Origin of the sequence: Mesorhizobium sp. BH1-1-5 (assembly GCF_020165615.1) — a bacterium.
Lineage (GTDB): Bacteria > Pseudomonadota > Alphaproteobacteria > Rhizobiales > Rhizobiaceae > Mesorhizobium.
Window position 1 is genome coordinate 168,464 of record NZ_JAIUIM010000010.1, and the last position, 56,027, is coordinate 224,490.

Genomic DNA, 56,027 nt, shown 5'->3' on the forward strand with positions numbered 1-56,027 from the left:
GCTGGCGGCCGTCGGATCGACGGCGGCCACGCTTCTGATGCTGGCCAACCGCTGGCGAAAAAATGGCGGCAGCCTGCCTTACTACGGCATCGTGGCCTATGTCGCCTCGCTCTATCTCTGGATCCTGATCGCCAGGATAAACCCGCTCTGGCTGCTGGTGGTGCCGGCGCTCCATTCGCTGCAATACCTTGCCGTGGTGTGGCGCTATCAAACCAATGTCGAGCGTGACGTCTCGGATGCCACGCGGGATCCGGAACCGAAAATGCTATCCGTGCTTGGACCTCGCTACAGGTTGCGGGTGCTGGGATTCATCATCGGGGGCGGGGCGCTCGGCTATCTCGGCTTCTGGCTGATCCCGTTCGTGCTGACCGCCCTGGTCCCATATGACAGCCAGGTCCTCGGTTCCTCGCTGTTCTTCTTCATCGTGCTGATCTTCATCAACGTGCACCACTACTTCCTCGACAATGTGATGTGGCGCCGAGGCAATCCGGAAGTGTCCAAATATCTGTTCCGGTAGGGAAATCAGCGTTGCGGGTGCACGCGCCAGGTCACGCGATCAGCGACACGCTCCCGCCGGCGTGACGCTCGATCCGGCCGGCGAGGTCGAGTTCCAGCAGCACCATCGCAATCTGCGCGGCGCTCAAGCCTGTGTGGCGTATGATCTCGTCTATGCCTGTCGGCGTCGGCCCGAGTGCTTCCAGTACATCGGCGCGGTCGTTTTCGCCGGGCGGCGGCATGGCGGATATGTCGGGCGCCTCCGCGAGTGGGGCGGTTCTTGGAGCTCGGGTGCCGGCAAGCGGCGCCAGCGCGCCGAGCACGTCGGCGGCCTCGGTGACGAGCGTCACGCCGTCCTTGAGCAGCGCGTTGCAGCCGGCGGCGCGCGGATCGAGCGGCGATCCCGGCACAGCGAAGACCAGCCGGCCCATATCGTTGGCGAGGCGGGCGCTGATCAGTGAGCCGGAGCGTTGCGCCGCCTCGACCACAACAAGGCCAAGCGCCATGCCTGCGACCAGGCGGTTGCGGCGCGGGAAATCCTGGGCGCGCGGCTGCCAGCCGAACGGCATTTCCGAAACGACGGCGCCGCCACGATCGGCGATCTCGTCGCACAGGCCGGCATTTTCAGGCGGGTAGGGGACATCGAGCCCGCCGGCCAGGACACCGATGGTGCCGGTCGAAACGCTGCCCTTGTGCGCGGCCGTGTCGATGCCGCGCGCCAGACCGGAAACGATGGCATAGCCGTCGCGGCCGAGATCGGACGCCAGTATGCGCGCCATCTTGATGCCGGCAAGCGAGGCGTTGCGGGCGCCGACGATTGCCACGGCGGGCAAGCGGAAGACCGCGCTTTCGCCTTTCACCGCCAACAGCGGCGGCGGGTTGTCGAGGGTCTTCAGCAAGGGCGGATAATCGGCTTCGCCGATGCCGACGAAGCGGGCTCCGGCGCGCCGGGCGGCGTCCAGCTCGGCTTCTGTCTCGGCGACGGAGGGGATGCGGACGATACGATTGGCGCCGCCGGAGATCATCAGCTCGGGCAGCATTTCAAGCGCGGCTTCGGCCGAGCCGAAGCGGTTGATCAGTTCGCGAAACGAGGCTGGGCCGACATTGGGCGTGCGGATCAGGCGAAGCCAGGCGAGCCGCTGCCGGTCGGTGAGGCGCGGGCCGGCGGCCGGAGCGCTCATCCCTTCGCCCCGATCTTGCCTTCGGTGCCGGCCACCAGCCGCGAGATGTTGGCGCGGTGCTTGACGATGACGATCAGGCTCATCACGGCGAACAGGCCAGCGATCTGCGGCGTGCTGATGAAATAGAGCGCGATCGGCACGACCACCGCGGCCGCCAATGCCGCCAGCGAGGAGTAGCGGAACAGGAAGGCCATCGCGAGCCAGACGACGGCGAAGACGAGCATGCCCTGCCAGGCAACGCCGAGCAGCACGCCGAGATAGGTCGCGACGCCCTTGCCGCCCTTGAAGCCGAGCCAGACTGGGAAGAGGTGGCCGAGGAACGCCGCGAAGCCGGCCAGAAGCCCGTAGTCTGGCGCAAAATGCCCGGCGATCAAAGCGGCAGCCGTGCCTTTCAGCGCGTCGAGCAGCAACGTGGCGGCGGCGAGGCCCTTGTTGCCCGTCCTCAGCACATTGGTCGCGCCGATATTGCCGGAGCCGATCTTGCGGACATCGCCGAGCCCGGCCGCACGGGTGATCAGGAGCCCGAACGGGATCGAGCCGAGCAGATAGCCGAAGACGAGCGCGATCACATAACCCATTGCTTCCCCCATATTGCCTGCCGCGCGCCTTGCTCCCTAAGATTGAGGCAATTTGTGCGATGCAACCTTAATTTGCAAGAGCTAGCCTTGCTTTAGTATGAGCTGGTCATAATGGTAGAGTCGGCAGGGTTCGCCAAGCAAGCCTGTGCCGGGCAGACTCGGAAGGACTCAGGTCAATAGGTGGTCTAGGCGGAAAAAACCGTGCGGCCCGCCACCACCGTCTGCAGGACTTTGCCCTGTAGGCGCGCGCCTTCGAAGCAGGTGTTCTTCGAGCGGGAGTGCAGGCCGCTCTCGCTGACGATCCACGGCTCGTCGAGATCGACGACCGCGAGATCTGCCGGCGCACCCGGCTTCAGCGTGCCGCCCGGCAGGCCGAACAATCGCGCCGGCGCGGTGGACAGCGTCTCGATCAGCCGCAGTAGCGGCACATCGCCATTGTGATAGAGCCGAAGCGCCGCGCCAAGCAGCGTCTCCAGCCCGATGGCGCCGGCGGCGGCATCGGCGAAGGGCAGGCGCTTGGTGTCGACGTCCTGCGGGTCATGCGAGGAGACGATGATGTCGATCGTGCCGTCCTTGATCGCCTCGATCATCGCCAGCCGGTCGTCCTCGGCGCGTAAGGGCGGGGTCAGCCGGAAGAAGGTGCGGTATTCGCCGACATCGTTCTCGTTGAGCGACAGGTTGTGGATGGCGACGCCGGCCGTGACATTGGCGCCGTCCGTCTTTGCCCGGTTCACCGCGCCGGCCGCCATCGCCGACGAGATTTTTGCGGCGTGATAGGCGCCGCCGGTCAGCCGGGCCAGCGCGAGGTCGCGTTCAAGCGGAATGAGCTCTGCCTCGCGCGGGATGCCCGAGAGGCCGAGCCAGCTTGCGTAGAGCCCTTCGTTCATCACCCCGGATGAGGCGAGGTTGGCGTCCTGGGTTTCATGCGCGACCACACCGCCGAAATCGCGCGCATAGGTCAGCGCCCGGCGCATGACCATCGCGTTGGCGATCGTGTGGCGGCCGTCGGTATAGGCGACCGCGCCGGCCTCGCGCAGAAGGCCGAATTCGGTCATCTCGCGGCCTTCGAGGCCCTTGGTGATCGCGGCCGCCGGAAAGATGTTGATGCTTGCCGTGTCGCGTGCGGTGCGCAGCACGAATTCCACCAGCGCCACATTGTCGATCACCGGATCGGTGTCGGGCATCATGACGATCGAGGTGACGCCACCGGCCGCCGCCGCGACGCTTGCCGAAGCGATGGTCTCGCGATGTTCGCCGCCGGGTTCCCCGATGAAGACGCGCGCGTCGACAAGGCCCGGAACGATCGTCTTGCCGGCGCAGTCGACGACGGTGGCGCCTTCCGGCGCGCCTTGGTTCAAGGCAGCCTTTCCGGCCGCTGCGATCTTGCGGCCCTCGACGATGACGCTGCCGATCTCGTCGACGCCGCGCGAGGGATCGACGATGTGCGCCTTGCTGAAGACGGTCACGCTCATGCGCCGCGCCCCTCATGGTTGCGGCGCGGATCAAGCAACGCCTCCATGACGGCCATGCGCACGGCGACCCCCATTTCCACCTGTTCCTGGATGACGCTCTGCGGTCCGTCGGCGATTTCGGAGGCGATCTCGACGCCGCGGTTCATCGGGCCGGGATGCATGACCAGCGCATCGCCCTTGGCGGCTTTCAGCTTCTCGGCGTCAAGGCCGAAATAGCGGAAATACTCGCGGACCGACGGCACGAAGGCGCCTTCCATGCGCTCGCGCTGCAGGCGCAGCATCATCACCACGTCGGCATCCTTCAGGCCCTCGGCCATCGAGCGCGCGACGATCACGCCCATCTTGTCGATGCCCGACGGCAGCAGTGTCGAGGGCGCGACGACGCGCACCTGCGCGCCAAGCGCGTTCAAAAGCATGATGTTGGAGCGGGCGACGCGCGAATGCAGGATGTCGCCGCAGATCGCCACGATCAGCTTCGACAGCGGCCCCTTGGCGCGGCGGATGGTCAACGCATCGAGCAGCGCCTGCGTTGGGTGCTCATGCGCGCCATCGCCGGCATTGACCACCGAGCAGTCGACTTTTTGCGCCAGAAGAGCTGCCGCGCCTGCCGACTGGTGGCGGATGATGAGGATGTCCGGCCGCATGGCGTTGAGCGTCATCGCCGTATCGATCAGTGTCTCGCCCTTCTTCACCGAGGAGCTTGCCACCGACATGTTCATGACGTCGGCGCCGAGACGCTTGCCGGCGAGCTCGAAGGACGATTGCGTACGGGTCGATGCCTCGTAGAACAGGTTGATCTGGGTGCGGCCGCGCAGCGTCGAGGTCTTCTTTTCCGGCTGGCGCGAGATCGCCACGGCCCGGTCCGCGCGATCGAGCAACAGCTCGATATCGGCGGGGGAAAGATCACGGATGCCCAGCAGATGGCGGTGAGGGAAGAGCGGCAGGGACGAAGCGTCGGTCATCTCAAGGCGCTGCTATAGGGCGCGGTCCGGCCTGCCGCAAGCGCCAGCTTTGGATTGCGGGCGTTCTCCCCGGTATTTTCGTCGCGCGCCTTCCATGGCTTGGGCTATAAGGCCCAATGGCTTCGGATTCGCGGCCGCGGCCTTGAAAATGGTAAGGACCTCTCGGCCAATTGAAGGATTGGGCAACTGAAGGACTGGGCGTGACCGACGAGGTGATCAACCAGCCGCCGCCGTTGACGGGCGGCAATGCATGGCGGGGCGATCCCTTGCTCATCCAGCTTGCCGAGCGTTTTTCCGATCCCGTGCGCAAGGATCTCGACGGGCTTGGCCGGTTCGTGATGACGCAGGAGGCGCAGGAGCTTGCCCGCCTCGCCAACACCGACACGCCGAAGTTGCGGACGCATGACCGTCAGGGCCGACGCCTCGACCTGGTCGAATATCATCCGGCCTATCATGCCTTGATGCGCCGCTCGGTCGCCGGTGGCCTGCATTCTTCGGTGTGGGAAAACGGCGATGCCGAGATCGGCCGCCGCCATCAGGTGAGGGCGGCGCGCTTCTATCTGACCGCCGAGCTCGAGACGGGACATCTTTGCCCCATCACCATGACCAGCGCCTCGCTGGCGGCGCTGATGGCAAGCCCGAAGCTCTTCCGCGAATGGGCGCCACGCGTGACGACGCGCAAATACGACCAGACGCAGAAGCCGCCGGTGCAGAAGACCGGGCTGACGCTCGGCATGGGCATGACCGAGAAGCAGGGCGGCACCGATGTGCGCGCCAACACCACCAGGGCGGAGCGCACGGGAAGCGGGTTCTACCGGTTGACGGGCCACAAATGGTTCATGTCGGCGCCGATGTCGGACGCCTTCCTGGTGCTCGGCCAGGCTCCGGAGGGACTATCCTGCTTCCTCGTGCCGCGCATCCTGGGCGACGGTTCCGGCAACGGCTTCCGCTTCCAGCGGCTGAAGGACAAGCTCGGCAACCGTTCGAACGCCTCGTCTGAGGTGGAGTTCGTCAACGCGATCGGCGAGATGGTCGGCGACCCGGGCGCAGGCGTCAAGACGATCATGGACATGGTGACGCTGACCCGGCTCGACTGCGCTGTCGCTTCGTCGGCGCTGATGCGGGCGGGCCTCGCCGAGGCCATCCACCACACGCGCCACCGCCAGGTGTTCGGCTCCAACCTGATCGACCAGCCGCTGATGCAGCGGGTTCTGGCCGATATGGCGCTCGACGTCGCCGCGGCCACGGCGCTGTCGTTCCGGCTGGCGCGCTCCTTCGACGAAGCGGCAAGCGACCGTGGCGAGGCGGCCTTTGCCCGCGCCATGACGCCTGTCGTCAAATACTGGGTCTGCAAGATCGCGCCACAGCTGCTTTACGAGGCGATGGAATGCCTTGGTGGCAACGGTTATGTCGAGGAAGCGCCGCTGGCCCGCTACTACCGCGAGGCGCCGGTCAACGCGATCTGGGAAGGCTCGGGCAATGTCATGGCGCTCGACGTGCTGCGCGTGCTTGGCCGCGCGCCCGGTCTGTTCGACGAAGTGCTGGCCGGCATCGACGGTGACCTAGGCACCGGTGGCCGCGGGACCATCGGGGTGCTAAAGGCAGCCATGCAGGTGGCTTCGACCGACCAGGGCTCGGCGCGCCTGCTTACCGAACAACTCGCGCTTTCGGCCGCGGCGGCGGAGCTTCGCCGGCTGGGAGCAGGGCGGATTGCCGATGCCTTCGTCGAAACGCGGCTGGGCGGCCAGTGGCGCACCACCTACGGAATGCTCGATTCGCGGCACGACGCACGCATGATCATCGACACGCTCTATCCGCCGGTGACCTGATCCGACTCCAAATCAAAGAGCATGATGCCGTCCGAAAACGGGTTCACACTTTGGGTGTCATGCTCCAGGGCGGATTGCCGATCTGTGGATAGCCGTTAACCTTAACAAATGGTTTCCATTGCAGCGAACCGTTGCAAAGCCCAATCTCCGCTTGCTGGAGTAGGGAACGGTTAACCATGACCTCCCCGGGCTCCGCCAGCGGGAAGCGCATGCGGCACGTGTTGAGCTCAGTTCTGGCCTTGCATTGGGCGGCGGTTTTCGCCCTGCTTGCCTATTTCTGCATGGACGGCAGCCGCGGCATAGTGGCGGCCCTTGGCGTGCTTGGCCTCTCTGTCCAGGGCAGCCGGTTTCCGCAGTTTGAGAACGCCGCCGTGGTCGCACCGCTTTCGATCGCGCTTTTGACCGTCGCGGTGTTGTTCTGCTGGGCTTTTGTCGAAACGCTGCTCAACGGCGCGGCAAGGCCGGACGCGGGTGAGAGCGTGGCGCGGGTCGCTTTCATCTTCGCATCGTCCCTGCTTTCGCTGATTCTCATCGGCGGCGTGGCGCAAGGCATCGACGGTCTGTTCGTGATCGTCGGCATTCAGATGACGGCACTGCTTGCCTCATATGTCGCAGTGACGGCCGAACGCCGCTCCGCCTTCGCCGCCGCAATGCATTTGCCCCAGGGCGATGTTCGTGCCGCCTCGCGCATGGCGATGGGGGCTGCGCACAGCTCGTTGCTTTCCCGTATATCCGGCCGCCCGGAAAACAAGCCTGGAGGCAGGCGCTGATGCGCACGATATTCACACTCTGGGCTGCTCCGATGGCCATCTTCTGGGGATGGTTCTTCCTATCGGCCAACGACATGAATTTCGGCTACGCGATGCTGAGCCGGCAGGTGCATGATTTCGCTTTCCAGCTCTATGGCCAGATGCTCGGCGTCGATCCGGCTATTATCCCGGGCATGGTGGCGCGAACCTGCGTTTTCGACTTTTTCCTGCTCATGGGGCTTTGGGCGTTCCGGCGCCGGCGCAACGTCGCCGAATGGATCAGGCAGCGGCGGCAGGGCAATATCAGCGAAGACCGTCTTGCCGGAGCGACTGAAGCCGGTCCAACGCTCCCTGCAGAATAAAGGCGGCGGCCGCCGAATCGATCTTGCTGGCGCGCTTCTTGCGCGAGAAATCCATCTCGATCAGTGTTCGTTCGGCGGCGACAGTCGACAGCCGCTCGTCCCACAGCACGAAGGGCAGGTCGCAAAGCGGCGCCATGTTGCGGACGAAGGCGCGCGATTTTTGCGCACGGGGCCCTTCCGAGCCGTCCATGTTGACAGGCAGACCGAGCACGAAGGCGCCGACATTGTCCTTCTCGAGCTGAGCGAGCAGTTGGGCGGCATCGAGCGAAAACTTCTTGCGCAGGATGACCGGGCGCGGATGGGCGAAGGACAGCCCACGATCTGAGACCGCCACACCGATCGTCTTGTCGCCGAGATCGAGCCCGGCGAGCGTCTTGCCGCCGGCAAGCCGCCCCGGCAGTTCCTCGATTGAAATAATGCCCAACGGGTTTTCCTGACATTCGGGCGACACACATCCTTTTGACGATAGGGAGCGTCGCGCTACTTTCAATTTGCCGCCAGCGTTCTATCTTCCGGCAACGGAAAAATCGAGGAAGCATTCATGAAACTGACCTGGTACGGACATTCGGCATTCCGCGTCGAGACCAAGGACGCCACCATCCTCATCGACCCTTATCTGGTCGGCAATCCGTCCTGGACAGGTGGCTGGGAAGGACCGGCTGAAGGGGTGACCCATGTGCTCCTGACCCATGGCCATAACGACCATGTCAGCGGCGCGGTCGAAGTGCTGAAGAAAAGCGGGGCCATGCTGGTCGCCAATTTCGAGATCTGCATGTTTCTCGTCGGCCAGGGCGTCAGCGGCGACAAGATCAATCCGGGCAATATCGGCGGCACCGTAGATTGCGGTCCTTTCACCACCACTTTCGTCCAGGCGCTGCATTCGTCCTCCTTCGGCGGCGAAGGCGGCACGAACACCTATCTCGGCAATCCGGGCGGGCTCGTCCTGCATTTTCCTGAAGACAAGACGCTCTACCACATGGGCGACACCGACATCTTCTCCGACATGGGGCTGATCAACGAGCTGCACGAGCCGAAGATCGGCATCGTGCCGATCGGCGACCGCTTCACCATGGGCGGCGCGGTGGCGGCCCTTGCCTGCCGCCGCTTCTTCGGCTTCGATACCGTCGTTCCCTGTCATTTCGGCACCTTCTCGATGATCGACCAGACCGCCGAAAAGTTCGTCACCGGCATGGAAGGCTCGGGCGTCAAGGTGGCGCTGCCGGAAATCGGTAAGGCGATATCTGTCTAGGCCAGCAGCTGTCATTCGCGCAAATTGAACTCGCCGCAAATCGACCCGCTCCGGGGCCGACGGAAGGCGAGTAGGTCGGCAACAGCGGCAGTACTATCTTTGCGAGGGCGTCAATTTGCCTTGATCGTTGACGATCGTCTCAAGGCTGGGACGGTAGGGAGAGCGACGTGAATAGGGCCTTGAAGTTGAACGCCGTGCTTGCTTGGATGGGTTTTTTAAGCCTTTTTTCGCTGTCTGGAAAAGCAACGGCCTGCGCAACTCTTCACGAGCAAGATCTGAGTTATTTCAGCAATGCACAAATCGTCGTCCGCGCCAGAATAATATCCTACAAACCGGTATTCGACTCGGAACTCCAGGAGCGGCGGCGCAAGTTTCGCGAGGCTACGAGCAAGAGTGGTTATCGGCAACTGGCGGACAAGCTATCGGATCGCTCCGCCGATAGCATTCGGATCAAGTTCGAGGTTGTAGAAACGATTTTCGGCTCTCCACGACTGGACAACTGGGAGGCCAATTGGGTCCACTCGACATTTGCCATGTCGGAGCAATGGAAAGGGCCGGAAAATGTGATCGTTGGTCTACGCGCCGCCATCGATCGCCACGGAATGCCATTTGTTCAGCTTGTTCAACAACCCTGTGCGTTAGCAATGATCCTTGAAGATAGCCCCGACAACCGAAAAGCGGTCACGGACGCTATTTCGGCGCAAAGGCGCAAGCACGTGGGTTACGCTTTCCAGTAACGTGCAACTTGGCTGGGGCGTCAAATGTTGCCCGATATGTTGCGCCCGCCGCGCCGCGCCGCTATAGCCCGCACTGGTTTTCCCGAGGCGATAAGACATGTCCGTTGATCTCCGAACCGTGAAGCGCGTCGCGCACCTTGCCCGTATCGCGGTGAGCGAGGAGGACGCCGAGCGCATGACCGGCGAATTGAACGCCATCCTCGGCTTCGTCGAGCAGCTGAACGAGGTCGATGTCGCGGGCGTCGAGCCGATGACCTCGGTCACGCCGATGGAGATGAAGAAGCGCCAGGATGCCGTTACCGACGGCAACAAGGCCGCCGACATTGTAGCCAACGCGCCGGCGACGGAAGAGAATTTCTTCCTCGTTCCGAAGGTGGTGGAGTAGGCCGTGGCTGTCGAGATCGCCGTCGAAACGCCTTTGCAGGACGACGTGCGCGCGCTGGTCGCCGAACTCAATGCCGCGCTGCTCGAGCTGACGCCGCCCGAGCACTGCTATCATCTCAGCGTCGAGCAGATGGCGGGCAAGGATACGACGGTGTTCATCGCCCGCGACAACGGCCTTGCCGTCGGCTGCGGCGCGCTCAAGCGCCATGACGATGCGGTCGGCGAGGTCAAGCGCATGTATACGCGGCCTTCGCATCGCGGCCGCAAGATCGGCGCCGAGATCGTCGAACGGGTCGAGGCGCTCGCCCGGCAGGAGGGACTGATGCGTCTTGTCCTTGAAACCGGCGATCGGCACCCCTCCGCCTGGACCGTCTATGAGCGCGCCGGATTCTCGCGTTGCGGACCGGTGCTGGATTATCCCGACTCCGAATGGTCGGTGTTTTACGAAAAGAGCCTTGCCTGATGAGCGATCTCACACATCTCACCATTTCCGAGGCCCGCGCCAAGCTGCGCGGCAAGGAGATCACCGCGGCCGAGATCACCGAGGCCTACCTCTCGGCGATCGAGAGCGCCAATCCCTTGCTCAATGCCTATGTGACCGTCACCGCCGACAAGGCGCGCGGCATGGCCAAGGCTTCCGATGCCAGGCTCGCCAAGGGCGATGGCGGCGCGCTGGAAGGCATTCCGCTGGGGATCAAGGACCTGTTCGCCACCGAAGGCATCCACACCCAGGCTTGCAGCCATGTGCTGGACGGCTTCAAGCCGCGCTACGAGTCGACAGTGACCAGCAATCTGTGGGCCGACGGCGCCGTCATGCTCGGCAAGCTCAACATGGACGAGTTCGCCATGGGCTCGTCGAACGAGACCTCCTATTACGGCCCGGTCATCAATCCGTGGCGCCGCTCGCGCCTGCAGACCACGGTCAAGCCGACCATCCATGACGGCGGCGGCGGCTTTGTCGTGCCCGGCGGCGTCGAGCAGAGCCGCACCTATGACAACATGCAGCTGGTGCCTGGCGGCTCGTCAGGCGGTTCGGCGTCATCCGTGGCCGCTTTCCTGTGCGCCGGCGCAACCGCGACCGACACCGGCGGCTCGATCCGCCAGCCCGCCGCCTTCACCGGCACGGTCGGCATCAAGCCGACTTACGGGCGCTGCTCGCGCTGGGGCATCGTCGCCTTTGCTTCCTCGCTCGACCAGGCCGGACCGATCGCGCGCGACGTGCGTGACGCAGCGATCCTGTTGAAGTCGATGGCCTCGGTCGACCCGAAGGACACGACCTCGGTCGACCGTCCGGTGCCGGACTATGAGGCGGCGATCGGCAAGCCGATCAAGGGCATGAAGGTCGGCATTCCGAAGGAATATCGCGTCGACGGCATGCCGGAAGACATCGAGGCGCTCTGGCAGCAGGGCATCGCCTGGCTGAAGGACGCCGGCGCCGAGATCGTCGATATCTCCCTGCCGCACACCAAATATGCCTTGCCGGCCTACTATATCGTGGCGCCCGCCGAGGCGTCGTCGAACCTCGCCCGCTACGACGGCGTCCGCTATGGCCTGCGCGTGCCCGGCAAGGACATCATCGAGATGTATGAGAAGACTCGCGCCGCCGGCTTCGGTCGCGAGGTCAAGCGCCGCATCATGATCGGCACCTACGTGCTGTCGGCCGGCTATTACGACGCCTACTATCTGCAGGCGCAGAAGGTGCGCACGCTGATCAAGCGCGACTTCGAAAACGTCTTTGCCGCCGGCGTCGACGTCATCCTGACGCCCGCAACCCCGTCGGCCGCCTTCGGCGTCGCCGACGAGGACATGGCTTCCGATCCGGTCAAGATGTACCTCAACGACATCTTCACCGTGACGGTGAACATGGCGGGTCTTCCCGGCATTTCGGTGCCGGCCGGCCTGGACGGCAAAGGCCTACCGCTCGGCCTGCAGCTGATCGGCCGCCCGTTCGACGAGGAGACGCTGTTCCAGACGGCGCATGTCATCGAAAAGGCCGCGGGCAAATTTCAGCCTGAAAAGTGGTGGTAGCGTCGTCCCTCATCTGACAAGGGGCGATGCATGTTCTACCACCTCTCCAAGATATTCTGGTTCTTCGTCCAGCCGGTGAACCTGGCCATCTTCCTGTTGCTCGCCGGCTTGCTGGCGACGCTGTTCGGACGCCGGCGGCTGGCGGCGACGGCCGGCGTGCTCGGCGTCGCCATCCTGGTTCTTTCGGCCTGGACGTCGGTCGGCGCGATGATGCTCAACCCACTGGAAGAACGCTTCCCCAAGCCGCCATTGCCGCAAAAGGTCGACGGCATCGTCGTGCTTGGTGGCGGCTTCGAGGGCGCCATCAATCTCGCGCGCGGCGGCTATGAATTGAACAGCGGCGGCGACCGCATGGTCGAGACAGCGATCCTGGCGAGGCGCTTTCCCCAGGCGAAGATCGTCGTGTCCGGCGGCAACGGCTCGCTTTTCCTCGACGGCGAGGGCGACGCCGATACCGCACCGCGGCTGCTTGGGGCGCTCGGCGTTTCGGCCGATCGCCTGATCCTCGAGGACAAATCGCGCAACACTTACGAGAACGCTGCCTTCTCGCGAAAACTGGTTGAGCCGAAACCGGGCGAGACCTGGCTGCTGGTCACGTCGGCTTTCCACATGCCGCGCGCCAAGGCGCTGTTCGACAAGGCGGGCTTTGCGACCATTCCGTGGCCGGTCGATTATCGCACCTCGGGCAAGGAAGGCGTCGGTTTCTACCGCGACAACCCGGTCGATTCGATGCAGGCGACCACCATTGCGATGCGCGAGTGGATCGGCCTTTTCGCCTACCGGCTCTCCGGCAAGATCGATCAGTTCTTCCCCGGACCGGGCGGCTGACCGAGGACGGCTTGCCGGGCCGCGGAGAAGAACTGACGGCGCACGAGCACCGCCAGAAGCACCAGCGTCGACATCACGAAGACGATCGGATCGACGAACCAGCCGAGATAGCCGATCGAGAAGAAGACGGCGCGCAGGCCGGAGTTGAAGTGCTTGCCGGCAAGCACGTTCATGCGCGTCGCCCGCCACACCGCCGTTTCGCTGACCGGGTTGCGCGAGGCTGGGCCATGCGGGGTCGGCACCGCGCCGATCAGGATCGAGCAGTAGTTGAAAAGCCGGTAGGCCCAGCCGAATTTGAAGAAGGCAAAGGCGAGAATCAGCACAAGGCCGAACACCTTGGTCTGAAAGGCTTCGCGCGGCGAAGCCGCGCCGAGGGGCAGTTCTGCCAGAACCTGAAGCACGCGGTCGGAGGCGCCGAGCAGGGCAAAACAGCCGCCGAGCGCGATCAGCGAGCTCGAGGCGAAGAACGCCGTGCCTTGCTGCAAGCCGTTCATGATCGCGGTGTCGACGATGCGGATTTCGCGTTCGGCCATGTTGCGCATCCAGGCTTCGCGCTGGGCGTTCATCGCCGTCGTCAGGGAGACGCGGCTGATCAGCCTGCCGTCGGAGGCGAGCGTATGCAGCACCCAGACGACCAGGAAGAAGGTCAAAGCCGCCAGATCTGCCGCTGAAAGGTGGAGTGAGTCGCCCATGCGCTCTTGTAACACGGGCCGGGCCGGCGCTTCGACGGGCACCCGAGCTCTCGGCGGGATGATGTCGCTGGCGGAGCAAACAAGGTCGGCAGCCGCCGCGCCGCGATTTGCAAAACAGCGGAAACATCCCGGGAATTCCTATATGTAAGTCTTGATCGGTTCCCAGGAGACAACGGCCCCGTGTTCCTTTCGGTTTTCGACCTGTTCAAGATCGGCATCGGCCCGTCGAGCTCCCACACGATGGGGCCGATGACGGCCGCGCGCCGGTTCCTCGACGAGATCCTGGCCGGCGACTGGCCGCGGCCCGCGGGCGTGAAAGTCGACCGCATCGGCGCCAGCCTGCATGGTTCGCTCGCCTATACCGGCATCGGCCATGGCTCCGACCGCGCCGTGATTCTTGGCCTGGCAGGCCAGACGCCGCAGACGGTCGATCCGGACGAGGCCGACGGCATCGTCGCTCGCATCGCAGCCGACAAGCGCATTTCGCCTCCCGGGCATCCATCCTATCGCTTCGATCCGGCGAAAGACCTGGCGCTCGACCGCAAGACGCCGCTCACCGGCCACGCCAACGGAATGGCCTTCTACGCCTATGACAACTCCGACCGGCTTTTGCTCAAGCGCATCTATTATTCGATCGGCGGCGGCTTCGTCGTTTCCGAGGAAGAGTTGCAGCGCATGAAGGCCAAGGGCTCGGTGACGACCGAGGGCAAGAAGGTTCCGTACCCGTTCAAGAATGCCGTCGAGATGCTGGCGATGGCGGCAAAGAGCGGGCTTTCCATCGCCGAGATGAAGCGCGCCAACGAGGAAAAGCACATGTCGCGCGAGGAGCTCGATGCAGGCTTGGACGCGATCTGGGGCGCGATGAAAGGCTGCATCGATCGCGGCCTGTCACAGGACGGCATCATGCCGGGCGGGCTGAAGGTGCGCCGCCGCGCGCGGCAACTGCACGACAAGCTGCAGGAGCAGTGGCAACAGAACCGGCCCAATCCCTTGCTCGCCAATGACTGGCTGTCGATCTACGCCATGGCGGTCAACGAAGAGAACGCCGCCGGCGGGCGCGTGGTGACGGCGCCCACCAATGGCGCCGCCGGCACGCTGCCCGCGGTGCTGCGCTACTGGCTGCACTTCCATCCTGAGGCCGACCAGCCGAGCATCCGCGACTTCCTGCTGTCGGCGGCTGCTGTCGGCGGCATCATCAAGTCAAACGCCTCGATCTCCGGCGCCGAGGTCGGCTGCCAGGGTGAAGTGGGTTCCGCTTCGGCAATGGCCGCGGCCGGCCTGTGCGCCGTGATGGGCGGCACGCCCGAGCAGGTAGAGAACGCCGCCGAGATCGCGCTGGAACATCATCTCGGCATGACCTGCGATCCGGTCGGCGGCCTGGTGCAGGTGCCCTGCATAGAGCGCAATGCGCTTGGCGCGGTGAAGGCCGTGACCGCCGCGTCCTTGGCCATCAAGGGCGACGGCACGCATTTCGTGCCGCTCGATGCCGCGATCGAAACCATGCGCCAGACCGGCCTCGACATGAACGAAAAATACAAGGAAACCAGCCTCGGCGGCCTGGCCGTGAACGTGGTTGAGTGCTGAGGGGGGCGGCCCACACAGTATGACCGGCGTCGCTGAGTTCAACGTCCCGACTACGGGATGCGGTCGCCGGGATAGTCCTTGCCGTCTTGATGTATGACCAGCTTCCGAGCGTCGGTTGAGCCGTCCGTGTCGAAGGTGAACACGGAATCGAACGCGGTCGTGAAGAAATCACGGTCGCTTTGCGCAAACAGCTCGAATTTGGCCCCTCCCGTCGCTCGTGAAAACAGCTGCCCGCCTTCATTCGAAATATGGACGATCATGGTCGGGCCAAGTCGATAGTTTCCAATCAGCCGGTCCAGGAGCTTTGGGTCGACCGCGACCAATTTCCGCTCCTTGCGGGTCCAGTCCGGCCACTGATATTCGGCGGCGATGCTCTGCATGATCTCCGCAACCAGGACGTCGCCTTGGTCGCCATTTGTCATCACAATGGCGCCGTCGCCTGTTTCGTAGGAAATCATCGAATTTATGAAACCGGCATTCACGCCGTCATGACCAAAGCGACGATGTGGCGGTGAGCCGCGCACGATCAGGCCGAGGCCATAGTTCCCAAGCCCAGAGGTCAGCATTTGGATTGCCGCCGGCTGGGAGAGTATCGGCATTGGCCGGCCTGCCCACGCGTCGAGCAGGGCCAGGTCGAAGCGAGCCAGGTCGGTTGGCGTCGTCCACAATCCAGCCGCCGCCAACTCGGGATAGGTGTGCGGGCCGCCGGCGACCGGGTCGCCACCTATGGTATGTGGCATCGCTGCGTGGGGAAGATCGCGAGCGGGCAGCGGTTGACGATAGCTGCTGCGGGACATCCCAAGCGGGCGAAGCACCGTCTCGTCCAGCAAATCCTCAAACGGTCTGCCGGTAACGTCGATCAGCAGCTGCTGCACAATCGTGTAGCCGCCACCGGAATACCGGAAATTCCTACCCGGCGGTTCATCGACGACAATCGGAGGATTGTTCGCTGGTGGGGAGCCATCGAGCACATCGATAAGGGACGGAATCGGCAATCCTGCCTGATACCCTGCAAAACCATGGACCGTCGTCCCGGCGGAGTGGCTGAGCAATTCCCGAAGAGTGACTTTCGTCTTGTCGGTATACGAATTGGCCGGAACTTTCCAACTCTTCAGATACGAATTTACATCCACGTCGAGATCAAGTTTTCCAGCTTGGGCCAAAGCCATGACCGCCATGGCTGCTACCGGCTTGCTGATCGACCCGGCCTGAAAGAGTGTGCCTGGCCCAACCGGGCGGCCACCCTGCAATGCAACGCCGAAGCCTCGCGCCCATTCCACGGCGCCGTTGTGAATGACCGCGATGCTCACGCCGGGAACATTCAGCGTGCTCATCCTGGCCGTGAGCGAGGCATGAGGTTGACCGGCAAATCCGATGGGAGGTCGAAGCCCGCCAAGGACACGCTGAATGCGCGCCTCGATCTCTGCTTGGGTGACCGGAGGCGGAGATTTTCCATTCGACGTGGAAGGCCCATTCTGAGCCCGCGTGCTCGTCATGATGGCCGGCAACATCAACGTCGCTGCCAAAACCACCTGGCGCCTATTCGGCCCATTCTGTTCTCGACCGTCTGCCAAGATGACAACTGCTCCGCGAGCCACCAAGCTACCGATTGTGTATCCTGGATTCCTGCTGGTTTTATGGCGTCATCCTGCTGGCCCTGTGGAGAAGTCGCTCAGGGCGTTGACGCGTCAACCCTTGCGGCTAAATCTTGGGGCATGTCACTCAATCTCATCAAACTGTGCGTCGGCTGCGACAGCGTCGAGGATCTCGAAGAGTGGATTGCCTTCCGTCTCGACGAACGGCGCCGCGCCGGCGAGCCGGCCGAGCACTGGCACACCACCCGCATGGTGCCGACACGTGGCGGCGAGATCACGGATGGCGGTTCGCTCTATTGGGTGATCAAGGGCAGCGTCCAGTGCCGGCAGCTGATCACGGAGATCCGGCCCTTCACCGACGATGAAGGCATAGGCCGCTGTCATCTGATGCTCGATCCCGAGGTCGTGCGCACCGACTGGCAGCCGCGGCGCGCCTTCCAGGGCTGGCGTTATCTCAAGCCCGCCGATGCGCCGGTCGACCTCGGCAAGGGCAGGGCGGCACTGGCCGAGATGCCGCCGAAGCTCAGGCTGGAACTCGCCGAACTCGGCCTGCTCTAGCGCGTTTCACCGTTTCACGGAAACGGCGAACCACTCTATCCTTTTGTTTTACGCAATTCCGGACGGAAGACCGCTCGCACTTTTCCTGGAATTGCTCTGTGCGCCTTGCGGATCGTCCCCGGCGCTGGCCCTTCGGCTCGCTCGATGTGGGACTTGCAAGCGCCAGACCTTGGTCCCATCCTATTTCCATGCTCAGTCTTTCGTATGGCAGCGCTAATCGATGGGCGTGATCCTTGTTTTGGCAGCGGTGCTCGTGGTGCTTTTCGGCGCCGCCTTGCTCTTTGTGCGCGCGGATGCGGCAAGAATGGCCGACAGTCTGAGATCGCTTGGGCCGGCCCTCCTGGGGCTGGTCGGGGCGCCCATGCTGATCTTCGGCCGCAGCCTTATCGGCGGGCTGCTTCTGCTTGCGGCGCTGGCCTGGGTCGGCTGGATACGCACGAGGCGGCCGCCAGCGCGGGCCGCCGTGTCCCAACATTCGACGGTGCGCACCGCCGCGCTCGAAATGGACCTCGACCATGACAGCGGCAGGCTCGAGGGGCTCGTTCTGGCCGGGCGTTATGAAGGCAAGATGCTGGGGGCCATGGGACTGACGGACCTGCGCCAGCTTCATGGCGAGCTCAGCCCCGATCTGGAGAGCCGCCAGCTCTTAGAGACGTATCTTGACGGCCGTTTTCCCGTCTGGCGCAAGGACGCGCAGCCGCACGGTGGCGAAGGGCTGGGTGTTGCGCCAGGTGCGGGCGCCATGACTAAGGAGGAGGCCTACAAGGTCCTTGGTCTTGAAGCGGGGGCTGCCGCGGCGGATATCCGCAAGGCGCACCGCCGCCTGATGCAGCGCCTGAACGCCGATGTCGGCGGCACGTCTGTCCTGGCGGCGCGGATCAATGAAGCCAAGGACGTCTTGCTCTCCAATCACGATTAGTCTCCTTCGACGCGGGTACTTTCCGGGAGATTCCAACAACCGCCTATTGCTGGACGGCGTAGCACGAGATTTTCTTGCGCTTGAGCGCATCGCAGGCCTTCCAGGCGGCATCCTTCGAGCCGAAGCCGCCGAAGCGGGCGCGGTAGTAGGTGGTGCCGTCCTTGTCGAAGGCGACGGTGAAACCGGAAGCGTCGGCCAGGATCCTTGGCGCCTGCTTGGCAGTCTGATCAAGCAGGCTCTGGGCTCCTGATTTCGTCGGCGAGGAAGCGACCTGAACCACCCAACCCGCCGGCACCGACGACGTCTTGACCGGATCGATCGCCGGCGCGGCCGGCGCGGGTTCGGCATAGGCGGTGACGACCTGGGGCGAGGCGTCCTGAGACTTGGAGGCCGGCGCCATGGCGGCGACGGCAACCGTCTTCACCTTCTTGACCTTGATGACAGGCTTCGTGTCCTCGGCGACCTGCTGGGTGTCGTCCTCAACGTCATCGGCCGAGGCAACGACAGTGTCGTCCGTCGCCGGCTTGGCGTCCGGTGTCGGCGCGTCATGCTTGGGCAAGAAGACCTTGGCCAGCGTCTTGATTGGATTGTCGTTGCCCTTGGCGATGAGGTCGCCGCCGCCTCGCGTCGAGGCGCGCGGCAGGTAGGTGTTGATCAGCGTGGCCATCTGGTTGTCGCGGCTGCGGCCGGAGGTGCCGCCCATCACCACCGCGACGAGGCGGCGGTCGCCATCGGCGACGGAGGAAACGAGGTTGAAGCCGGAAGCGCGGGTGTAGCCGGTCTTGATGCCGTCGACGCCCTTGATGCGGCCAAGCAGGCGGTTGTGACCGTTGATGCGCTGGCGGCCATACAGGAACGAGCGCTGCGAGAAATAGCCGTAATATTGCGGGTAGTGCTCGCGCAGCGCGATGCCAAGCATCGCCATGTCGTGCGCCGTGGTGAACTGGCCGGGGTCGGGCAGGCCGTTGGCGTTACGGAAGACGGTGCCGTTCATGCCGAGCTGGCGCGCCTTAGCCGTCATCATGCGGGCGAAATTGTCTTCGCTGCCGCCGAGCATCTCGCCAAGTGCGGTGGCCGAGTCGTTGGCGGATTTCGTTACGATCGACAGAATGGCGGTCTCGACCGGAACCGAGCCGCCGGGGCGGACGCCGAGCTTGGTAGGCGCCTCGGCGGAAGCATGCGCGGAAAATGGAACCGGCGTGTTCTTGCTGATCCTGCCCTTCGCCAACGCCTCGAAGGTGAGGTAGAGCGTCATCATCTTGGTGAGCGAGGCCGGATAGCGCCGGCCGTTGGCGTCGGCCGAATAGAGCACCTTGCCGGTCTTGGCGTCGACGACAATGGCCGCGGACTTCGCGGCAAGAGCCGACGCGACATCGGCGGCGACAATCGTCACCGCGAGCGCGGCAACCATGATTGCCTTGAAGGAGAAAGAAGATTTGGAGACGAAGCCCGACAACGCCTGACGCACCGTTACTTACCCTGAATTTTCGTTGCCCCGGAGGCGGCAAAGGGAGTGCCTGCCTCGCTTCCGGCCAAGCTATCGCGCCCAGCGTTACCAATCCGTTTATGGTAACCGCCGCGTTCACCATTTTTCGGCAAATCGAGCTTCTGTTTAATCGAATTTTACCAGCCGACGGCGCTGGAGCTCCTGCAGGCCAAGGGATTCTTGACTTTTGTGCATCGCACAATATATTGAGGTGCATTGCACAAGGGCGCCCGGGGCCAAAAGGGCGTTTCAACCAAAGGGAAGAATGAAATGACCCAGACCTATGAGGACTTCTCGAAATACGGCAAGGACTTTGCCGACACCGGGCTGAAGAGCTTTGCCTCGCTCACCAAGGGCGCGCAGGCGATCGCCACCGAAGCCGGCGAATACACCAAGAAGAGCTTCGAAGCCGGCAGCGCCGCCGTCGAGAAGCTGTTCGCGGCCAAGTCGATCGAGAAGGCCATCGAGATCCAGACCGATTACGCCAAGCAGAGCTATGAGAGCTTCGTGGCCGAGGCCAGCAAGCTCGGCAATCTCTATGCCGAGCTCGCCAAGGAAGCCTACAAGCCGTTCGAATCGGTGGTCGCCAAGGCGAAGTAATTTCGCCCGATCACGCCCGATACGGCCAGCCGGCCTGCGGAAGGACCCGGTCGCGGAAACGCGGCCGGGTTTTTTCATGTCCGATCGCAACCCGATGCACCTTGCCGCATTCACGATTGAGAAATTCGCTGAGGTTTGCCCACCTAGCCATATTGTCAGCTAAACAGAAGGGCTTAAAATCGTCCATCGAGAACCTACATGTTGAACTCGCATGAGGATTCGAAAAGGCTGGACTACGTGACGATCGGTTTGACTGCCACGGCAGGTGTGGTGCGAATGCAAAGTGACGGAGACCGCAACGATCCCGGTCGCGGCACCGCTGTCATCACGCGCACCAAAACCAAGACCAAGAAGCCCAGCCTCTACCGGGTCCTCATCCTGAACGACGACTACACTCCGATGGAGTTCGTCGTTCACGTCCTGGAGCGTTTTTTCCAAAAGGACCGCGAGGCCGCCACACGCATCATGCTTCATGTTCACAATCATGGAGTGGGCGAGTGCGGTGTCTACACATTCGAGGTGGCCGAGACCAAAGTGTCCCAGGTCATGGATTTCGCCCGACAGAATCAGCATCCGCTGCAATGCGTGATGGAGAAGAAGTGAGGTAACATGCCGGCTTTCTCCCAAGGCCTGGAAAAGGCGCTACATCAGGCGCTGACATTCGCCAACGAGCGGCATCACGAATATGCGACGCTCGAACACCTGTTGCTCGCCCTGATCGACGACACCGAGGCGGCCGCCGTCATGCGCGCCTGCAACGTCGATCTCGACGAGCTCAAGCATACCGTTCTCACCTACATCGACACCGAGCTCGACAACCTCGTCACCGGCTACGACGAGGATTCGAAGCCGACGGCAGGCTTCCAGCGCGTCATCCAGCGCGCCGTGATCCATGTCCAGTCGTCCGGCCGCGAGGAAGTCTCCGGCGCCAATGTGCTCGTCGCCATCTTCGCCGAGCGCGAGAGCCACGCCGCTTATTTCCTGCAAGAACAGCAGATGACCCGCTACGACGCGGTCAACTACATCTCGCACGGCATCGCCAAGCGCCCGGGCGCTTCGGAGCAGCGCACGCCGCGCGGCGCCGAGGACGAGCAGGGCGGCCAGAACGGCGCCGAGCCGCAGGAAGAAGGCGGCAAGAAGAAGCAGCAGGACGCGTTGACGGCCTACTGCGTCAACCTCAACAACAAGGCGCGGGCCGGCAAGATCGACCCGCTGATCGGCCGCGACAGCGAAATCAACCGCACCATCCAGGTGCTGTGCCGCCGTTCCAAGAACAACCCGCTCTATGTCGGCGACCCGGGCGTCGGCAAGACGGCGATCGCCGAGGGGCTGGCCAAGCGCATCGTCGAAGGCGATGTGCCGGAAGTGCTGCAGGACGCCACCATCTTCGCGCTCGACATGGGCACGCTCTTGGCCGGCACCCGCTATCGCGGCGACTTCGAGGAGCGGCTGAAGCAGGTCGTGAAGGAACTCGAGGATTATCCGGGCGCGGTGCTGTTCATCGACGAGATCCACACCGTGATCGGGGCGGGCGCCACTTCGGGCGGCGCCATGGATGCATCGAACCTTTTGAAGCCGGCGCTGTCGTCCGGCGCCATCCGCTGCATCGGCTCGACCACCTACAAGGAGTTCCGCCAGTTCTTCGAGAAGGACCGCGCTTTGGTGCGGCGCTTCCAGAAGATCGACGTCAACGAGCCGACCATCGAGGACGCCATCGAGATCATGAAGGGCCTGAAGCCCTATTTCGAGGAGTTCCACAAGGTCCGTTACACGAGCGAAGCCATCAAGGCCTCGGTCGAGCTCTCGGCGCGCTATATCAACGACCGCAAGCTGCCGGACAAGGCGATCGACGTGATCGACGAGACTGGCGCCTCGCAGATGCTGGTGCCGGAGGCCAAGCGCAAGAAGACGATCGGCATCAAGGAGATCGAGGCGACGATCGCCACCATGGCGCGCATCCCGCCGAAGACGGTCTCGGCTGATGACGAGAAGGTGCTGCAGGGGCTCGATATCGAGTTGAAGCGCGTCGTCTACGGCCAGGATACGGCGATCACCGCGCTGACCTCGGCGATCAAGCTGGCGCGTGCCGGCCTGCGCGAACCTGAAAAGCCGATCGGCTCGTATCTGTTCTCGGGCCCGACCGGCGTCGGCAAGACGGAAGTCGCCAAGCAGCTTGCCGCCTCGCTCGGCGTCGAGCTGATCCGCTTCGACATGTCGGAATACATGGAACGCCACACCGTCTCGCGGCTGATCGGCGCGCCTCCCGGCTATGTCGGCTTCGACCAGGGCGGCCTGCTCACCGACGGCGTCGACCAGCATCCGCATTGCGTGCTGCTGCTTGACGAAGTCGAGAAGGCGCATCCGGACCTGTTCAACATCCTGTTGCAGGTGATGGACCACGGCAAGCTGACCGACCATAACGGCAAGCAGATCGACTTCCGCAACGTGATCCTGATCATGACGACCAATGCGGGCGCGTCGGATGCGCAGCGCGCGGCGATCGGTTTCGGCTCGACCAAGCGCGAAGGCGACGACGTCGAGGCGATCAACCGGCTGTTCACGCCGGAGTTCCGCAACCGTCTCGACGCGATCATCCCATTCGGCTCGCTGCCGGTGCCGGTGATCCATCAGGTGGTGCAGAAGTTCGTCATGCAGCTCGAGGCCCAGCTGTCCGAGCGTGGCGTCACCTTCGACCTGTCGCAGGACGCGATCGCCTGGCTGGCCGACAAGGGCTATGACGAGCGCATGGGCGCGCGTCCGCTCGGCCGCGTCATCCAGGAGCACATCAAGAAGCCCCTGGCCGACGAGGTGCTGTTCGGCAAGCTCAAGAAGGGCGGCACGGTGCGCGTCACCGTCGAGAAGAAAGAAACCGGCGAGTCCGGCCTGAAGCTCGAGTCGCTCGCCGACGAGTCGCCCGTGCAGCCGAAGAAGGAAGAGCCGGAAGACGCGCCGAAGCCGAAAAAGGCGGTCGCCAAGAAGCCCGCGCCCAAGAAGGCCGTGGCGCAGAAGCCGGAGCCGAAGGGCAAGGACGGCAACAAGCGCAGCCTTGTGCCGCAACTGCCGCGCAAGGGCTGACAAGCGCTCGCTTGAAATACAAAAGGCCCCGGAAACGGGGCCTTTTTCGTTGAAGGGAGCACCGCTTGGAAGCCGGACAGATCATCATCCTCAACGGCGCGCCGCGCTCGGGAAAGTCGAGCATTGCCGCCGCGATCCAGGAGACATTCGAGGGCGTCTGGATCAATCTCGGCGTCGATGCCTACGCACTCGCCACGCCACCGCGCTTGCGTCCCGGCATTGGCTTACGCCCCGGCGGCGAACGCCCCGATCTTGAGGTTTTTGTGTCGGGCCTCTACGCGGCGCTTTACGATGCAATCGCCGCCCACAGCCGGCTGGGGCTCAATGTCGTCGCCGATGTTGGCCATCACGACGCCTATTCGAGGCCGCTGAACATCCTTCCCGAATGTGCTCGCCGCTTGGCCGGCCTGCCGGTCCTCTTCGTCGGCGTCCGCTGCCCGATCGAGGAGATCTTGCGAAGACGCGCGGCAGGCGGGGCTGGTACGCCATATGTCATCGGAACGGACGACGATCCCACACCGCTGCCCGTGCGCCTCTGGCAGGAAGAAGTGCATAAGCCCGGCCTTTACGACTTGGAGATCGATACGTCGCTGCTAAGTCCGCACGCCTGCGCGGAGGCGATCCGGGACAGGCTTATGGCGGGGGCGGAGCCGACGGCCTTTCCGACATTGGCGCGCCGGTCGGCAAGTTGAGTGGAGGCCGCATCAGCCTGAAGCGCGGGCGACCGGACAATCAGGCGGTGTTGGTCATCCCGCGCTCAAGACATCGCCAGCGCATGAGACGGCGTAGTTTCACGGGTCGGGTTGTGCGGCGCGCTTAGGACGATCTGGCGCTTGTCATGTGGCGCCAGCCCGACCGCGAGCTCCGCCGCCTTGCCCACATCCGTCGCGAGAACCATCAGAAGCTTCTGGACTTCGGCAGCATCCTCGGTGGTCAATACGCTCTGCGGTTTCGACGGGCGGCGGCCGCGACGGAATTCGGCCGGGCTGCAGCCGAACCGGGCGCGGAACTTGTTGTAGAAGACGGCCGGGTTGCCGAAGCCGCTGCGCTCCATGATGGTCCCGATCGTATGATCGGTCGTACGCAGCGTCTCGGCGGCGCTGTCGAGCCGCAGGTTCTGTGAATAGTCGCGATAGCCTATGCCGAGATGCCGCTTGAACAGGCGCGACAGGTGGCTGAGCGTCAGTCCCTCGGCGTCAGCGATCTCGCCGAGGTGCTGACCTGCGTCCTGCTCGTTCAGCGTATCCATGATGCGCAGGATGCGGCCGCGGCTATCGGACCGCAATTGCGCCCCCGCCGCATCGGCCTCCTCATGCGGGATCCAGCGGTAGATGTAGCAGGCAAGCAGATTGGCGATCGTCTGGCGGACCATGATCTCTTCGGGATGGTTGCTCTGATCGAGAACGAGCCGCGCCATCAGCGCCTTGATCGGCGCGACGCGGTGCATGAAGGAGCGGCTGTGCAGGAAGGTGCGGCAAAGATATTGCCGCGAGGCGAACCCCGGCAGGCCGAGACGCTCGAAATACGCGGCGTCGAGATGCACGCCGCAGACCAATGTGTTGCGTGAGACGGACGTCGAGTTGTGCGGGACGTCGGCATTGATGATGATCGTGTCGCCCTGATCCATGTCGCAGACCTGGCCGTCGACGATGAGGCGGAACTGTCCGCGCAGCACAAAAAGTATCTAGATTTCACGATGCCAGTGATAGGGCACGTCGGCATAGCCGTGCACGAAAGCGTGGCAATGCGCCTCCGATGAGGGTCCGTGATCTTCGAAACCGCAGTCGAGTTTCTCGCGCCCGAACTCGGGTCTCAGATATGCGACATTCATCGGTATCCTCCCTGGATATGCCTATTAAATATCAAAAACTGTCGTAGCTCCAGAGCAATTTCGACGGCTAGATGACAGGCTTTCGCTATGTCATCGTCATACCGTTCTCGAGCGCGGACTATCGATCCGGGCGACCGTGCAAGGCTGTGGAAGTCGGTGTGCCGACGCCCGGCACAAATGAGGTAGGCAGCTTTATGGCTTGGAATATATCCGACAAGGAACTGGGCGCGCTCGTGGATCAGATGACCCTCGAGGAAAAGACGACGCTGGTGACGGGATCCGGTCTTTGGCGCACCGCAGCCAACTACAGGCTCAACATTCCCGAGGTTTTGATGACCGACGGGACTTATGGCGTGCGCTATTCGATCGAGCAGATCGATGGGCTGCAGGACGGTGGCAGCCAGCTCGCGTCATTCCTCAGCGTCGTCAATGCCGATGTTTCGCGTGGCGTCGAGGGTGCGTTCGGTTCGACCCGTCCTGCGACCTGCTTCCCGAACGGATCGTCCTTCGCCTGTTCGTGGGACGTCGGCCTTGCGCACGAACTCGGCGAGGCGCTGGCGCGTGAGTGCCAGGCCTTCGGTGTCAATCTGTTGCTCGGTCCCGGCATCAACATCCGTCGTACTCCGCTCGCCGGCCGCAGTTACGAATATTATTCCGAGGATCCAACCCTGTCGGGTGAGATCGCGGCGGCGGTCATCAACGGCCTGCAAAAGAACGGCGTCGGCGCTTCGCTCAAGCACTTCGCCTGCAACAATTCCGAGGTCCAGCGGACCACGATGAGTTCGGTCGTGGAGGAACGCGCGCTGCGCGAAATCTATCTCGCCGGCTTCGAAAGGGCGATCCGCAAGAGCAATCCGTGGACCGTCATGAGCTCCTACAACCGGCTGAACGACGTCCAGGCCGCCGAGAACCACTGGCTCTTGACGCAGGTCCTGCGCGACGAGTGGGGCTATGACGGCGTGGTCGTCTCGGATTGGCACGGCATCAAGGATCGGGCCACCTCGATGAATGCGGGCAACGATCTCGACATGCCTGAAAGCGAGGCGCGCAGGCAGGAGCTGCTCGAAGCGGTGAAGGACGGACGTGTCCCGACCAAGGTGCTTGACCGGGCGAGCCTGCGGATCCTCAAGCTGATCCGGACGGCGCGCAACGGCATCCGGGCGGACGTCACGGCGGACTTCAAGGCGCACCACGCGCTGTCGCAGCGCATGGCCGTGGAATCCATCGGCCTGCTGAAGAACGATGGCAACCTCCTGCCGCTTGACGGAGCCAGCTTGCGGCGGATCGCCGTGGTCGGCGCCGCCGCGTGCGAGCCTGTCATCCAGGGCTCGGGCTGTGCCACCACGCGACCGACCGAGGTCGATATTCCACTCGACGAAATCCGCCGCCTAGCGCCAGGCGCGACCGTCACGTTCAACGCAATATCCGACTTCGCACCTGGCAGCGCCGGTGAGCAGGCGGCGCTCTCGGACATCGACGGCGCCGACGTCGTGCTGTTCTTCGGCAATACCGAGGTCGGATACGACGGCGAGGGATCCGACCGCGCAAACCTCAACCTGCTTGATGGACAGGATGAATTGGTCGATCGCCTTTCGCGGCGAAATGGCAAATTCGCCGTGATCCTAGCCTCGCCCGATGCCGTCGCCATGCCCTGGGCGGATCAGGCCGCGGCGATCCTCTCGATGTTCTTCGCCGGTCAGGGAGCGGGTCGCGCCGCGGCGGAAGTTCTGTTCGGCATCCACAACCCGTGCGGCAAGCTGACCGTCACCTTTCCGGTCCGGCTCGAGGATACGCCCGGTTTCCTGACTTATCCCGGCGAGAGCAACAGGCACATCTACAGCGAAGGCATCCACGTCGGATACCGCTCCTACGACAAGCGCAAGCTCGCGCCGCTTTTCCCTTTCGGCTTCGGCCTGAGCTACACGACATTCGACTATTCCAACATCGAGATCGACGTCGACCATATCAATGCGACGAGCACCTTCACCGTTTCGGCCGACGTGACGAACACCGGCACGCGCGCCGGCAAGGAGATCGTCCAGGTCTATGCCCGGCCGCACAAACCGCGCCTCATCCGCCCGCTTCGCGAGCTCAAAGGCTTCACCAAGGTCGAATTGCAACCCGGAGAAACCCGGCGTGTCGAAGTGGTGATCGAGGCACGCGACCTCCGCTACTACGACTGCGACTACCGGGCCTGGTTGCTCGACGCCGGCAAGCTGACGATCGAAGTGGCCGCGTCGTCGCGTGACATCCGGCTGGAGAAGGAGATCGCGGTGGAGGCGCGGGCACTGCCCACGAGCATCCTTAACGTGGAGAGCCAGCCGTCCACGGTGCTGGAGCAGGAATTCACGCGCAAGCAGTTCGGCATGTTCCTCAAGGACCAGCTCGATCTCAGCGACGAGGAGACCGACAAGATGCTGGAATACTGCGGCGGCTCGTTCCTCGGCATCTACAACACCGTTGCCTGGATTACCGGCAACAAGATCTCCAGGGACACCATGGCCGCGTTCCTGGACAGCCTGAACAAGGAAATGGGCAGGGCGGTCGGAAAGGCCGCCTGAAGCCACCAGTAAAGCATATCGACCGCTGCGAAAGAACGCGGAATTCAACAACCTCAGGAGGAAACAAGATGAACCAGCAACGCCTTTCCGGCGCGATCAGCCTTCTCGGCTTGCTCGCCATGTCCAGCCCCGCCTTCGCCCAGACGGTCGACGTGCAGCAATATTGGACCAGCGCCAGTGAATCGAAGGCGATGAACGCGATCGCCGATGCCTTCAAGGCACATGGCGGCAAGTGGATAGACAGCCCGTCGGCTGATTTCGACTCCACCATCGCGGCGGCGACCAGCCGCATTGCCGGCGGCGAACCGCCGTCGGCGGTGCTGATGACGCCCAGCGCCGCGATGCGGGATCTGGCCTCGTCCGGCCAACTGCGCAATCTCGACGATCTCGCGGCGGCGAATGGCTGGCAGAAGGCCATGGTGCCAATCGTATGGAACAAGCTCACCGTCGACGGTCATCTCGTCGGCCTGCCCGTCGGCATCCATGCCGACAACTGGGTCTGGTATTCCAAATCCGCCTTCGAGAAAGCGGGGATCGAAGAGCCGAAGACGCTTGACGACATGTTTGCCGCCGCCGACAAGCTCAAGGCGAGCGGTTCCATCCCCTTTGCCGTCGGTGGCGAGCCCTGGCAGGAAGTGTACGTCCTTACCTCGATGATCATTTCGCTCGGCGGTCCGGAATATTGGAACGACCTGTTCGTCAAGCGTGATCCCGAGGCCCTGAAGTCGCCGATCCTGCCCAAGGCGTTCGAGTTGTTCCGCAAGGTCGGCACCTACACCGATCCCGCGAGCGCCGGCCGCTCATGGAACGAGACCACCAACCTGGTGACGACGGGCAAGGCCGGCATGCAATTCATGGGCGATTGGGCGCGCGGCGAGTTCCTCGCGGCCGGACAGACCGCGGGCAAGGAGTTCGGCTGCTTCCTCGTGCCGACCGAGAAGCCTGCCTATGCCGTCGTCGTCGACATCTTCGCCTTCCCCGTCAACAAGGACGAGGACCGGGTCAAGGGGCAGACGCTGCTTGCCGAAACCGTCATGGATCCGGCGGTCGAAGCCAAGATCGCGGCGGTCAAGGGCTCGGTGCCGTCACGGCTCGATGTCGACACCAGCACGCTGGATATGTGCGCGGTCAAGGGCGTGAAGGCGCTTGCCACGCCCGGCGTGGCGGTCTCCTCCACCTACGACGCCCTCCCGGGTGATCTGAACGGACAGATGACGGATCTCGCGACGCAGTTCTGGACCGACCCCTCGATGTCGGTCGAGACCGCCGTCAAGGGCCTGGCGGACATTCTCCAGAGCAAGTGAAGCTGATGGCCGCAAGGGCAGGGCCATTGTTGCGGCTTCGGCCAGGAGGAGCCCGGGCAAAGTCCGGGCTTGCTCGATGCGAGCGGGGGTGCGGCGACGTGCCGGCAGGAGGAACCAAATGTCGACCTGGCTGAACCGGCAGGCCTTCAGGCCGGATGTAACCGTGGCGGTGTTCTTCGCCGTGGTGGCGCTGTTCTTCTACGGGTCGATCCTGTGGACGTTCTACATGTCCCTGACCCGCTCGACGCTGATACCCAACTACCAGATCGTCGGCCTGGACCAGTACGTCAAGCTGTTCACCAACCAGCGTTGGCTCGTCTCCTGCTTGAACATGGTGATCTTCGGCGTGCTCTACATCCTGGGCACGCTGGCGTTCGGGATACTGCTCGCCGTGCTTGCCGACCGCAACATCAAAGCCGAGTCGCTCTTTCGCACGATCTTCCTCTATCCACTAGCCGTCTCGTTGATCATCACCGGCCTTTCCTGGCGTTGGCTTCTCGATCCCACAACGGGTCTGCAGGCGCTGATGCGCGACATCGGCTGGGAGAGCTTCACCTTCGACTGGCTGACGCGCTCCGACCGCGCCATCTACACCCTCGTCATTGCCAGCATATGGCATTCCGCCGGCCTGGTGATGGTGATCGTGCTGGCCGGCCTGCGTGGCATCGACAACGATCTATGGAAAGCGATCCGGATGGAAGGCATCCCTTTGTGGCGGGCATACTGCCAGGTGATCTTTCCCGGCATGCGGCCTGTCATCGCTTCCTGCGTGGTGTTGCTGATGTCCGAGGTGATCCGAGGCTATGACCTCATCATCGCCATGACCAAGGGCGGCCCCGGCATCTCGACGGAAATGCCGGCGAAGTTCGCGGTGGATTTCTATTTTGCCCGCGTCAATCTCGGCTTAGCCTCGGCAGCCTCGATCATGATGCTCGTGCTGTCGCTCATCATGCTGGCGCCTTACTTCTACAGCGAATTCCGGAGGGGCACATGACGGCGGCCACCGTTCGCCGAGGAACGGCATTCGCGCCAAGGGCGGCCCGGATCGGCCTCTATGTGTTCCTGGTCGTCTCCGCCATCTTCTTCATACTGCCGCTTCTGCTGGTGATCATGAACTCGCTGAAGCCGATGGAGGAGATCCGCCAGGGCAATTTGCTCGCGCTGCCGGTCAATCCCAATCTCGAGGCCTGGGCGACGGCCTGGGCAAGTGCCTGCACCGGCCTTGATTGCGCCGGCATCCGCCCTGGCCTGTGGAATTCGATCAAGATCACCATACCGAGCGTGGTCATTTCCACCCTGGCGGGGGCGCTCAACGGTTATGCGCTGGCGCAGTGGAAGTCGCGCCACGCCAACATGATCATGCTGTTGATCACCGTCGGCCTGTTCATCCCCTATCAGGCGATGCTCTATCCGACCGTGAAGATCCTGAGCACAGTCGGGATGTTTCGCACCTATGCCGGCATCGTCTTCGTGCATATCATCTACGGCCTGCCTTACACGACGCTGCTGTTTCGCAACTTCTATGTCGGCATCCCGGACGAGATCAGCCGCGCGGCGCGGATGGAAGGGGCGAGCTTCCTCAGGACATTCTGGTCGATCATCCTGCCGATCTCCACCAACATCCTGGTCGTGGTGGCGATCCTGCAATTCACCGGCATCTGGAACGACTATCTGCTCGGCCTGATCTTCGCCGGCAACGACAATTTGCCGATGACCGTGCAACTCACCAACATCGTCGGCAATTCGCGCGGCGTTGCAAATCCCAACGTCAACATGGCCGCGGCGTTGATAACGGCCATTCCAACGCTCGTCGTCTACTTCCTGTCGGGCCGGTATTTCGTACGCGGCATCGCCGCCGGCGCCGTAAAGGGTTGAAACATGTCCAGTATTTCCTTGCGCAAGATCAAGAAATCCTTTGGGGCGCTCACCATACTCCACGCTGTCGACATGGAGATCGACAAGGGCGAGTTCGTCGTCATCCTCGGCCCGTCGGGCTGCGGCAAGTCCACCCTGCTCAACGTGATCGCGGGCCTCGACGAATGCGACGAAGGCCAGATCGTCATTGAAGGAAAAGACGTCAGCGGGCTTGAGCCGAGCGGGCGGGGCTTGGCGATGGTCTTCCAGTCCTACGCGCTGTTCCCGGCAATGACGGTTCGCCGCAATCTGTCGTTCGGCATGGAGATCGCCGGAACGCCGAAGGCAACGGTGACGGAAAAGGTTGCCTGGGTCGCCAAGCTGTTGCAGATCGAAGCGCTGCTCGATCGCAAGCCCGGCCAGCTTTCCGGCGGCCAGCGCCAGCGCGTCGCGATCGGCCGCGCGCTGGTGCGCTCGTCCAGCATCTGCCTGTTCGATGAGCCGCTCTCCAACCTCGACGCCAAATTGCGCGCCGAAACCCGCGTCGAACTCAAACAACTGCATGAGACCCTGGGATCGACGATGATCTATGTCACCCATGACCAGATCGAAGCCATGACCATGGCCGATCGCGTTGCCGTCATGCACAAGGGCAAGGTCGAGCAATTTGCCCACCCGCAATCGATCTATGAGAAGCCGGCAAGTCTTTTCGTGGCCGGCTTCGTCGGCTCGCCCGCGATGAATTTCCTCGAAGGCCGGATGGACGATGCAGGGCGCTTCGTGACCGCCGACGTCCCGATCGACATTGACGGTTACGCTTTCGAAGGAGCGCGGCCGTCCGGCGAAGCCGTGCTCGGCCTTCGCTGCGAGGATATAGTGGTGGTTGAGCCCGGCACGCCACGGAGCGTCCCGGCGAAGCTCGCGTTCACCGAACTCCTCGGCGCCGACGCGCTCGGCTGGTTCGATTGCCTCGGCAAGCGCTTCAGCGTCCGGCTCGGCGTCGAAGCAGCACGGTCCATGCATAAAGAAGTCGGCCTGCGCTTCGACATGGCGAAGGCATCTATGTTCTGCGCTGTCAGCGAGAGGCGACTCTAGTGCGTTTCACCGCTTCACGGAAATTGTGAAACGCCCTATCTCTTTGTTTTTACGCGATTCCGAGTGGAAGGTTACGGCGCGAAGGCGCCGAACTTAACCGCTCACACTTTTCCTGGAATTGCTTTAGGCGCCAAGCGCTGCCCGAATTTTTTCGGCATTCGCGGCCAGCACTTCGGGCTTCTCCATCGCACCGCTGTGCGGCTTCAGCGGCACGCCCTCGAAGCGCGGCACGACGTGGACATGGAGATGGTAGACGGTCTGGCCGGACGCCGGTTCGTTGAACTGCATCAGGGTGACGCCGTCGGCGTTGAAGGCCTTTTTCACCGCGACCGCCAGTTTCCGCACGACGCCAAACAATGGGCCGAGCGTCGCCGGATCGGCGTCGAGCATGTTGCGCGACGGTGCCTTGGGCACCACCAGCGTGTGGCCCATGCCTTGCGGCATTACATCCATGAAGGCGACGACCGCATCGTCCTCGTAGACGCGGTGCGAGGGAATCTCGCCGCGCAGGATTTTCGCGAAGATGTTGCCGGGATCATAGGCTTCGGCCATGGGGTGACACTCCCAATTGCATTCGCCGTCCGGTGTAGCGAAGCCGCCGATGGGCGGCAAGGCGTTCAGGTGAGATCGACCATGCCCGCTTCGACAAGAGCCCGGTGGAAGCGTTTCTTGCGCATGGACTCGTTTGCGAAATAGGGAGCGGCGCAATCCGCCAGAAGAGCCATCCTGGTGGCGAATACCGGGTCGAGCGGGAGACGCGCGGCGGACATGGTCAATGTCGACAGGAATGCCGCGTCGAGCATGGCCGGAGCGGCCAGATCGCCGGGCAACGCGCCATTGATCGCCTCGATTGCGTAGAAGGTCTTGTGCAAAGCCCTGTCGGAAGGCGGCAGGCCGGTGAGGGCGGCCGTGAACGACGGCTGGTGATCGCCATAACGCACGACGATGGCAGGCTGGCCGTTCAGCGCCGTTTCGAGTTTCTCGCGAAACGCGGCATAGGCCTCGACGCTTTCAGCCAGCCGCACGGCATATTCGCCGTAATTCTCGCTACCAGTCAGCGCGACGGCTTCACGGCGGATGTCGGCGCGAAGCTCGGGAGGAAAAATGCGGCGACGATGATCGCCGTGGTTCATCAGCGTCATTATCGAGAGAAAACAGGGTTTCTCGCTTTCCAGGCGGCCCGCGATCCGACCCAGCGCATGGCTGTAAAGCTGTTCGTCATGACGTTCGCGACGCCAGCGCTCAAGATCGAAGGGCGGCGGCAAGGTTGCGGCATAAGCGACCTCCTCGAACCCGATCGATTTATAGAAACGATCGCAATTGACGAAGTTGGGACGGTCGCAACTCACATGCGACACACGATAGCCCATGCCGGAAAGCACCGAAGGCAATGCGTGGCGCACCCGCCCGGCCAGCAGATGAAAGACGAAGCGGCTGTCGTTTCCAAAGGAGAGCGAGGACAGGCCGGTCAGCACCGAGAATTCGGTCTGTAGCGTGCTGCCGCCGAAAACATCGACGTGCAAAGCCCCCGACAGACCGTTCACGGGTGAGAAGAAGTGTTCAAAAGCACGGTTGATCGGCACGCCATGATGCCTCGGATCAAAGGTCGATTCATGCAGGATCATGAAGATGTGCGGCCGAGCCTCGCCACTCGGCCGTTTTGCCGGCACAGGCGGCAGAAATGGCAGCGGATCGGGAGTGATGTCGACGAAACCCGGCCGTTGCGAAGGTCCCGCGCCGAGCCATGACGCCACGAAGGCGGAAAGATGCGCGCGATCCCTGGTGAGCAGGTCGAAGCGGAAGCGAGGCGCTCCGCCGCTGAGCCGGTAGACCGCGATATAGATCAGGATCGCCGCGGCGAACAATGCGAGGCGCAGCGAGAGCGACGTCGCCTGTTCCACCACAGTTATGTCGATAAGCATGGCGACCGCAACGATCGCCGCGCCGGCGAAGAGGGCAGGGATCGCCATTCGGACATTGTCGACAAAGACGCTGTGCCAGCTGCTCGCCGCCAGATGATAGAGATCTCCGGCCAGAAGATTGAAGCCAAGATAGCGATACTTCAACTTTGAAGCGATGCCGATGATGGCCGTCAGCATGAGCGTCATCCAGAGTGCGACGATCGTGCCCGGAAAAAGCAGATGCAGGAACGCAAAGAGAAGGAAGAAGGTGGAAAAGCCGAGCGGCCAGGTTCCCAGCTTGCCTTCGAGCCGGACGGTCAACAGCAGCGCGGCCGCAAGCCCCGCCACACCGAGCCATTGCCCGACGTCCCAAGATGCCAGAAACAGCATGCCAACCCCGAGGTGCTCGCGCACCAATACCCCTGTGGGGTGACTTAGCGGATTCCGTCGATCCGGTAAATAGCGGGCGCTAGATGCGCGTCATTTGCTTCGCCAGTACTATCGGCTGTTCTTGACGGCACGCTCTGCTATTGCATGAGCGCCGACATTTGTCGTCTGACGCTGCTATCTCAGGACGGAGCAATCATGAAGTGGGTCGTCGCCGGTTGGCTGCTGTTCATCGTGTCGGCGCTGTTTTTCATCGCCGCGGCTTGGCGCGCCGGCGATTTGCTCGCGCTTGCCGGCGCCGTGCTGTTCCTGGTCGCCTGCTTTTCGTTCCTGGTTCCGATCGCCGCCGGAAAGCCGCACTGACCTCTAGACCTTATTCCCCGAGGTCCTTGCGGAAGGGCGTGTGCTCTTCGAGATATTCGCCCATGCGCTCGACCTCGCGCCGCTCGCGCCTGAGATAGTCGGCGACGGCGTTGCGCAGGCCGGGATGCGAAATGTAGTGCGCCGAATGCATGGTCACGGGCTGGTAGCCGCGCGCCAGCTTGTGCTCGCCCTGCGCGCCTGCCTCCACCACCTTGAGCTTGCGTTCGATGGCGAAATCGATCGCCTGGTGGTAGCAGACCTCGAAATGCAGGAAGGGGTGGTCCTCGATGCAACCCCAGTTGCGCCCGTAAAGCGCGTCGGAACCGATGAAGTTGATGGCGCCGGCGATATAGCGGCCGTTGCGCTTGGCCATCACCAGAAGAATGTCGTCGGCCATGCGCTCGCCGATCAGCGAGAAGAACTGCCGGTTGAGATAGGGCCGGCCCCATTTCCTGCCGCCGGTATCCACGTAGAAGGCGAAGAAATCGTCCCAGGCGCTTTCGGTGATGTCCTTGCCGGTCAGCCAGTCGATCGAGATGCCGCCGACAAGCGCCTCGCGGCGTTCCTTCTTCATCGCCTTGCGCTTGCGCGAGGCGAGCGTGGCGAGGAAATCGTCATAGCTCGAAAAGCCATCGTTGAAGAAATGGAACTGCTGGTCGGTGCGATGCAGGAAGCCTGCCGCTGCCAGCGTCGCGACATCGGCCTCGTTCGCGAAGGTGACATGCGCGGAAGAGACGCCGAGCTTGTCGGTCACCAGCTTCAGGCCTTCCGCCAGGCCGGCTTTCACGGCACCTTCATTCTCGCCTTTGCTGACCAGCAGGCGAGGGCCGGTGACCGGCGTGAACGGCACCGAGCATTGCAGCTTGGGATAGTAGCGGCCACCGGCGCGCTCGAAGGCGTCCGACCAGCCATGGTCGAAGACATATTCGCCCTGGCTATGCGATTTGAGGTAGCAAGGAACGGCGCCGAGAAGCCTGCCTTGCGCCGTCTCCAACCTGAGATGGTGGCCCTGCCAGCCGGTGCGTCGGACCGCGCAGCCGGAGTCTTCCAATGCGCTCAGAAAGGGAAATGAGACCAGCGGGTTGTAGCCGTTTTCTTTGTCGCTGCGCGTGGTTCCGGCAAAGTCGTTCCATTCCTCGCAGGTGAAGGCGCCGATACCCGCTGCGACGCGGATCGCATAATCCGCGTTCGCCGCCTGTCCATCGTCGTCATCGCCTTGATCCATGCCGCTTATTTAAGCGTCCTCAGGGCTGCTACAAGTCACGTTTCGGGCATTCCCGAGAGCATGATGCCGAAAAGTGTCAAGCGGTTTTCGGACGACATCATGCTCTCTCTTTAGATTGATAGAGGCGGATCAGATTTCAGGTCGTTTGACCTGAAATCATCCGGCTCTAGGCGACCTTGACCAGATCGGGCTCAAAGCCCTCGAAGGTCATCTGGTCGGCATATTTGAAGGTGAGGTCGACCGCCGGCTGGTCATGCACGGTCCAGGTGATGACCGGCATTTTCAGCTTCTCGCGCACGAAGCTGACGAAGGGGTTGGGCAGGTCGCCGGCGGCATAGGAGGTGAAGGCGAGGTCGTGCGCAAGCATGGCGAAATGCGCTTCGATCAGCTGGTTGTCCCTGCCGTACGCAGTCAGCCCGCCGGGGATGCCGGGCGCGTCCCTGGCGAAGTCGCGGATCAGCCAGTGATCGAACGACATGATCGCCACCATGCCGCGGTAGTGCTTGAGCAGCCGACCGACGCTTGCCACCAGCCCGGCATCGTGGCCCGGAACGCCTTTCAGCTCGACCACCAGCGGCACGCGGCCGTCGATCAGGTCGAGCGCTTCGTTGAGCGTCGGCACGTGGTCCTTAGTGCCGCCGATCCTGAGCGTCGCCAGTTCGGCGGCGGTGCGTTGCCAGACAAATCCGTCCTGGCCGGTCAGCCGTTTGAGATCGCCATCATGGATGATGACCGGGACGCCGTCCGACGAGATATGCACGTCGCATTCGATGGCATAGCCGCGCTCGGCCGCCGCGGCGAAGGCCGACAGCGTGTTTTCCCAGCGGGTCTTGTTCATGTCGTGGAGGCCGCGATGCGCGACAGGTCGCGCGATCAGCCAGGAAAGATCGGTCATCGTGAACCTCACTCGACTTCGAAGATCGCTTCGATCTCGACGGCGGCATTGAGCGGCAGCGAAGCCATGCCGACGGCGGAGCGGGCGTGCTTGCCGCGCTCGCCGAGCGCTGCGACCAGGAAGTCGGAGGCGCCGTTGGCGACCAGGTGCTGCTCGACGAAATCGGGCGTGGAGGCGACGAAGACGGTGATCTTGACCAGGCGCCTTATTTTTTCGAGGTCGCCAAGCGCTGCCTTGGCCTGCGCGAGGATGTTGATGGCGCAGAATTTAGCGCCTTCCTTGCCGCTGGCGGTATCGATGTCGCGGCCGAGCAGCCCGCTTGCCTGCAGCTTGCCGTCCTTCAGCGGCAACTGGCCGGCGGTGAACAGCGTGTTGCCTGTGCGGCAATAGGGCACGTAGTTGGCGGCGGGCGCGGCAGCGGCCGGGATGGTGACGCCAAGATCGCTTAGCCGCTTTTCGATTGTTTCGCTCATTGGTTTTCCCTATTGCTGGAAGACGCCGCGTTGGCCGGGCCGAAATTGCTATTTTTGCCTCGCTTCCGCCACGACTTTTTTTAAGCTGGACCATCTTTCCCTGCGGCCTGTCCCCGGCTGCGACGATCGGAGTAACGCATGCGCGCAACGCGCCTTTTTCTCGCCGCCGCCTGTTTCTCGGCGGCGCTCCCGATGGCGCCGGCCTTTGCGGTGCCAGCGCTGCAGGCGCATCGCGCCGTCTACGATCTTACGCTCAGCAAGGCCTCCGACCGCTCGGGCATTACCGGCATCACCGGCCGCATGGTCTACGAGTTCAACGGCTCCGCCTGCGAAGGCTATACGGTCAAGTTCCGCTTCGTCACGCAGATCGTCACCAACGACAACACCAGGCTGACCGACCAGCAGACGACGACGTTCGAGGACGCCGAAGGCAAGACCTTTTCCTTCGTGACGAAATCCTTTGTCGACCAAAACCTCGACAAGGAAGTCAAGGGCACGGCCACCAGGGAAGCGAAAGGCCTCAAGGTCGATATCGACAAGCCGGAGAAGAGCAGTCTCGAGCTCGCGGCCACGCAGTTCCCGACCCAGCATCTGGTCGAGCTGATCGGCAAGGCCGAAAAAGGCGAGAACTTCTACCAGACCAATCTGTTCGACGGCTCCGAGGACGCCAACAAGGTGATGACCACCACCGTCATCGTCGGCAAGAAGGCGGATTCGGAAAAGACGGATCCGGAAGCCCCGGCGCTGGCCAAGCTCGCTTCCGACAAATACTGGCCGGTCGACATCGCCTATTTCGACGATACCGACAAAAGCGGCGAGGAGGTGCCGGAATACCGGATCAGCTTCAAGCTGCACGAGAACGGCATCACCCGCGACCTCGTCATGGACTATGGCGACTTCTCGATGACCGGCAAGCTGGTGAACCTGTCGCTGTTCGACCAGACCAAGCCTTGCCCGGCGTCGAAATAGCAATTTTCGACGACTGCGGACCCGGCTTGCGGCCCTGGCCTCCAAACGCCATGTATCGGGATCACCAAGTGCGGCGAGCCTGATGGCGGTCTATGTCGATGCGGCGATCTGGAAATGGGCCGGCCATCGCTGGTGCCATCTCCTCGCCGACGATACGGACGAGCTGCACCGCTTCGCCAGCGATCTCGGCGTCAAGCTTTCCTCCTATCAAGGGCCGCCGAAGACATCGGCGCCGCATTACGACATCACCGGCTTCGAGCGCGATCGCGCGGTCCGGCTTGGCGCCATCGAATGCAGCCGCGAGGAAATCGTTGCGATCTTCCGCCGCGTCAGGGTGCCGAACGGCAAGGTAAAACGCTGAGATTTGGGCGGATCGCCGGTTTCCCTGCGCGTGGCTTGCGTTTATGGGACTTCCCCTCTATATGCCCGTTCATTCCACACACGGACTTTGGTGTCTGCCCGGGAGAAATCCGGCTGAAACCTCCGGTGGCATCAGGACATCCCGTCCGAAGTGCCTGTGTCCGTGGAGGCCAACCGGAAAGGAACTAAAGAATGGCTCTGCCAGATTTCAGCATGCGCCAGCTTTTGGAAGCTGGTGTTCACTTCGGCCACCAGACCCACCGCTGGAACCCGAAGATGGCGCCTTACATCTATGGCGCCCGCAACAACATCCACATCATCGACCTGTCGCAGACGGTGCCGCTACTGCACCAGGCTCTGAAGCAGGTGTCCGACACCGTCGCCAAGGGCGGCCGCGTGCTGTTCGTCGGCACCAAGCGCCAGGCGTCCGACATCGTCGCCGACGCCGCGCAGCGTTCGGCCCAGTACTATGTCAACTCGCGCTGGCTGGGCGGCATGCTCACCAACTGGAAGACGATCTCGAACTCGATCCAGCGTCTGCGCAAGCTCGATGAGACGCTTGCCGGCGAGGCCCAGGGCCTCACCAAGAAGGAGCGGCTGAACCTCGACCGCGAGCGCGAGAAGCTCAACAAGGCGCTGGGCGGCATCAAGGACATGGGCTCGACGCCGGACCTGATGTTCGTCATCGACACCAACAAGGAAGCGATCGCCATCCTCGAGGCCAAGCGCCTCGGCATTCCGGTCGTGGCCCTGATCGATTCGAACTGCGACCCGGACAAGATCGACTTCCCGATCCCGGGCAATGACGACGCGGCCCGTGCCATCCAGCTCTATTGCGATCTGATCGCCAAGGCCGCCATCGACGGCATCGCCCGCCAGCAGGGCGCGCTCGGCGTCGACGTCGGCGCTTCGGCCGAAGCTCCGGTCGAGCCGGCGCTCGATACTCCGGCAGCCGAAGCTCCGGAAGCTTGATAAGGAAGGCCGAATCCCGGCCTTCATCTTTCCAATAAGTTGGCGCGCTAAAGCGCTTTTGCCGAGCGCATCACCCGAGTCCCGGTTGGTGCGTCGGCACATTTTGAACCAAAGAGGCGACAATGACGATTTCGGCTGCACAGGTCAAAGAACTCCGCGACTTGACCGGCGCGGGCATGATGGACTGCAAGGCGGCGTTGAACGAGACCAACGGCGACATGGAAGCGGCTGTCGACTGGCTGCGCAAGAAGGGTATCTCGAAGGCCGACAAGAAGGCTGGCCGCACCGCGGCCGAAGGCCTGATCGGCGTCGATGCCGGCGTGCGCGAAGCTGCCATTGTCGAGGTCAACTCCGAAACCGACTTCGTCGCCCGCAACGAGCAGTTCCAGCAACTGGTCCGCAATGTCGCGAAGGTCGCGCTCGCCTACGGCGCGACCGAAGCGGTTGCCGCCGCCAAGTATCCGGGCTCCGACAAGTCGGTCACCGAGACCGTCAAGGACGCGGTCGGCACGATCGGCGAGAACATCAATTTCCGCCGTTCGGCGAAGCTCACCGTGCCGCATGGCGCGGTGGCGACCTATGTCCACAATGCGGTTGCGGACGGCCTCGGCAAGCTCGGCGTGCTGGTCGCGATCGAGACCACGGGCAATGAGCACGCGGCCAATGCGTTCGCGCGTCAGGTTGCGATGCATGTCGCCGCCACCAGCCCGATGGCGTTGACGGCCGAAGAAGTCGACCCGGCCGCGGTCGAGCGCGAGAAGGCGATCTTCGCCGACCAGGCGCGCCAGACCGGCAAGCCGGAAGCGATCATCGAGAAGATGGTCGAGGGCCGCCTGCGCAAGTTCTACGAAGAGGTGGTTCTCCTGAAGCAGGCCTTCGTGCTCAATCCCGACATCACCGTCGAGAAGGCGCTGAAGGATGCCGAAAAGGAGATCGGCGCTCCGGCGAAGATCACCGCCTACCTGCGCTTCGCGCTCGGCGAAGGCATCGAGAAGGAAACGACCGATTTCGCGGCGGAAGTCGCGGCGGCGGTCAAGAAATAGCTCTGATCCCAGGGGAACGTCGGCGTTTCCCTCAAGGTGAAGAGCTCACGAGCTCAGGCAACTCGGTCGGGTGTCCGCATGGATGCCCGGCCGATTTCTTGTGCGGTATCGATAAAGGCCCTGAGCTTCGGCGCCATCGATGCGCGGCGCGGGAAGTAAAGGAAGAGTCCGGGTTCCTCGATCGCCGTCTGCGGCAGGATCTGGGCAAGGCGGCCGGCGGCAAGGTCGGCGCGCACCAGCGGCTCGAAGACATAGGCGAGCCCGACGCCGGCCAGCGCCAGATCGATGGCGCCAAGCGAATCCGTGACGATGGCCGTGCCGTGCGTTTCGACGACGACGTCCTTGCCGTCGTCGTTCAAATCCCAGCGGTAAAGCGCGCCTGACCGGACCAGCCGGTAGCCGATGCAGTTGTGATTGGCGAGATCGCCCACATCGCGCGGACGGCCGTGCTTTCCGACATAGGCGGGAGAGGCGACGATCACGGCTTTGAACGGCGGCGTCATCCTGACGGTGACCATGTCCTGCGCGATCATTTCACCCAGCCGGATGCCGGCGTCGAAACCTTCGCCGACGATATCGATTAGTCCCTGGTCGGCAACGATCTCGACCGTCACATCGGGATAGCGTTCCGCCATGGCCGCGACCACCGGCGTCACCGCCAGCGGAATCGCTATGTTGGAGGCGTTGATCCTGAGCAGGCCGGCCGGCCTTCCCTTCACGCCGCGGATCCGGTCCATCCGCTCGGCGATGTCCTGCAGGGCAGGGGCCGCCGTCTCCACCAGCGCCTTGCCTGCTTCCGTCAGTGAAACGCTGCGCGTCGTGCGGGCAAAGAGCGGCTGGCCGATGCGCTCTTCCACCAGCCGCACCGCATGGCTGACGGCTGAAGGGCTCATGCCGAGCTCGGCCGCGGCAAGCGCGAAGCCGCCGCGCCGCGCCACGGCGACGATGACCGGCAGGTGTGTGAGCAGATCGCGATCCATTCATGAATGATATCGCACAGTCTTTGCAAACAATGCAATCTTATCGATGCTCCTGAGCCAGTTCATATTGGCGTCAACACATCGGCGGGCGGGCTGATGCCCAAGGAGAGACGAAATGAACGCGTTGAGACATGTAACCTTTGCAGCAGGCATGGCGCTGGCTCCGGTCGATGCCGGCGGCACCGAACCGGCCGGCTGGCAGGCGCTTGCCGACGAGCGCGCCGTCATCCGCATCGCCGATGCCATCGACCGCGCTGTCGATGCGCAGGACTGGAAGCTGGCGCGCGGCTATTTCGCCGAGCGTGTCACCGCCGATTTCAGCAGCCTGTCCGGGCAGCCCGCGGCCAACATCGCGTCCGACGACCTGATCGGCGCCTGGGCGGGCAACCTCAAGGGCAGCAAGACCAGCCTGCATCTGCGCACCAACCATCAGGTGGTGCTCGAGGCCAATGCCGCGACTGTCCGTTCCAACGGCTATGCCTGGAACCGGATGGAAGGCAATGGCGAGCCGCTCTGGGAGGTCTGGGGTACCTACGAGCACCACCTGACGCGCTCGGCGTCCGGCTGGAAGGTCGACGGCTTCACCTTCCGCATGACGCATGAGCGCGGCAATCCCTGGGTCAAGGCGACTCCCGGCCAGTAGGCAGCGACAACCGGATCGGAACGGACAATATCATGACCATGACCTATTACACGCTTGGCAACAGCGGCCTGCGCGTCAGCCGGCTGGCTCTCGGCACCATGACCTTCGGCACCGAATGGGGCTGGGGCGCGGACAGGGACACCGCCCGCGCGATCTTCGACGCCTATGTCGAAGCGGGCGGCAACTTCTTCGACACGGCCGACCTTTACACCGGGGGCACCGCCGAGACCTGGCTCGGTGAGTTCGTCGCCGAGCGCGGCCTGCGCGACAGGGCGGTGATCGCCACCAAATTCACCATGAATTCCGAGGCCGGCAATCCGAATGCCGGCGGCAACGGCCGCAAGAACATCATGCGGGCCGTGGACGCTTCGCTGAAGCGGCTCGGCACCGACTATATCGACCTTTACCTTCTGCATGTCTGGGACAGGGTCACCCCGGCCGAGGAGGTGCTGCGCACGCTGGACGACCTCGTTCGCGCCGGCAAGGTGCGCCATATCGGCCTCTCCGACGTGCCGGCCTGGTATGCCGGCCGCGCCCAGGCGATCGCCGAGCTGCGCGGCTATGAGCCGGTCTCGGCGCTGCAGCTCGAATATTCGCTGGCCGAGCGCGCCATCGAACATGAATATGTGCCTTTCGCCACCCGTCATGGCGCCGGCATCATGGTGTGGAGCCCTCTGGCCAGCGGCCTGCTCAGCGGCAAATACAGGCCGACGCAAGCCGGAAACGCCGGAAGGCTCGACGGTTTCCGCAACACCACGCATCCCGGTTTCCAGAAGTTCAGCGACCGCAACTGGGCGATCGTGGGGGAACTCGAGAAGGTGGCGGCCGAGCTTGGCCGCAGCATGGCCCAAGTCGCGCTCAACTGGGTGGCGACGCAGCCGGGCATCGCTTCCGTCATTCTTGGAGCAACGAAGCTCAACCAGCTCGAGGATAATCTTGGGGCGCTCGACTTTTCGATTCCCGCCGCGCTTCGCGCGCGGCTGGAAAAGGCCCGCGCCACGCCCGCGCCGTTCCCGCATTCCTATTTCGGCTCCGAGATCCAGGTCCGGGTGACCGGCGGCGCCGTCACCGGCGACAAGCCGGCCGGCTATTCGCCTCCCGTCATGATCGAAGGCGAGGCGGTCGGCATCTCAAGTAACTGATCAAAAGACGGCAACTGATCAAAAGGCGGCACTGACCGAAAAAGCCTGGAATTTTGCACGAGGGCGCGGCGTGACATCGCCGCGCCCTTCGTGTATCGGGTCAGGCCGTCATGACAGCATCGCCGGATGAAGCGGGGGCGGTTTTGCCTCCAAAATTGCCGCGCCGAGATTTTCGAGGAATGAGATGACGGTGAAGCCCCTCTATCGACGTGTCGTGCTGAAAGCTTCCGGCGAAGCGTTGATGGGCGAGCAGCATTTCGGCATCGACGTCTCCGTGGTCGACCGCATTGCCGCCGACATTGCCGAGGCGCGCGCGCTGGGCGTAGAAGTGGGAGTCGTCATCGGCGGCGGCAACATCTTCCGCGGTGTCGCTGTGGCCTCGAAGGGTGGCGACCGCGTCACCGGCGATCACATGGGCATGCTCGCAACCGTCATCAACTCGCTGGCGCTGCGCACCTCGCTCAACAAGATCGGCGTCGACGCCGTCGTGCTTTCGGCGATCGCCATGCCGGAGCTTTGCGAGAGTTTTTCCCAGCGCCAGGCGACCGCCTATATGAACCAGGGCAAGGTGGTCATCTTCGCCGGCGGCACCGGCAATCCGTTCTTCACCACCGATTCGGCCGCGGCCCTTCGCGCCGCCGAGATCGGCGCCGATGCGCTGTTCAAGGGCACGCAGGTCGACGGGGTCTATTCGGCCGACCCCAAGAAGGACCCGAACGCGATCCGTTTCGACCGTATCAGCCACGCTGAAGTCATCAAACGCGGGCTTGCGATCATGGATACCGCCGCGATTGCACTTGCGCGCGAAAACAACATTCCGATAATCGTCTATTCGATCCACGAAAAAGGTGGTTTTGGCGATATTCTGAGGGGCGGCGGCCATTGCACGGTCGTCACGGACAAGTAACAGGCGCCGGGATCCGTTAAGCGACTGCGGAACCGCGGACCAAAATAACGATAGAAGCAGTGAACCCGGCGAACGGGTCGAGGAGATGATCATGAGTGGCGAATTCGAAGACCTGAAGCGACGCATGGACGGGGCGATCGCCGCCTTCAAGCACGATCTGGCTTCGCTGCGCACCGGCCGCGCCTCCAGCAACCTGCTCGACGCCGTCCAGGTGCAGGCTTACGGCACGGCGATGCCGATCAACCAGGTGGCCAATGTGACGGTGCCGGAGCCGCGCATGATTTCGGTGTCGGTCTGGGACAAGTCGATGGTCAGCGCCGTCGACCGCGCCATCCGCGAAGCCAATCTCGGCTTCAACCCGATTGTCGACGGCACCAACCTCAGGATTCCGCTGCCGGAGCTCAACGAGCAGCGCCGCAAGGAGCTGGTCAAGATCTCGCATGGCTATGCGGAGAACGCGCGCGTCGCGGCCCGGCATGTTCGTCGCGACGGCATGGATTTCCTCAAGAAGGCTGAGAAGGACGGCACCATCGGCGAGGACGAGCAGCGCAAGCGCTCCGACCAGGTGCAGAAGCTGACCGACGAGACAATCAGCACCATCGATCACCTGCTTTCCGACAAGGAAGCTGAAATCATGCAGGTTTAGGGTCCGGGTTTTCCGGCTCGAAAGCGAGACCATGGCAACGCCCGCGCATGTCGCGATCATCATGGATGGAAACGGACGCTGGGCCAAGGCGCGCGGCCTGCCGCGCCTTGCCGGGCACCGCGCCGGCGTCGAGGCCTTGCGCAAGACGGTCCGCGCCGCGCCCGCGCTCGGCATCTCCTATCTGACCGTCTATGCCTTTTCCTCGGAGAACTGGTCGCGGCCGAAATCCGAGGTCAGCGACCTCATGGGTTTGTTGAAGCTGTTCATCCGCCGCGATCTTGCCGAGCTGCACCAGAACGGCGTGCGGGTGAGGGTGATCGGCGACAAGCAGGGGTTGCAGCCCGACATCAGGGGCCTGCTGCAGGAAGCCGAATCGCTGACCGCCGGCAATGAGTCGCTGACGCTGGTGATCGCCTTCAACTATGGCGGCCGCGACGAGATCGTGCGCACCGCGCGCAAGCTGGCGGAGGCCGTCGCGCGCGGCGACATGGCGAGCGAGGCGATCACGGCGGAAAGCTTCGCCGCTTCGCTCGACACAAAGGGCATTCCTGACCCTGAGCTGGTGATCCGGACCAGCGGCGAGCTCAGGCTGTCGAACTTCCTTCTGTGGCAGGCTGCTTATAGCGAGCTCGTCTTCCTGCCTTGCTATTGGCCGGACTTCAGCCGCGAGCATCTGGCCGATGCCTTGCGCGACTTTGCCGGCCGCGAACGACGCTTCGGCGGGGTTGCAGCCCGCGATGTCGCGCTTTAGGCGCCGCCGCGAATGAGCAATCTCCAGCAGCGCGTCATCTCGGCAATCGTGATGGCGGCGCTGACGCTTGCCCTCACCTGGCTCGGCGGATTGCCGTTCCGGCTGTTTAGCGCGGGAATAGCGGCGCTGATCTTCTATGAATGGACGCGCATGGCGCGTCCTGCGGGCGGGGCGGCTCTCGGCTTCCTGCCGGAAGCACTGATTCTGATCTTCATCGCCGCGCTGATCGCCGGCGTGCCGGCCTTGTGGCTGCTCTTGCTCGTCGCGGTCGTTGTGGCGGTCGCGGCCATTGCCGCCCGGATCAGGGGGGCCACGCCATGGGAAGCCTCTGGAGTGGCCTACGCGGCCCTATCCGGTTTTTCGCTCGCCTATCTTCGTGACGGCAATCACTCCGGGCTGATCGCGATTCTTTTCCTGTTCGCCGTGGTCTGGGCAACCGACATAGCGGCCTATTTCGTCGGCCGCGCGGTCGGCGGCCCGAAGCTCGCGCCATCGATCTCGCCCGGCAAGACACAGAGCGGCGCGCTGGGGGGCGCGGCCGGCGGCGTTGTTGCCGGTTTGCTGCTGGCAGTTGCGGCCGGGGCCGGCAATCTCGTCCAGCTTGGCTTCGTCGCCCTCGCTCTGGCGATCGTTTCGCAGATCGGCGACCTGTTCGAATCATGGGTCAAGCGCCGGCATGGCGCCAAGGATTCGAGCAACCTCATTCCCGGCCATGGCGGCGTCATGGACAGGGTAGATGGGCTTGTCGCGGCCGCGTTCGCGCTGTACGTCATGGGCTGGATCGCGGCGGGCGCCGAGCATCCGGCACTGGGGCTGTTTCCGAACTGAACCACGCGGCAGCAAGGCGAAAAGTGGCGCGCGCCACGGATTCGCCCGGATTGATGCCACAGTCGCGGTGGAGTGTCGCGTGCGGGCGAATTTGAGGGCATGACTTGAACGACATCTTTCACGCGGTCTTCAGCGCACAAGGCTTCGTCCTTGGCACGCTCGTGCCGTTCCTGTTCGTGCTGACCGTGGTCGTGTTCGTCCACGAGATGGGCCACTATCTGATCGGCCGCTGGTGCGGCATCGGCGTGAAGGCTTTTTCCATCGGCTTCGGCCCGGAGCTCTTCGGCTTTTACGATCGTCGCGGCACGCGCTGGAAGCTCTGCGCCATTCCGCTTGGCGGCTACGTCAAATTCGTCGGCGACATGAATGCGACGTCGAGCCAGCCGAGCACGGAAGAGCTCGAATCGCTGACGGAAGCCGAGCGCGAGGTCGCCTTTCACACGCAGCCCATCTGGAAGCGTGCCGCCACCGTCGTTGCGGGGCCGCTGTTCAATTTCCTGCTGACGATTGCCGTGTTTGCGGTGCTGTTTTCCCTCTATGGCCGTCCGGTCCTGGAGCCGACGGTGGCCGAAGTCACCGCGGGCAGCCCGGCGCAAAAGGCCGGAATCCAGCCGGGCGACCGATTCGTCAAAGTCGACGGCAGCAAAGTGGAGACCTTCGCCGACGTGCAGCGGCTGGTTTCGGGCCGGGCCGGCGACGCCATCACCTTCACCATGCTGCGCGACGGCAAGGAAATCGACGTTACGGCCACTCCGGAGCCCATGGAGCAGCAGGATGCGCTGGGCAACAAGATCAAGGTCGCGGTGATCGGCGTCGTCAACAATGCCGAGCTCGGCCAGCCGCGCCTGATCTCCTACACGCCGGCCGGCGCCGTGGTGGCGGCGGTCGAGGAAACCGGACATGTGATCGAGCGCACCGGCCAGTTCCTGCAGCGCTTTGCGCTTGGACGCGAGGACAAATGCCAGCTGGGCGGTCCGATCAAGATCGCGAAAATGTCGGGCCAGGCAGCCAAGCTCGGCTTCGAGTGGCTGGTGCAGCTTGTTGCATTTCTGTCAGTCGGAATAGGATTTCTCAATCTCCTGCCGATTCCCCCTCTCGACGGCGGCCACCTCTTGTTCTACGGCGTGGAGGCCGTCATAAGGCGGCCTGTTTCGGAGCGAACGATGGAGATGGCCTATCGGACCGGGTTGTTCCTGGTACTCGGCTTCATGGGCTTCGTCTTTTGGAACGATCTGTTTGGGTGCTGAAAACATGAAGAAATTTGGCTTCAGCTCCGGTCGTATTGAGATGCCGTTTACCATGCGTGGGGATATGCGTGACGCGAAAGCCACGCGGTACGGTTAAGTAAATACAAATTAACCGGGAGCCTTGCGTGTAGGGAAAATCCGGTTAATACGGTAAGGGAAAATACCGCACGTCCGGTTTTCTCGCCGTGGGGACTACGAGAAAAAGGTACAAAAGCCCGATGAAGGCAGCATCCAAGTTTCTGAGCGCCGCTTCCGCGGCGGCTTTGTCGGCCGCTCTGGTCGTGCCAGGCGCGCTCGCAGTGCAGTTCGCCGCCATGTCGGTGGCCGAGGCCGCGGTCATTTCGCGAGTGGAGGTCAGCGGCAACCAGCGCGTCGATGCCGAGACCATCCGCAATTACATTTCGATCAAGCCGGGCAAGCCGTTCTCCAGCTCCGATATCGACGAAGCCGTCAAGGCGCTGTTCGGCACCGGTCTGTTCTCGGACGTCCAGATCAACCAGGTCGGTTCGAGCCTGGTCGTCAAGGTTTCCGAATACAAGGTCGTCAACCAGGTCCTGTTCCAGGGCAACAAGAAGCTCAAGGACAACGCGCTCCAGGCCGCTATCCAGCTGAAGCCGCGCGCGACCTTCTCGCAGCAGGCGCTCGATGCCGATGTCGAATCGGTCAAGGCAGCCTACAAGCGCATCGGCCGCGACGACGCCGCCGTGACCACGCAGATCATGGATCTCGGCGATAACCGCGTGAACGTGGTCTTCAACATCAACGAAGGCGGCCGCACCCAGATCGCGGCGATCAATTTCGTCGGCAATCACGCTTATTCCGGTCGCCGCCTGTCGGACGTCATCAACACCAAGCGCTCGTCCTGGCTGTCCTTCGTGTTGCGCGACGACGTCTATGACGAGGACAAGCTGCGCGCCGACCAGGAGCTGCTGCGCCGCTTCTACTACAATCACGGCTATGCCGACTTCCAGGTCGTCTCGGCTGTCGGCGAGCTTGACGACACCACCAACAAATACACGGTCACCATCACCGTGCAGGAAGGCGATCGCTATACGTTCGGCGACGTCAGCGTGGAAAGCACCATCCCCGAAGTCGACTCGAAATCGCTGGAATCGACGGTCGAGACCCACAAGGGCGACGTCTACAACGCCAAGGATGTCGAGGATTCAATCGTCGCCCTGACCGAGAAGGTCGCGGGTTCGGGCTATGCCTTCGCCCAGGTGACGCCGCGCGGCGACCGTAATTTCGAGAACCACACCATCTCGGTCGTCTACACCATCGACCAGGGCACCAAGGCCTATGTCGAGCGCATCGAAATCCGCGGCAACGACCGCACGCGCGACTATGTCATCCGTCGCGAATTCGATGTCAGCGAGGGCGACGCCTTCAACCAGGTTCTCATCCAGCGCGCGAAGAAGCGGCTGGAAAACCTTGATTATTTCCAGTCCGTCGACATTTCGACGGTTCCGGGCTCGGCCCCTGACCAGGTCGTCCTCGTGGTCACCGTGGTCGAGAAGTCGACCGGCGAGTTCTCGGTCGGCGCCGGCTATTCGACCGGCGGCGACACGCCCGGCCCGTCCATCGAAGGTTCGATCACCGAGCGCAACTTCCTCGGTCGCGGCCAGTACATCAAGCTGTCGGCTGGCGGCGGCAAGAATTCGCGCGACTTCGCCCTTTCCTTCACCGAGCCCTACTTCCTCGGTCGGCGCATCGCGGCGGGCTTCGACATCTACAAGTCGACCCGCGAATACGATCACTACGATACGGACACCACCGGCGCGACCGTTCGGTTCGGTCTGCCGATCACCGACAACGTTTCGACGCAGCTGGCGTACAATATCTCGCAAGAGAAGTACTCGTTTGCAGACAATTGCACGACCAACGGGATTTATGACCCGCTCAAGTGCAACATCTCCCAGGCGATTCAGCAAGGCGTTGCAGAAAGCCCTTGGCTCAAGTCGTCGGTCAGCCTCGGGCTGGTCTACAACACCATCGACGATATGAAGAACCCGCATGAAGGGCTTTATGTCACCGGCACGACCGAGTTCGCAGGTTTGGGTGGCGACGCCAAGTGGGTCAAGTTCACGGGGCGCGCAAGCGTCTACCAGACTTTGTCCGAGCAGCTTGATATCGTCGGCCTGGTTTCCGGCGGGGCAGGCTACATTGCGGGCTACGGCAGTGGCGATCTTCGTATCTTCGATCTCTTCCAGAGCAATGATCGCATGATCCGCGGTTTCGAGTATGGCGGCATTGGCCCCGTGGCCAATGACACCAGCGGCGATCATCTTGGTGGCACCACGTACTTCAATGCCTCCGCAGAAGCCCAGTTCCCGCTTCCAGTTATTCCGGAGAGCTTCGGTCTGCGTGGCGCCGTCTTTGCGGATGCGGCCACGCTTTATGGCAACAACCTTGTCGGCGTTGACACAGACTCCGCCGGCATGAAGCTGCGCGCTTCGGTGGGTGTCGGCCTGATGTGGGCCTCGCCGTTCGGCCCGATCCGCATCGACTATGCGATCCCGGTCAAGAAAGAGTCGACCGACAACGTGCAGGAATTCAACTTCGGCATAGCGACCCGCTTCTAATTTTGCGGTCGCGACGTCCGGGCCGCCTGACGCCCCGGACTAGACTGAGCCGACCCAGCTGGATATTGCTTCTGGAATGACCGATCCGGTGTTCTTCGCGCCTTCACGCCGGTATACGGCTGGCGAGGTCGCGAATCTGACCGGCGCCAGCCTGCTCGATTCCGCGCAGGCTGAAATTGCCATCGAGGCGCTGGCTCCCGCCAACGAGGGTGGCAATGGCGCGCTCGTCTTTGTCGACGGCAAGCGCAATTTCGCCCTGATGCAGTCGCTCAGGGCGGCTGCGGTCCTGTGTCCTGCCGATTTTGCCAGCAAGGCGCCGCCGGGCATCGCGGTGCTCATGCATCCGCGCCCGCAACAGGCTTTCGCGATGGTCGGGCGCCTGTTGTTTCCGCAGGCCGCGACACCGGGGCCGATGACCGGAGAAACCGGCATATCGGCACATGCGTTCATCGATCCGTCCGCGCATGTCGAGGAGGGGGCGATTGTGGAGGCCGGCGCCGTGATCGGCCCTGACGTATCCATCGGCAGCGGAACGGTCATTGCGCCTCACGCCGTTGTCGGCCGTTCCTGCCAGATCGGCCGCGACGGCTTCATCGGCCCCGGCGCCAGCATTCAATATGCGCTTGTCGGCAATCGCGTCATCATCCATGGCGGCGCCAGGATCGGCCAGGACGGCTTCGGCTTCGTCGGCGGCGCCAAGGGGCCCGAACGCGTGCCGCAGATCGGCCGCGTCATCATCCAGGACGATGTCGAGATCGGCTCCAATTCGACCGTCGACCGCGGCGCGATGTCCGACACCGTCATCGGCCAAGGCACCAAGATCGACAATCTGGTGCAGATCGCCCACAATGTTCGCATCGGCCGTAATTGCATTATAGCAGGGCTTTCGGGTATCTCCGGTTCCGTCGTCGTCGGCGACAACGTCACCATGGGTGGCGGTGTCGGCCTCGCCGATCATCTGACCATCGGGCCAGGGGCCAAGCTTGCTGCGAGAAGTGGATTCATGAACAACGTGCCGGCAGGCGAGATCTGGGGAGGTTACCCGGCGCAGCCCATGGCGGAAGCCATGCGCGAGATAGCGATGCTGCGCAAGATGGCCAGGACGCGCAAGCAAGGCGACGGAAATGGCTGACATGGTGGCAACGACACTCGACGCGGTCGACATCATGGGGCTGATGAAGCTCCTGCCGCACCGCTATCCGTTCCTGCTGATCGATCGCATCATCGACATAGACGGCGACGAGTCCGCCGTCGGCATCAAGAACGTGACCATCAACGAGCCGCATTTCCAAGGCCATTTTCCTCAGCAGCCGGTCATGCCCGGCGTGCTCATCATCGAGGCCATGGCCCAGACCGCCGGCGCGATCTGCATTCGCAGCCTCAACACGGAAAAGCCCTCATTGGTTTATTTCATGACCATCGACAATGCGAAATTCCGCAAACCGGTGGTTCCGGGCGATCAGCTCAGGATCCATGTCAAAAAGATCAAGAAGCGCGGCAACCTGCTGAAATTCGCCTGCGAGGCGATGGTTGATGGCGCAAAAGCCGCCGAAGCCGAAGTTTCGGCCATGATGGTTACCGGCTGACGATTCGAAATGCTCATGAAAGTCCAGACATCCATCCATCCTTCCTCGGTCGTCGAAGAAGGAGCCCGGCTCGGCGAAGGCGTCCGCATCGGACCCTTCTGCCATATCAGCGCCGATGCAATCATCGGCGATCGTGTCGAGCTGGTCAGCCATGTGTCGGTGATGGGCGCCACCACCATCGGGGCCGGGACGAAGGTCTATCCGATGGCGACGCTCGGCGCGCCGCCGCAGAATACCAAGCACAAGGGCGGGCGCACCACCCTGGTCATCGGAGCGAATTGCACCATCCGTGAAGGCGTGACCATGCATGTCGGCACCGATACCAGCCGTGGCGAGACGACTGTCGGCGACAACGGCAATTTCCTCGCCTATGCCCACATCGCCCATGATTGCATCGTCGGCAAGAATGCCACCTTCGCCAATGGCGCGACGCTCGGCGGCCACTGCGAAATCGGCGACAACGTCTATATCGGCGGCCTGAGCGCCGTGCATCAGTTCGTGCGCGTCGGGGACAACGCCTTTCTTGGCGGGTGCTCGGCGTTTGTCGGTGATGTCATTCCCTATGCCATTGCCGTCGGCAACCGGGCCAGCCTGCGCGGCTTGAACATCATCGGGCTCAAGCGCTCCGGCCTGCCGCGTTCCGAAATCTATCTGCTGCGCAAAGCTTACAGGGCGATTTTTGATCGTTCCCGCACCGTCGGCGAGAATGTTGAGCTAGCCAAGGCCGAATTCGCCGGGTCGCCAACGGCCATGAAGATCATCGATTTCATCACCAGTCGCGGCAAGCGGCACTTTGCCGTCCCGTCGCTCAAGGGCGGCGACGACGATGACAGTGGCGATGACGAGGGCTGAGCCCGCGACGCCGAGGCTTTCACTCGCGCCGGGCTCGAAGGTCGGCATTATCGCCGGTGGCGGCAGGCTGCCCGTCGAAGTCGCCGACGGCCTGGTCAAGCACGGTTTCGTCCCTTTCGTCATCATCGCCGCCGGTGAGGTCGATCGCGAGGCGGACTTTGCGGCCTACGATCAGCAAAAACTCGCGCTGGAAGACATCGGGCTGCTGTTTCCGTTGCTGAAGCGCCAGGGTATCACGCACCTTGTCCTGGCCGGCGAGATCAAGCGCAGGCCTCGGCTGAGCAAGATAAGGCCGACACTTGGCCTGCTGGCGATAATTCCCTTAGTGGTCAGAGCCTTGCGGCGCGGAGACGATGGCCTGCTGAAGATGCTGACCCAAGCCCTCGAAGCGCGAGGCGTCAAGGTCGTCGGCGCCCATGAAGTCGTTCCGGAACTGACAGCTGGTTCAGGCACATTGACGGCGACCGGGCCAAACCAATCCGACTGGCGCGACATCGAGGCCGCCCGTATGGCGGCCAAGACCATCGGCGCGCTCGATATCGGCCAAGCAGCGATTGCGATCGGAGGTCGAGCCGTCGCCCTCGAAGGCATTGAAGGCACCGCCGGCCTGCTCGACAGAATGCGCGAATTGCGCGGCCACGGCAGGCTGGCCGGCAAGGCGCGCGGCGTGCTGGTCAAATGCGCCAAGCCGGGTCAGGAATTGCGGGCCGACCTGCCCACCATCGGCCCGCAGACGATCGAAGCCGCGCATGCGGCAGGCCTTGCCGGCGTAGCCGTCGAGGCTGGCCGTTCGCTTATTCTCGAAGGCCCGACCACGCTTGCTCGCGCGAACGCGCTTGGCCTGTTCATCGTCGGTCTGCCGGCAACTGAGCTGACCAATGGAGAGCCCGCCAATGGTCGCTGACAAGCCGCTCAAGATCGCGATCGTCGCCGGCGAGGAATCCGGCGATCTGCTCGGCGCCGATATCGTGCGGGCGCTCGAGCGCGCGACCGGCCGCAAGGTGCAACTCGTCGGCATTGGCGGCCGGCATTTGCAGCAGTTGGGGCTGACCCCGCTCTTCGATGGCAGCGAGATCGCGCTGATGGGCTTCAGCGCGGTGCTGCGCGACCTGCCACGGCTGATGCGCCGGATCAGCCAGACGGCGGCGACGATCGCGGCCGAGCGGCCCGATTGCCTGGTCACCATCGACAGCCCGGACTTCTCGCTGCGCGTCGCGAAGAAGGTCCGCGCAACGGCGCCGGCCATCCCGATCGTCCACTATGTCTGCCCGAGCGTATGGGCCTGGCGGCCGGGCAGGGCGGTGGCGATGAAGCCCTATGTCGACCATATCCTCTGCATCCTGCCGTTCGAGGTGAAGGCGCTCGCTCGTCTCGGCGGACCGCCGGGCACCTATGTCGGCCATCGGCTGACGCAGGATCCGGGCGTGCTCGGCGCCGCCAAGGCGCAGAGCCAGCCGCGCGACCTCACTGGCGACCGCGTCAAGACGGTGCTAGTGCTGCCCGGCTCGCGCCGCGGCGAAGTCCGCCGGCTGATGGAGCCCTTCGGCAAGGCGATGTCGGTGCTGCGCCAACGCGGCCATAGCCTGCGTCTGCTGCTGCCGACGGTGCCGCATGTCGCCAAGTTGGTGAAGGCCTCTGTCGCTAGCTGGGACGACAAGCCGGAAATCATCACCGAGCCGGAGCGCAAATGGCAGGCCTTCGGCAAGGCCGATGCGGCGTTGATCGCTTCTGGAACGGTTTCATTGGAACTGGCGCTCGCGGGCGTTCCGATGGTGTCCTGCTACAAGCTCGATCCGATCGCGCGCCAGATATTGCAGCATATGGTGACGACGTGGTCGGCGCTGCTGCCCAACCTCATTTCCGACCGCGCGCTGGTCCCGGAATTCTACGACCAGTATGTCCGGCCGGAGAACCTCGCCCGGCAGTTGGAAGCCCTGTTTGCCGACACCGGCATGCGCGCCTGGCAAAAGGCGGGCTTTGCCGAGATCGCCCGACGCATGGCGACCGAACGGCCCTCGGGCGAGATCGCCGCGGAAGTGGTGATGGGGTGTATCAAGAAAGCGAATAGGGAGTAGCGAATAGCGAATAGGGCTGTGTCGGTTTGCCCTTCTTCCCCTATTTGCTACTCGCTATTTCGCTATTCGCTCAATTACCGCTTCGCAATCGGCACGTAGTCGCGTTCCGTGGCGCCGGTGTAAAGCTGACGTGGGCGGCCGATCTTCTGGTGCGGATCCTCGATCATTTCCTTCCACTGCGCGATCCAGCCGACGGTGCGCGCGACCGCGAACAGAACGGTGAACATGGTGGTGGGGAAGCCCAGCGCCTTCAGCGTGATGCCGGAGTAGAAATCGACATTCGGGTAGAGCTTCTTTTCGATGAAATACTCGTCGGTCAGCGCGATCTTTTCCAGCTCCATGGCGATGTCGAGCAGCGGATCGTCCTTGATGCCGAGCTCGCCTAGCACCTCATGCGCGGTCTTCTGCATGATCTTGGCGCGCGGATCGTAGTTCTTGTAGACGCGGTGGCCGAAGCCCATCAGGCGGAACGGGTCGTTCTTGTCCTTGGCCCGGGCAATGAACTCGGGGATGTGGTCGACATGGCCTATCTCGCCCAGCATGTTCAGCGCCGCTTCGTTGGCGCCGCCATGCGCCGGACCCCACAGGCAGGCGATGCCGGCGGCGATGCAGGCGAACGGATTGGCGCCGGAAGAGCCGGCCAGGCGAACCGTCGAGGTCGAGGCGTTCTGCTCATGGTCGGCGTGCAGGATGAAGATGCGGTCCATGGCGCGCGCCAGCACCGGGTTGATCTTGTACTCCTCGCACGGCACGGCAAAGCACATGTGCAGGAAGTTGGCCGCGAAGCCGAGATCGTTCTTCGGGTAAATAAACGGCTGGCCGATATGGTACTTATACGCCATCGCCGCGATCGTCGGCATCTTGGCGATCAGGCGCATCGAGGCGACCATGCGCTGGTACGGGTCCGAGATGTCGGTCGAGTCATGGTAGAAGGCCGACAGCGCGCCGACCACGCCGCACATGACGGCCATCGGATGCGCGTCGCGACGGAAGCCGGTGAAGAAGCGCGACATCTGCTCATGCACCATGGTGTGGCGCGTCACGCGATAGTCGAAGTCGTCCTTCTGGGCCTTGGTCGGCAACTCGCCGTAGAGCAGCAAATAGCAGACTTCGAGGAAGTCGCCATGCTCGGCAAGTTGGTCGATCGGGAAACCACGATGCAGCAGGATGCCCGCATCGCCGTCGATGAAGG

57 protein-coding genes (2 of these 57 running past the window's edge) are annotated in these 56,027 nt (G+C 63.2%); 40 read left to right on the forward strand and 17 right to left on the reverse strand.

The features are described 5' to 3' along the window. Window positions 1-517, forward strand: partial view of a hypothetical protein gene (locus tag LB572_RS15710; protein ID WP_224668336.1) — the 3' end only. The gene continues 629 nt to the left of window position 1, outside the view; only the last 517 of its 1,146 coding nucleotides appear in the window; its start codon lies off the left edge, out of view; its stop codon occupies window positions 515-517. Window positions 518-548: 31 nt separating this feature from the next. Here LB572_RS15710 and dprA read toward each other — a convergent pair whose 3' ends face one another. The 4 genes from dprA to LB572_RS15730 form a co-directional block, all read right to left on the reverse strand. After that, window positions 549-1,676, reverse strand: coding sequence for a DNA-processing protein DprA (gene dprA / locus LB572_RS15715; RefSeq protein WP_224668337.1), 1,128 nt, complete (start codon window positions 1,674-1,676; stop codon window positions 549-551). After that, window positions 1,673-2,254, reverse strand: coding sequence for a glycerol-3-phosphate 1-O-acyltransferase PlsY (plsY, locus tag LB572_RS15720; protein WP_224668338.1), 582 nt, complete (start codon window positions 2,252-2,254; stop codon window positions 1,673-1,675). Before plsY ends, dprA begins: the two co-directional genes overlap by 4 nt. Window positions 2,255-2,439: 185 nt before the next feature. Beyond that, on the reverse strand, window positions 2,440-3,726 hold the full coding sequence (locus LB572_RS15725; RefSeq protein WP_224668339.1) for a dihydroorotase: 1,287 nt from the start codon (window positions 3,724-3,726) through the stop codon (window positions 2,440-2,442). Beyond that, window positions 3,723-4,688, reverse strand: a complete 966-nt coding sequence (locus tag LB572_RS15730) for an aspartate carbamoyltransferase catalytic subunit (protein WP_140802451.1) — start codon at window positions 4,686-4,688, stop codon at window positions 3,723-3,725. The genes LB572_RS15725 and LB572_RS15730 overlap by 4 nt, the downstream gene beginning before the upstream one ends. Before the next feature lie 200 nt (window positions 4,689-4,888). Between LB572_RS15730 and LB572_RS15735 the strand changes: the two genes are divergently transcribed. The 3 genes from LB572_RS15735 (at window position 4,889) to LB572_RS15745 (ending at window position 7,628) form a co-directional block, all read left to right on the forward strand. After that, window positions 4,889-6,517 carry a DNA alkylation response protein gene (locus LB572_RS15735; RefSeq protein ID WP_140802450.1) on the forward strand — a complete coding sequence of 543 codons (1,629 nt, stop codon included), beginning with the start codon at window positions 4,889-4,891 and terminating at the stop codon, window positions 6,515-6,517. 218 nt (window positions 6,518-6,735) lie between these two features. After that, window positions 6,736-7,287 carry a hypothetical protein gene (locus LB572_RS15740; RefSeq protein ID WP_412033565.1) on the forward strand — a complete coding sequence of 184 codons (552 nt, stop codon included), beginning with the start codon at window positions 6,736-6,738 and terminating at the stop codon, window positions 7,285-7,287. Beyond that, entirely contained in the window at window positions 7,287-7,628 is a 342-nt protein-coding gene (locus LB572_RS15745) for a DUF6105 family protein (protein WP_224668341.1), read from the forward strand. The genes LB572_RS15740 and LB572_RS15745 overlap by 1 nt, the downstream gene beginning before the upstream one ends. Here LB572_RS15745 and ruvX read toward each other — a convergent pair. Then, window positions 7,570-8,052 carry a Holliday junction resolvase RuvX gene (gene ruvX / locus LB572_RS15750; protein WP_224668342.1) on the reverse strand — a complete coding sequence of 161 codons (483 nt, stop codon included), beginning with the start codon at window positions 8,050-8,052 and terminating at the stop codon, window positions 7,570-7,572. The genes LB572_RS15745 and ruvX overlap by 59 nt on opposite strands. 117 nt (window positions 8,053-8,169) lie before the next feature. Between ruvX and LB572_RS15755 the strand changes: the two genes are divergently transcribed. From LB572_RS15755 to LB572_RS15780, 6 genes are all read left to right on the forward strand, one after another. Continuing rightward, on the forward strand, window positions 8,170-8,877 hold the full coding sequence (locus tag LB572_RS15755) for a metal-dependent hydrolase (RefSeq protein WP_224668343.1): 708 nt from the start codon (window positions 8,170-8,172) through the stop codon (window positions 8,875-8,877). A gap of 167 nt (window positions 8,878-9,044) precedes the next feature. Then, a complete protein-coding gene (locus tag LB572_RS15760) occupies window positions 9,045-9,614 on the forward strand; it encodes a hypothetical protein (RefSeq protein WP_224668344.1) in 570 nt (189 codons plus the stop codon). A gap of 97 nt (window positions 9,615-9,711) precedes the next feature. Next, on the forward strand, window positions 9,712-9,999 hold the full coding sequence (gatC, locus tag LB572_RS15765) for an Asp-tRNA(Asn)/Glu-tRNA(Gln) amidotransferase subunit GatC (protein WP_140802444.1): 288 nt from the start codon (window positions 9,712-9,714) through the stop codon (window positions 9,997-9,999). Window positions 10,000-10,002: 3 nt separating this feature from the next. Beyond that, on the forward strand, window positions 10,003-10,461 hold the full coding sequence (locus tag LB572_RS15770; RefSeq protein ID WP_224668345.1) for a GNAT family N-acetyltransferase: 459 nt from the start codon (window positions 10,003-10,005) through the stop codon (window positions 10,459-10,461). Next, window positions 10,461-12,026: an amidase gene (locus LB572_RS15775; protein WP_140802442.1), complete on the forward strand. Its 1,566-nt coding sequence runs from the start codon at window positions 10,461-10,463 to the stop codon at window positions 12,024-12,026. The genes LB572_RS15770 and LB572_RS15775 overlap by 1 nt, the downstream gene beginning before the upstream one ends. Before the next feature lie 30 nt (window positions 12,027-12,056). After that, window positions 12,057-12,854, forward strand: a complete 798-nt coding sequence (locus LB572_RS15780; RefSeq protein WP_224668346.1) for a YdcF family protein — start codon at window positions 12,057-12,059, stop codon at window positions 12,852-12,854. Here LB572_RS15780 and LB572_RS15785 read toward each other — a convergent pair. Further along, window positions 12,827-13,546 (reverse strand): DUF599 domain-containing protein, encoded by a 720-nt coding sequence (locus LB572_RS15785; RefSeq protein ID WP_140802440.1) that lies wholly within the window; start codon window positions 13,544-13,546, stop codon window positions 12,827-12,829. The genes LB572_RS15780 and LB572_RS15785 overlap by 28 nt on opposite strands. Before the next feature lie 180 nt (window positions 13,547-13,726). Here LB572_RS15785 and LB572_RS15790 point away from each other — a divergent pair, with 180 nt between their 5' ends. Next, window positions 13,727-15,130, forward strand: coding sequence for an L-serine ammonia-lyase (locus LB572_RS15790; RefSeq protein ID WP_140802439.1), 1,404 nt, complete (start codon window positions 13,727-13,729; stop codon window positions 15,128-15,130). A gap of 50 nt (window positions 15,131-15,180) precedes the next feature. Here the strand turns inward: LB572_RS15790 and LB572_RS15795 are convergent, their stop codons facing one another. Further along, window positions 15,181-16,641, reverse strand: coding sequence for a serine hydrolase (locus LB572_RS15795; RefSeq protein WP_224668347.1), 1,461 nt, complete (start codon window positions 16,639-16,641; stop codon window positions 15,181-15,183). 204 nt (window positions 16,642-16,845) lie between these two features. Between LB572_RS15795 and LB572_RS15800 the strand changes: the two genes are divergently transcribed. Together LB572_RS15800 and LB572_RS15805 are read left to right on the forward strand one after the other, a co-directional pair. Then, window positions 16,846-17,283 (forward strand): DUF1489 family protein, encoded by a 438-nt coding sequence (locus LB572_RS15800; protein WP_140802436.1) that lies wholly within the window; start codon window positions 16,846-16,848, stop codon window positions 17,281-17,283. 220 nt (window positions 17,284-17,503) lie between these two features. Then, complete coding sequence (locus tag LB572_RS15805; RefSeq protein ID WP_140802435.1) at window positions 17,504-18,202, forward strand: molecular chaperone DnaJ; 699 nt, start codon at window positions 17,504-17,506, stop codon at window positions 18,200-18,202. Window positions 18,203-18,245: 43 nt separating this feature from the next. Here LB572_RS15805 and LB572_RS15810 read toward each other — a convergent pair whose 3' ends face one another. Next, entirely contained in the window at window positions 18,246-19,670 is a 1,425-nt protein-coding gene (locus LB572_RS15810; protein ID WP_140802434.1) for a D-alanyl-D-alanine carboxypeptidase, read from the reverse strand. 288 nt (window positions 19,671-19,958) lie between these two features. Here LB572_RS15810 and LB572_RS15815 point away from each other — a divergent pair, with 288 nt between their 5' ends. The 4 genes from LB572_RS15815 to LB572_RS15830 all read left to right on the forward strand — a co-directional run bounded on the left by LB572_RS15815 (window position 19,959) and on the right by LB572_RS15830 (window position 24,055). Continuing rightward, window positions 19,959-20,288, forward strand: coding sequence for a phasin family protein (locus LB572_RS15815; protein ID WP_224668348.1), 330 nt, complete (start codon window positions 19,959-19,961; stop codon window positions 20,286-20,288). A gap of 276 nt (window positions 20,289-20,564) precedes the next feature. Beyond that, window positions 20,565-20,891 carry an ATP-dependent Clp protease adapter ClpS gene (gene clpS, locus LB572_RS15820; RefSeq protein ID WP_040972327.1) on the forward strand — a complete coding sequence of 109 codons (327 nt, stop codon included), beginning with the start codon at window positions 20,565-20,567 and terminating at the stop codon, window positions 20,889-20,891. 6 nt (window positions 20,892-20,897) lie between these two features. Further along, window positions 20,898-23,363, forward strand: coding sequence for an ATP-dependent Clp protease ATP-binding subunit ClpA (gene clpA, locus LB572_RS15825; protein WP_224668349.1), 2,466 nt, complete (start codon window positions 20,898-20,900; stop codon window positions 23,361-23,363). A gap of 65 nt (window positions 23,364-23,428) precedes the next feature. Next, window positions 23,429-24,055, forward strand: coding sequence for a chloramphenicol phosphotransferase CPT family protein (locus tag LB572_RS15830; RefSeq protein ID WP_224668350.1), 627 nt, complete (start codon window positions 23,429-23,431; stop codon window positions 24,053-24,055). Between the two features lie 65 nt (window positions 24,056-24,120). Here LB572_RS15830 and LB572_RS15835 read toward each other — a convergent pair whose 3' ends face one another. Then, complete coding sequence (locus tag LB572_RS15835) at window positions 24,121-25,038, reverse strand: helix-turn-helix domain-containing protein (RefSeq protein WP_224668351.1); 918 nt, start codon at window positions 25,036-25,038, stop codon at window positions 24,121-24,123. Window positions 25,039-25,047: 9 nt separating this feature from the next. Further along, the gene (locus LB572_RS15840) at window positions 25,048-25,194 is read right to left on the reverse strand and encodes a hypothetical protein (RefSeq protein WP_224668352.1); all 147 of its coding nucleotides are present in this window, start codon (window positions 25,192-25,194) and stop codon (window positions 25,048-25,050) included. A gap of 242 nt (window positions 25,195-25,436) precedes the next feature. Between LB572_RS15840 and LB572_RS15845 the strand changes: the two genes are divergently transcribed. From LB572_RS15845 to LB572_RS15865, 5 genes are all read left to right on the forward strand, one after another. Next, entirely contained in the window at window positions 25,437-27,755 is a 2,319-nt protein-coding gene (locus LB572_RS15845; protein WP_224668385.1) for a beta-glucosidase family protein, read from the forward strand. Between the two features lie 68 nt (window positions 27,756-27,823). Then, window positions 27,824-29,059: an ABC transporter substrate-binding protein gene (locus LB572_RS15850; RefSeq protein ID WP_140802427.1), complete on the forward strand. Its 1,236-nt coding sequence runs from the start codon at window positions 27,824-27,826 to the stop codon at window positions 29,057-29,059. Window positions 29,060-29,177: 118 nt separating this feature from the next. Then, complete coding sequence (locus tag LB572_RS15855) at window positions 29,178-30,053, forward strand: carbohydrate ABC transporter permease (RefSeq protein WP_224668353.1); 876 nt, start codon at window positions 29,178-29,180, stop codon at window positions 30,051-30,053. Next, window positions 30,050-30,934: a carbohydrate ABC transporter permease gene (locus LB572_RS15860; protein ID WP_224668354.1), complete on the forward strand. Its 885-nt coding sequence runs from the start codon at window positions 30,050-30,052 to the stop codon at window positions 30,932-30,934. Before LB572_RS15855 ends, LB572_RS15860 begins: the two co-directional genes overlap by 4 nt. A gap of 3 nt (window positions 30,935-30,937) precedes the next feature. Continuing rightward, window positions 30,938-32,008, forward strand: coding sequence for an ABC transporter ATP-binding protein (locus LB572_RS15865; protein WP_140802424.1), 1,071 nt, complete (start codon window positions 30,938-30,940; stop codon window positions 32,006-32,008). Window positions 32,009-32,131: 123 nt separating this feature from the next. Here LB572_RS15865 and LB572_RS15870 read toward each other — a convergent pair whose 3' ends face one another. Together LB572_RS15870 and LB572_RS15875 are read right to left on the reverse strand one after the other, a co-directional pair. Further along, entirely contained in the window at window positions 32,132-32,560 is a 429-nt protein-coding gene (locus LB572_RS15870; protein ID WP_140802423.1) for an HIT family protein, read from the reverse strand. A 65-nt stretch (window positions 32,561-32,625) separates the two neighbouring features. Next, a complete protein-coding gene (locus LB572_RS15875; RefSeq protein ID WP_224668355.1) occupies window positions 32,626-34,299 on the reverse strand; it encodes a sulfatase-like hydrolase/transferase in 1,674 nt (557 codons plus the stop codon). A 195-nt stretch (window positions 34,300-34,494) separates the two neighbouring features. Here LB572_RS15875 and LB572_RS15880 point away from each other — a divergent pair, with 195 nt between their 5' ends. Next, the gene (locus LB572_RS15880) at window positions 34,495-34,659 is read left to right on the forward strand and encodes a cytochrome oxidase subunit III (protein ID WP_116390151.1); all 165 of its coding nucleotides are present in this window, start codon (window positions 34,495-34,497) and stop codon (window positions 34,657-34,659) included. Between the two features lie 10 nt (window positions 34,660-34,669). Here the strand turns inward: LB572_RS15880 and LB572_RS15885 are convergent, their stop codons facing one another. The 3 genes from LB572_RS15885 to LB572_RS15895 form a co-directional block, all read right to left on the reverse strand. Next, window positions 34,670-35,884, reverse strand: coding sequence for a GNAT family N-acetyltransferase (locus tag LB572_RS15885; protein WP_224668356.1), 1,215 nt, complete (start codon window positions 35,882-35,884; stop codon window positions 34,670-34,672). Window positions 35,885-36,050: 166 nt separating this feature from the next. Further along, window positions 36,051-36,779 (reverse strand): glycerophosphodiester phosphodiesterase, encoded by a 729-nt coding sequence (locus LB572_RS15890; RefSeq protein ID WP_140802420.1) that lies wholly within the window; start codon window positions 36,777-36,779, stop codon window positions 36,051-36,053. 8 nt (window positions 36,780-36,787) lie between these two features. Continuing rightward, window positions 36,788-37,252, reverse strand: a complete 465-nt coding sequence (locus tag LB572_RS15895; protein WP_224668357.1) for a RidA family protein — start codon at window positions 37,250-37,252, stop codon at window positions 36,788-36,790. 138 nt (window positions 37,253-37,390) lie between these two features. Here LB572_RS15895 and LB572_RS15900 point away from each other — a divergent pair, with 138 nt between their 5' ends. The 4 genes from LB572_RS15900 to tsf all read left to right on the forward strand — a co-directional run bounded on the left by LB572_RS15900 (window position 37,391) and on the right by tsf (window position 40,596). Continuing rightward, window positions 37,391-38,221 carry a cell envelope integrity EipB family protein gene (locus LB572_RS15900; RefSeq protein WP_140802418.1) on the forward strand — a complete coding sequence of 277 codons (831 nt, stop codon included), beginning with the start codon at window positions 37,391-37,393 and terminating at the stop codon, window positions 38,219-38,221. 82 nt (window positions 38,222-38,303) lie between these two features. Beyond that, the gene (locus LB572_RS15905) at window positions 38,304-38,582 is read left to right on the forward strand and encodes a DUF4031 domain-containing protein (protein ID WP_140802417.1); all 279 of its coding nucleotides are present in this window, start codon (window positions 38,304-38,306) and stop codon (window positions 38,580-38,582) included. A gap of 191 nt (window positions 38,583-38,773) precedes the next feature. After that, the gene (gene rpsB / locus LB572_RS15910) at window positions 38,774-39,553 is read left to right on the forward strand and encodes a 30S ribosomal protein S2 (RefSeq protein WP_140802416.1); all 780 of its coding nucleotides are present in this window, start codon (window positions 38,774-38,776) and stop codon (window positions 39,551-39,553) included. A 122-nt stretch (window positions 39,554-39,675) separates the two neighbouring features. After that, window positions 39,676-40,596 (forward strand): translation elongation factor Ts, encoded by a 921-nt coding sequence (gene tsf / locus LB572_RS15915; RefSeq protein WP_224668358.1) that lies wholly within the window; start codon window positions 39,676-39,678, stop codon window positions 40,594-40,596. A 53-nt stretch (window positions 40,597-40,649) separates the two neighbouring features. On the opposite strand, the gene LB572_RS15920 is transcribed toward tsf, so the two are convergent. Continuing rightward, complete coding sequence (locus tag LB572_RS15920; protein ID WP_224668359.1) at window positions 40,650-41,576, reverse strand: LysR family transcriptional regulator; 927 nt, start codon at window positions 41,574-41,576, stop codon at window positions 40,650-40,652. Between the two features lie 115 nt (window positions 41,577-41,691). Here LB572_RS15920 and LB572_RS15925 point away from each other — a divergent pair, with 115 nt between their 5' ends. The 13 genes from LB572_RS15925 (at window position 41,692) to lpxB (ending at window position 54,835) form a co-directional block, all read left to right on the forward strand. After that, the gene (locus LB572_RS15925; RefSeq protein ID WP_224668360.1) at window positions 41,692-42,219 is read left to right on the forward strand and encodes a nuclear transport factor 2 family protein; all 528 of its coding nucleotides are present in this window, start codon (window positions 41,692-41,694) and stop codon (window positions 42,217-42,219) included. A 32-nt stretch (window positions 42,220-42,251) separates the two neighbouring features. After that, on the forward strand, window positions 42,252-43,361 hold the full coding sequence (locus LB572_RS15930; RefSeq protein ID WP_224668361.1) for an aldo/keto reductase: 1,110 nt from the start codon (window positions 42,252-42,254) through the stop codon (window positions 43,359-43,361). 184 nt (window positions 43,362-43,545) lie between these two features. Continuing rightward, window positions 43,546-44,268, forward strand: a complete 723-nt coding sequence (pyrH, locus tag LB572_RS15935) for a UMP kinase (protein ID WP_224668362.1) — start codon at window positions 43,546-43,548, stop codon at window positions 44,266-44,268. Window positions 44,269-44,359: 91 nt separating this feature from the next. Next, the gene (gene frr, locus LB572_RS15940; protein ID WP_140802411.1) at window positions 44,360-44,914 is read left to right on the forward strand and encodes a ribosome recycling factor; all 555 of its coding nucleotides are present in this window, start codon (window positions 44,360-44,362) and stop codon (window positions 44,912-44,914) included. Window positions 44,915-44,945: 31 nt separating this feature from the next. Beyond that, complete coding sequence (locus tag LB572_RS15945) at window positions 44,946-45,665, forward strand: isoprenyl transferase (protein ID WP_140802410.1); 720 nt, start codon at window positions 44,946-44,948, stop codon at window positions 45,663-45,665. A 12-nt stretch (window positions 45,666-45,677) separates the two neighbouring features. Continuing rightward, entirely contained in the window at window positions 45,678-46,493 is an 816-nt protein-coding gene (locus tag LB572_RS15950) for a phosphatidate cytidylyltransferase (protein ID WP_224668363.1), read from the forward strand. A gap of 104 nt (window positions 46,494-46,597) precedes the next feature. Then, the gene (gene rseP, locus LB572_RS15955) at window positions 46,598-47,740 is read left to right on the forward strand and encodes an RIP metalloprotease RseP (RefSeq protein ID WP_140802408.1); all 1,143 of its coding nucleotides are present in this window, start codon (window positions 46,598-46,600) and stop codon (window positions 47,738-47,740) included. Window positions 47,741-47,958: 218 nt separating this feature from the next. Then, entirely contained in the window at window positions 47,959-50,322 is a 2,364-nt protein-coding gene (gene bamA / locus LB572_RS15960) for an outer membrane protein assembly factor BamA (RefSeq protein WP_224668364.1), read from the forward strand. 76 nt (window positions 50,323-50,398) lie between these two features. Beyond that, window positions 50,399-51,454, forward strand: a complete 1,056-nt coding sequence (gene lpxD / locus LB572_RS15965) for a UDP-3-O-(3-hydroxymyristoyl)glucosamine N-acyltransferase (RefSeq protein WP_224668365.1) — start codon at window positions 50,399-50,401, stop codon at window positions 51,452-51,454. Then, window positions 51,447-51,908, forward strand: coding sequence for a 3-hydroxyacyl-ACP dehydratase FabZ (fabZ, locus tag LB572_RS15970; protein ID WP_140802405.1), 462 nt, complete (start codon window positions 51,447-51,449; stop codon window positions 51,906-51,908). The genes lpxD and fabZ overlap by 8 nt, the downstream gene beginning before the upstream one ends. A 15-nt stretch (window positions 51,909-51,923) precedes the next feature. After that, complete coding sequence (gene lpxA / locus LB572_RS15975; RefSeq protein ID WP_224668366.1) at window positions 51,924-52,760, forward strand: acyl-ACP--UDP-N-acetylglucosamine O-acyltransferase; 837 nt, start codon at window positions 51,924-51,926, stop codon at window positions 52,758-52,760. After that, complete coding sequence (locus LB572_RS15980) at window positions 52,747-53,664, forward strand: LpxI family protein (RefSeq protein WP_224668367.1); 918 nt, start codon at window positions 52,747-52,749, stop codon at window positions 53,662-53,664. Before lpxA ends, LB572_RS15980 begins: the two co-directional genes overlap by 14 nt. Continuing rightward, a complete protein-coding gene (gene lpxB / locus LB572_RS15985) occupies window positions 53,654-54,835 on the forward strand; it encodes a lipid-A-disaccharide synthase (RefSeq protein WP_224668368.1) in 1,182 nt (393 codons plus the stop codon). The genes LB572_RS15980 and lpxB overlap by 11 nt, the downstream gene beginning before the upstream one ends. A gap of 74 nt (window positions 54,836-54,909) precedes the next feature. Here the strand turns inward: lpxB and gltA are convergent, their stop codons facing one another. Beyond that, window positions 54,910-56,027 carry the 3' portion of a citrate synthase gene (gene gltA, locus LB572_RS15990; protein WP_140802401.1) on the reverse strand. 211 nt of this gene lie beyond the right edge of the window, so 1,118 of the gene's 1,329 nt are visible here — the last part of the coding sequence; its start codon lies off the right edge, out of view; it ends in the stop codon at window positions 54,910-54,912.

Excerpts from the sequence above, each read along its gene's own strand:
- dprA (WP_224668337.1), bottom strand. The coding sequence starts at position 1,676 with ATGAGCGCTCCGGCCGCCGGCCCGCGCCTCACCGACCGGCAGCGGCTC.
- plsY (WP_224668338.1), bottom strand. The coding sequence starts at position 2,254 with ATGGGTTATGTGATCGCGCTCGTCTTCGGCTATCTGCTCGGCTCGATC.
- LB572_RS15725 (WP_224668339.1), bottom strand. The coding sequence starts at position 3,726 with ATGAGCGTGACCGTCTTCAGCAAGGCGCACATCGTCGATCCCTCGCGC.
- LB572_RS15730 (WP_140802451.1), bottom strand. The coding sequence starts at position 4,688 with ATGACCGACGCTTCGTCCCTGCCGCTCTTCCCTCACCGCCATCTGCTG.
- LB572_RS15745 (WP_224668341.1), top strand. The coding sequence starts at position 7,287 with ATGCGCACGATATTCACACTCTGGGCTGCTCCGATGGCCATCTTCTGG.
- LB572_RS15755 (WP_224668343.1), top strand. The coding sequence starts at position 8,170 with ATGAAACTGACCTGGTACGGACATTCGGCATTCCGCGTCGAGACCAAG.
- gatC (WP_140802444.1), top strand. The coding sequence starts at position 9,712 with ATGTCCGTTGATCTCCGAACCGTGAAGCGCGTCGCGCACCTTGCCCGT.
- LB572_RS15775 (WP_140802442.1), top strand. The coding sequence starts at position 10,461 with ATGAGCGATCTCACACATCTCACCATTTCCGAGGCCCGCGCCAAGCTG.
- LB572_RS15780 (WP_224668346.1), top strand. The coding sequence starts at position 12,057 with ATGTTCTACCACCTCTCCAAGATATTCTGGTTCTTCGTCCAGCCGGTG.
- LB572_RS15785 (WP_140802440.1), bottom strand. The coding sequence starts at position 13,546 with ATGGGCGACTCACTCCACCTTTCAGCGGCAGATCTGGCGGCTTTGACC.
- LB572_RS15795 (WP_224668347.1), bottom strand. The coding sequence starts at position 16,641 with ATGTTGCCGGCCATCATGACGAGCACGCGGGCTCAGAATGGGCCTTCC.
- LB572_RS15800 (WP_140802436.1), top strand. The coding sequence starts at position 16,846 with ATGTCACTCAATCTCATCAAACTGTGCGTCGGCTGCGACAGCGTCGAG.
- LB572_RS15805 (WP_140802435.1), top strand. The coding sequence starts at position 17,504 with ATGGGCGTGATCCTTGTTTTGGCAGCGGTGCTCGTGGTGCTTTTCGGC.
- LB572_RS15815 (WP_224668348.1), top strand. The coding sequence starts at position 19,959 with ATGACCCAGACCTATGAGGACTTCTCGAAATACGGCAAGGACTTTGCC.
- clpS (WP_040972327.1), top strand. The coding sequence starts at position 20,565 with ATGCAAAGTGACGGAGACCGCAACGATCCCGGTCGCGGCACCGCTGTC.
- clpA (WP_224668349.1), top strand. The coding sequence starts at position 20,898 with ATGCCGGCTTTCTCCCAAGGCCTGGAAAAGGCGCTACATCAGGCGCTG.
- LB572_RS15840 (WP_224668352.1), bottom strand. The coding sequence starts at position 25,194 with ATGAATGTCGCATATCTGAGACCCGAGTTCGGGCGCGAGAAACTCGAC.
- LB572_RS15845 (WP_224668385.1), top strand. The coding sequence starts at position 25,437 with ATGACCCTCGAGGAAAAGACGACGCTGGTGACGGGATCCGGTCTTTGG.
- LB572_RS15850 (WP_140802427.1), top strand. The coding sequence starts at position 27,824 with ATGAACCAGCAACGCCTTTCCGGCGCGATCAGCCTTCTCGGCTTGCTC.
- LB572_RS15855 (WP_224668353.1), top strand. The coding sequence starts at position 29,178 with ATGTCGACCTGGCTGAACCGGCAGGCCTTCAGGCCGGATGTAACCGTG.
- LB572_RS15860 (WP_224668354.1), top strand. The coding sequence starts at position 30,050 with ATGACGGCGGCCACCGTTCGCCGAGGAACGGCATTCGCGCCAAGGGCG.
- LB572_RS15865 (WP_140802424.1), top strand. The coding sequence starts at position 30,938 with ATGTCCAGTATTTCCTTGCGCAAGATCAAGAAATCCTTTGGGGCGCTC.
- LB572_RS15870 (WP_140802423.1), bottom strand. The coding sequence starts at position 32,560 with ATGGCCGAAGCCTATGATCCCGGCAACATCTTCGCGAAAATCCTGCGC.
- LB572_RS15875 (WP_224668355.1), bottom strand. The coding sequence starts at position 34,299 with ATGCTGTTTCTGGCATCTTGGGACGTCGGGCAATGGCTCGGTGTGGCG.
- LB572_RS15880 (WP_116390151.1), top strand. The coding sequence starts at position 34,495 with ATGAAGTGGGTCGTCGCCGGTTGGCTGCTGTTCATCGTGTCGGCGCTG.
- LB572_RS15885 (WP_224668356.1), bottom strand. The coding sequence starts at position 35,884 with ATGGATCAAGGCGATGACGACGATGGACAGGCGGCGAACGCGGATTAT.
- LB572_RS15890 (WP_140802420.1), bottom strand. The coding sequence starts at position 36,779 with ATGACCGATCTTTCCTGGCTGATCGCGCGACCTGTCGCGCATCGCGGC.
- LB572_RS15895 (WP_224668357.1), bottom strand. The coding sequence starts at position 37,252 with ATGAGCGAAACAATCGAAAAGCGGCTAAGCGATCTTGGCGTCACCATC.
- LB572_RS15900 (WP_140802418.1), top strand. The coding sequence starts at position 37,391 with ATGCGCGCAACGCGCCTTTTTCTCGCCGCCGCCTGTTTCTCGGCGGCG.
- LB572_RS15905 (WP_140802417.1), top strand. The coding sequence starts at position 38,304 with ATGGCGGTCTATGTCGATGCGGCGATCTGGAAATGGGCCGGCCATCGC.
- rpsB (WP_140802416.1), top strand. The coding sequence starts at position 38,774 with ATGGCTCTGCCAGATTTCAGCATGCGCCAGCTTTTGGAAGCTGGTGTT.
- tsf (WP_224668358.1), top strand. The coding sequence starts at position 39,676 with ATGACGATTTCGGCTGCACAGGTCAAAGAACTCCGCGACTTGACCGGC.
- LB572_RS15920 (WP_224668359.1), bottom strand. The coding sequence starts at position 41,576 with ATGGATCGCGATCTGCTCACACACCTGCCGGTCATCGTCGCCGTGGCG.
- LB572_RS15925 (WP_224668360.1), top strand. The coding sequence starts at position 41,692 with ATGAACGCGTTGAGACATGTAACCTTTGCAGCAGGCATGGCGCTGGCT.
- LB572_RS15930 (WP_224668361.1), top strand. The coding sequence starts at position 42,252 with ATGACCATGACCTATTACACGCTTGGCAACAGCGGCCTGCGCGTCAGC.
- pyrH (WP_224668362.1), top strand. The coding sequence starts at position 43,546 with ATGACGGTGAAGCCCCTCTATCGACGTGTCGTGCTGAAAGCTTCCGGC.
- frr (WP_140802411.1), top strand. The coding sequence starts at position 44,360 with ATGAGTGGCGAATTCGAAGACCTGAAGCGACGCATGGACGGGGCGATC.
- LB572_RS15945 (WP_140802410.1), top strand. The coding sequence starts at position 44,946 with ATGGCAACGCCCGCGCATGTCGCGATCATCATGGATGGAAACGGACGC.
- LB572_RS15950 (WP_224668363.1), top strand. The coding sequence starts at position 45,678 with ATGAGCAATCTCCAGCAGCGCGTCATCTCGGCAATCGTGATGGCGGCG.
- bamA (WP_224668364.1), top strand. The coding sequence starts at position 47,959 with ATGAAGGCAGCATCCAAGTTTCTGAGCGCCGCTTCCGCGGCGGCTTTG.
- lpxD (WP_224668365.1), top strand. The coding sequence starts at position 50,399 with ATGACCGATCCGGTGTTCTTCGCGCCTTCACGCCGGTATACGGCTGGC.
- fabZ (WP_140802405.1), top strand. The coding sequence starts at position 51,447 with ATGGCTGACATGGTGGCAACGACACTCGACGCGGTCGACATCATGGGG.
- lpxA (WP_224668366.1), top strand. The coding sequence starts at position 51,924 with ATGAAAGTCCAGACATCCATCCATCCTTCCTCGGTCGTCGAAGAAGGA.
- LB572_RS15980 (WP_224668367.1), top strand. The coding sequence starts at position 52,747 with ATGACGAGGGCTGAGCCCGCGACGCCGAGGCTTTCACTCGCGCCGGGC.
- lpxB (WP_224668368.1), top strand. The coding sequence starts at position 53,654 with ATGGTCGCTGACAAGCCGCTCAAGATCGCGATCGTCGCCGGCGAGGAA.